This window comes from Streptomyces sp. MST-110588, assembly GCF_022695595.1.
Classification (GTDB): Bacteria; Actinomycetota; Actinomycetes; order Streptomycetales; family Streptomycetaceae; genus Streptomyces.
Genome location: NZ_CP074380.1, coordinates 3244583 through 3301463 on the forward strand (window position 1 = coordinate 3244583; position 56881 = coordinate 3301463).

A 56881-nucleotide genomic window follows, 5' to 3' on the forward strand; every position below is an offset into this window, starting at 1 on the left:
CCGTGATGGTTGTGACAGCGGTGACAGCCGTGGCAGCGAGAGCCGTGGCAGAGGCGGGGTGCCGCGCTACGGCGTGAACCGCCGTACGTAGCGCCGCTGCCACGGGGTTTCCACGGCCTTGGGGTCGTAGTGCCGGCGTACGAACTCCACCGCGCGGTCCGCGGGCACCCCGTCCAGGACCGCTATGCAGGCCAGTGCCGTCCCGGTCCGGCCGCGGCCCCCGCCGCAAGCGACCTCCACCCGCTCGGTGGCGGCCCGGGACCACGCCTCGCCGAGTGCCTGCCGGGCCTCCGCGCGGTCCGCGGGCAGCCGGAAGTCCGGCCAGCGCAGCCAGTGGGCCTCCCACGGGACCTCCGGCGGACGTTTGCCGAGGAGGTGGACGGCGTACGTGGGCGCCGGTCCGGGCGGGAGCGGCCGGCGCAGCCCCCGGCCGCGCACCAGGCGCCCGGAGGGGAGCCGCAGGACTCCGGTGGCGGTCGGATCCCAGCTCCCGGTCATTCCTGCCCGCTCCCCGTCTCGTCCCCCGAATCATCCGCCTCCGTGGCCGCCGGACGCCGCGTCAGGTGCGCGAACGCCTCCAGGTTCCGCGTGGACTCCCCACGCGCCACCCGCCATTCGTACTCCTTGCGGATGGCACCGGCGAACCCCATCTCCAGAAGGGTGTTGAAGCTGCCGTCGGCGTTCTCCAGGACCGTACCGAGGATGCGGTCCAGCTCCTGCGGGGTGACGGCCGCCAGCGGCAGCTTGCCGACGAGGTAGATGTCACCGAGCTTGTCCAGGGCGTAACCGACGCCGTACAGCCGGGTGTTGCGCTCCAGCAGCCAGCGGTGCACGGCCTCGTGGTTCTCGTCCGGGCGGCGTACGACGAAGGCGTTGACGGACAGGGAGTGCTTGCCGACGATCAGCGAACACGTCGTGGAGAGCTTGCGGGTGCCGGGCAGCTTGACCACGTACGAGCCGTCCGCGGGCGACTCCCATGCGAGGCCGGCGTCGACGAGGGTCGACTCGATCACCTGTTGTGCGGCACGTGTGTCCTCAGCCATGCGGTGATCGTACGTGGTGCCTCGCCCCCCGGCCCGGCCTCAGCCGCCGGCACCGGTCTCAGCCGCCGGGACCGGCCTCAGCCGCGCGGCGAGCGCAGTCGGCGGCGCCGCTCCTGCATCGCCGCCGTGTAGACCTCGCCGGTCGCCGCCGCCGCGGTGTCCCAGCCGAAGTGCCGGGCGTGCCGGGCGGCGGCCGTGCCCATCCGCGCGGCGAGCGCGGGGTCGCGTACGAAGCGGCCGAGGACGCGGGCGTAGTCGGCCGGGTCGTGCCCGTCGACCAGGAAGCCGCTGACCCCGTCCCGTACGGCCACCGGCAGACCGCCCACCGCAGCCGCCACGACCGGCGTCCCGCACGCCTGGGCCTCGATCGCCACCAGCCCGAAGGACTCGCTGTAGGAGGGCATGACCAGGACGGACGCGGCCCGGTACCAGTCGGCGAGCTGGTCCTGCCCGACCGGCGGGCGGAACCGCACCACATCGGCGATGCCGAGCCGGGCGGCCAGCTTCTGCAGGCCCTCGGGCTTGGCCAGCCCGCTGCCGCTGGGCCCGCCGACCACCGGCACCACGATGCGGGAGCGCAGCGCGGGGTCCTCCTCCAGCAGGACGGCCACCGCGCGCAGCAGCACGTCGGGGGCCTTCAGCGGCTGGATGCGCCCGGCGAACAAGGGGATCAGCGCGTCCGCCGGCAGTCCGAGGCGAGCGCGGGCGGCGGCGCGGCTCGCGGCGCTGTCGAAGCTGTGGGAGCTGTGCGAGCCATCGGCACCGCCGGCCCCGTGGGCGCCGCCGTGCACCACGGGCCGGAACCGGTCGAGGTTGACGCCGGGGTGCACGACGGCGACGGCCTCGGGCGCGGCGTCGTAGTGCCGTACGAGTTCCGCCGCCTCCTCCTCGGTGTTCGCGATCAGGCGGTCGGCGGCCCGTACGATCTGCGTCTCCCCGATGACCCGGGCGGCGGGCTCGGGGGTGTCGCCCTCGGCCAGCGAGGCGTTCTTGACCTTCGCCATGGTGTGCATGGCGTGGACGAGCGGGACGCCCCAGCGCTCGGCGGCGAGCCAGCCGACGTGTCCGGAGAGCCAGTAGTGGGAGTGCACCAGGTCGTAGTAGCCGGGGCGGTGGCCCGCCCATTGCTGCATCACGCCGTGGGTGAAGGCACAGAGCTGGGCCGGCAGCTCCTCCTTGGCCAGCCCTTCGTACGGTCCGGCGTCCACATGCCGTACGAGCACGCCCGGCGCCAGCTCCACGGCGGGCGGCAGCGTGCCGGTGGTGGCCCGGGTGAAGATCTCCACCTCGATGTTGATGGCGGCGAGCTTCTTGGCCAGCTCGACGATGTAGACGTTCATGCCGCCGGCGTCGCCGGTTCCCGGCTGGTGCAGGGGGGAGGTGTGCACGCTCAGCATCGCCACCCGGCGCGGGCGGCGGGGGCCGCCGGGCCGGCGCAGCCGTGGCTGGCCGGAGGCCGGCCCGTGGGGACGGCCGCGGAGCCTGGTCACGTATTGGCTCACTGCGAGCTACCTCCTAGCCGGGACGGCGTGCGCCTCCGAAACCGCTGCAACAACGGGCCGGCCGCATCCATTTCCGTAGGCACCATCCTCTTCCGACTTTGCCAAAGCGTGATGTACGGGGGGCGAGGGCGCGAAGTGCGCGGACGTGGCCGGAGCCGGGACCGGAGCCGGGACCGGGACCGGGAGCCGCGGCAGAGCCGGTGTCCCCTGCCCGTACGGCCTGGAGAAACATCCGCACGTCCCGTACGCAGAGTTACGCATAGGCTCGAACCATGCCCCGCAGCTCCTCCCCCCTCCCCTCTTCCCCCTCTCCTCCTCTCCCCTCTCCTCCTTCACCGCGCCGGCCTCCCGGCCGCTCGGGAACGTGACCCGCGGGACCACCAACCCCAACCGCCTGCGCCGCATGGACCGCTGGATCGCCGCCGCGCACGGCCCCGAGCTGCGGCGCACCGCCGACCCGCTGGCCGTCGACCTCGGCTACGGCGCCGCGCCGTGGACCGCCGTGGAGCTGCTCGCCCGGCTGCGTACGGTCCGGCCGGACGCGGCCGTCGTCGGCGTCGAGATCGATCCGGCGCGGGTCGCGGCAGCCCGGCCGTACGAGCGCGAAGGGCTGCGCTTCGCGCACGGCGGCTTCGAGGTGCCGCTGCCGGACCGCCGCGCACCGGTCCTCATCCGGGCCGCGAACGTGCTGCGCCAGTACGACGAGGAGCAGGTCGCCGCCGTGTGGGAGCGGCTGTGCGCGCGGCTGGCGCCCGGCGGGCTACTGGTGGAGGGCACCTGTGACGAGATCGGACGGCGGCACGTATGGGTGGCGCTGGGGCCCGAGGGCCCGCGCACGGTGACCTTCGCGGCCCGCCTCGGCTCCCTGGAAACCCCCTCCGACCTGGCCGAACGCCTCCCCAAGGCACTGATCCACCGCAATGTGCCGGGTGAGCCCGTACACGCCTTCCTGCGGGACTTCGACCGCGCGTGGGCGGCAGCGGCACCGTACGGGGCACTGGGCGCCCGGCAGCGCTGGATCCGCTCGGTACGCTCCCTGGCCACGGACTGGCCCCTGGCGGGCGCCCGGCAGCGCTGGCGGCAGGGCGAGGTCACGGTCCGCTGGGAGGCACTGGCGCCCCGCCACTGACGTACATGCCGGGCAGGTTGGCTGGCGCCGGGGCAGGTTGGCGCGCGCGTGCCGGACAGGTTGGCGGGAGCCGGGCTTTCCCCGGACCTGAGCCCGCAGAACAGTGGGGCCATGGCCGAAGAATTCAGGGAACTGCACTGCGCGACGTGCGGGTCGCGGGAGGAGCACCGGGCGCTGGAGAGGCCCCGGGAGCGGCAGTGGCTGCGGGAGCAGACCGGGCGGGCTCCGGACGGGTACTGGATGTGCACCCGCCCCGGGTGCCGCAACATCCGTACGTACTGGGAGGACGAGCCCTTCGACCCACCGCTGCGGTTGCCGCATCTCGGCTGACCCGCCCCGGCGCCGCCCAGCCACCCGTCCCGCCCCAGCTCCTCACCTCAGCTCATTCCCCCCTCAGCTCATTCCCCCCTCAGACCCCACTCCCCACCGGCGCAGCCGGCCGTGCCAGCTCGCGCAGCCGCAGCGCCGTCGGCGAGTCGCGCGGCGCCGTGTACGTCACCAGCACCTGGTCCGGATCGCCCGGCAACCGGAGCGCCTGGAAGGTGATGAGGAGTTCGCCGACCTGCGGATGCAGGATGCGCTTGGTGCCGGACAGGCACTCGTGCACGGCCTGCGCCTCCCACACCCGCCGGAAGTCCGCGCTGCGTTCGCGCAGTTCACCGACCACCTCGCGGATGCGCGGGTCCTCGGGGTGGCGTCCGCTCTCGGCCCGCAGGTTGCCGACCGCCTCCTCCGCGATGCGCTCCCAGTCCGGGTGCAGCTCGCGTGCCCGCGGGTCGAGGAAGACCATCAGCGCGGAGTTCCGCCGGTCATCGGCGGTCCCTTCGAGGTCGAAGGCGATCCGTCCGCCCAGCGCGTTCCACGCCAGGACGTCCAGGCCGCGCCCCAGCACCATGGCGGGTACGCACGCGTCCATCGCGTCCAGGAGCTGACGGGTCTGGGGCCGTACGCGCCGGTCCGGCCCGGCCTCGTACCGCCGCCGGGGCGTCGTGACATTGCGCAGATACGTCACTTCACCGGCCGTCAGGCGTAGCGCCCGCGCGACGGAGTCGAGGACCGTGTCCGATATCGCCTGCGTGCGGCCCTGTTCGATGCGCGTGTAGTAGTCGACGCTGATGCCGGCGAGCTGCGCCACCTCCTCACGGCGCAGACCGCGCACCCGGCGGCGGTTGAGGCCGGCGGGCAGGCCCAGGTCGGCCGGGTCCAGTGCTGCCCGGCGCGCCTTCAGGAACGCCCCGATCTCCAGTTGACCATGCTTCATCGCACCAGTATGCGGGGCGCGTTCACGCAAGGTGGTTCCGGCAGACCCAGGTTGCAACGGGCCTGTTCGGGTCCCCGTACGGGTCGCAGAGTGGATGTCACGAAGCCACGAACGGCTACGGAGCGGGCGTCACCGGATCACCCGCTCGCAGGCGGAAGAACGCAGAAGAAACAGAAGAACGAGGACGGGGAGCAGTCTCATGCGGCGCAGGATTCTTGGCGGCACCGGCATATCGGTCAGCGAGTACGCGCTGGGCACGATGATGTTCGGTGCCTGGGGGAACCCGGACCACAAGGACGGCGCACGGATCGTGCACCGCGCGCTGGACGCGGGCATCAACCTCATCGACACCGCCGACGTGTACTCGGCCGGTGAGGCGGAGCAGATCGTCGGCAAGGCGCTCAAGGGGCGCCGCGAGGACGTCGTACTGGCCACGAAGTTCTTCAACCCGATGGGCCCGGACGCCAACAACGGCGGCAACTCGCGCCGTTGGATCATGCGGGCCGTGGAGGACAGCCTGCGGCGGCTGGGCACCGACCACATCGACCTCTACCAGGTGCACCGCCCGGACCCGGCCACCGACATCGACGAGACGCTCTCCGCGCTCTCCGACCTCGTACGGTCGGGAAAGGTACGCGCCGTGGGCACCTCCACCTTCCCCGCCGAGCAGATCGTCGAGGCGCAGTGGGTCGCCGAACGCCGCGGCCACGTCCGCTTCCGCACCGAGCAACCGCCGTACTCGCTGCTGACGCGCGGTGTGGAGGCCGCGGTGCTGCCGACCGCGCAGCGTTACGGGATGGGCGTGCTGACCTGGGGGCCGCTGAGCGCGGGATGGCTCTCCGGGCGCGATCTGTCCGTCAGCGGGCGGGCGGCTGTGGAGACGGCCAAGTTCGACCTGTCCGTTCCTGAGAACGTGCGCAAAGCGGCGGCGGTGCAGGAGCTGTCCAAGGTGGCGCAGGAGGCCGGGCTGCCCCTGCCGCACCTGGCGACCGCGTTCGTACGGTCCCACCCGGCGGTCACGTCCGTGATCGTCGGCCCGCGCACCATGGAGCAGCTCGACGGGCTCCTGGAGGGGGCGGAAGCCACGCTGAGCACGGAGGTGCTGGACCGGATCGACGAGATCGTGCCGCCGGGCGTGGACCTCAACCGCGCGGACAGCTACTACCTGGCCCCGGAACTGACGGACGCCGCGCTGCGCCGGCGATGAGGGGGCACGGGTGAGGTGACACGGGTGAGGTGACACAGATGCGGTGACGCAGATGCGGAGACACAGGTGAGGTGAGGCGGTGGGAAACGGCGGGGCCCGGCAGCCCGGGCCCCGGACATCACCGACCAGCCGCCGGAAGCGGTTGATCAGCCGCTGATCTGCTTCCGCGAGCTGCCGCCCGTGATCTGGATCTTGCGGGGCTTGGCCTGCTCGGCGACCGGTATCCGCAGCGTCACCACACCGTTCTCGTACGAGGCGTCGATGCGCTCGGTGTCGAGCGTCTCACCGAGGAAGAGCTGCCGGCTGAACTTGCCCGTGGGACGCTCGGCGGCGATCAGCTCGGCGCCTTCCGGTGCGGTCGAACGGCGCTCACCGCGCACGGTCAGCACATTGCGTTCGACATCGAGGTCGATGGTCTCCGGGTCGACGCCGGGAAGGTCGAAGTGCACCACGAAGTCGTCGCCCGACCGGTAGGCGTCCATCTGCATCGCCGCGGGACGCGCGGCCGTACCGAGCACCTGCTGCGTGAGCCGGTCGAACTCGCGGAAGGGGTCGGTGCGCATGAGCATCACGGGTCATCTCCTTTCGCCAGGCACTGGGTGCGATGCCCTACGCCTTCCGGTATAGCGCGACAAACTCACCTTGACAAGCCTCGACTCAATTTCATTCGCAACCATTCGCTCATAGGGTCCACGATCGAGACGAACCCGCAGGTCAGCGTCGTCGGCGGCGGCCCGGTGGTGACGTCCGGGTCGTTACGGGCGTCTATCGGGGAGGCGGAAGGCGTCGAGGAGGGCGTCGATCAGGGAGCGGTCGCGGTCGTGGGTGAGGCGGTTGCGAGCCGGGGCGGGCGGGAGCCACAGGAGGCGGTCGACCTCCGTGTTGGGGGAGAAGGCGCCGCCTGTCGCCTCGGCTGCCCAGTAGCGGACCTCTTTGGGGCGGCCGGCCACGACGTAATGGGCGGTGGGCAGCGGAGCGCCGGGGCGGCATCGCATGCCGGTTTCCTCGGCCACTTCCCGCACGGCTCCGTCCAGGGCGCTCTCGCCCCGCTTCAGTTTCCCTTTCGGGTGGGACCAGTCGTCGTATTTGGGCCGATGGACGAGGGCGATCTCCAGCTCGCCGTCGAGGGGCGAGCGCCGCCACAGTACGCATCCGGCCGCCCGGATCGGCCGCTCCGGCTTCTCCGCCGTCTCCGCCATGTCCTCGGTTCCCCTCACGACCCGCCCTCACCTCTCGCTCTCACCCTCACCTCTCGCCCTCGCCTCGCCTCTCACCCTCACCCTCGCTCTCGCGCGGCCCACAGGCGGCCGAAGGCGAAGCGGGCGGCCTCGACCTCGTGCCGCTGGTCGGCGTGCAGTACCCCCAGCGCGTACGCGGTGGCCGGCGCGATCCGGGGCGTACGGGCCGCCGCGGCGGCAGCGGCGGCGGCCTCGGCGGCGTCCCGGTGCCGTTCCAGTACCCGGCTCGCCTCCGCCAGCCGCGCGTCCACGTTCCCGGGCCGCAGCACTTCCTGCGCGTACCGGTTCAGCCGTACCAGCATCCGTACCTGGTGCCACGGCACGTCCTGCCGCTGGTCGGCGGCCAGCGCGTCCGCGTTGTACGGGTGCCCGGCGCGGGACAGCGGCAGTGCCGCCACCGCCTCCGTCAGCCTGCGGCAGGTCTGCTCGGCCGCCTCCGGCAGCACCTCACCGGCCGGCCGGTCCGCGGTGGCGGGCAGCAGCGGCACCTCCGAGGCGAGTACGGCCAGCGCGTCGGCGACGGCGTGGAAGCGGGAGGAGCCCAGGGCCTGGAGCGCCGCGGAGTGGGCGCGGGTACGGGCGAGGGTGAGCTGCCGGTCCAGCAGCGCACCGGCCCGCGCGGCCCCGGCCGCCAGCGCCTCGTCGGCCGGAGCGGCTTCCGTCTTTTGCAGCGTCGGTGCGGTGCCGGAAGGGGAGACGGGCACAGGTACGGGGACGGATACGGACGAGGGGACGGGTACCGGGCCGGGGCCGGGTGCCGGGCCGGAGCCCGAGACGTAACCAGGGCGTTGGGTGGTCGGCGTACCGCTTGCCGACGCACCGCCCGCCGGGGAGCCGCGGCCCGTACGTCCGGCCGGGCCGCTCCCCGCCGTCCGCCCGCCCCGGCCGGTGAGCCGCTGGAGGGCGCCCATCAGCCGCTCCAGGCGCACCCCGCACGCGTCCTCGCGGGCGAGGGTGGCCGACAGCCAGCCCAGTTCGCTCTGGAGGTGGTCCGCCCAGCTCTCCTCCACCAAAGGGCGGTAGGTGTGCAGGACGCCGCTGATACGGCGGGCCGCGCGGCGGAGCTGGCGGACCGCCTCGCCCGCCCCGTCCGCATCCGGGCCGCTCTCCCGGTGGAGCCGCAGGCTGCGCAGGAACTCCGTGGACTGGCGTTGCAGATAGCCGGCCAGTACCTCGCCCGCCGTCGCGTCCGCCATCACAGCCGCAGTCGTGCCGGCCGTCATGTCCGCCGTCGCCACGTCTCCGGGCGACAGGCTCCCTGCCGTAACGTTTCCTGGCACCACGACACCCCCGACCGTCCCATCCGTCCCATCCGTCCTGTCCGGCCCATCCGTCCCCATCCCCCTAGCCGACTCATTCGCCCCAGCAGACCCAGCAGACCCAGCAGATCCAGCAGGCCCAGCAGCCGCGTCCGCGACCGGCCGCGGATACCCCGCGCGAAGCGAGGAGGAGATCTCATGTCGCTGGGCCACGCCTGCGCCTCCGGGCGTCTATGAGCATTTCCTGTACGTTGCGCAGCGGCGTACCGTCCGCGTCCGTTGCGTGCCGGGTCCAGTTGCCGTCCGGGCCCAGGTGCCAGGAGGACGTGGAGTCCGACGTGCCCGCCTCCAGCAGCCGGTTGAGGGTGGCGCGGTGCGCGGGGTCCGTCACCCGTACGAGCGCCTCGATGCGCCGGTCCAGATTCCGGTGCATCATGTCGGCGCTGCCGAGCCACACCTCCGGCTCGCCACCGTTCCCGAACGCGAAGACCCGGGAGTGTTCGAGGAAGCGCCCCAGGACGCTGCGTACGCGGATGTTCTCGCTCAGGCCGATGACGCCCGGCCGCAGCGCGCAGATTCCGCGTACCCATACGTCCACGGGGACGCCCGCCTGCGACGCCCGGTACAGCGCGTCGATGACCGCCTCGTCGACCATCGAGTTGACCTTGATGCGTACATAGGCGTGCCGCCCGGCCCGGTGGTGCGCGATCTCCTTGGCGATCCGCTGGACCAGCCCGTCCCGCAGCGATTTGGGCGCCACCAGCAGCCGCCGGTAGGTCTCCCGCCGCGAGTAGCCGCTGAGCCGGTTGAACAGGTCGGAGAGGTCCGCGCCGACCTGGGGGTCGGCCGTCAGGAGTCCCAGGTCCTCGTACAGCCGGGCAGTCTTGGGGTGGTAGTTCCCCGTCCCGACGTGCGAGTAGCGGCGCAGCGTCTCGCCTTCCTGGCGGACGACGAGCGACAGTTTGCAGTGCGTCTTGAGGCCCACCAGTCCGTACACGACATGGCAGCCCGCCTCCTCCAGTTTCCGGGCCCACTTGATGTTGGCCTGTTCGTCGAAGCGCGCCTTGATCTCGACCAGGACGAGCACCTGCTTGCCGGACTCCGCGGCGTCTATGAGCGCGTCGACGATCGGTGAGTCGCCGGATGTGCGGTACAGCGTCTGCTTGATCGCCAGGACGTGCGGGTCGGCCGCGGCCTGCTCCAGGAACGCCTGCACCGAGGTCGAGAAGGAGTCGTACGGGTGGTGCAGCAGCACGTCGCGGGCGCGCAGCGCGGCGAAGATGTCCGGCGCGGACGCCGACTCCACCTCGGCCAGGTGCCGGTGGGTGCCGGCCACGAACTTCGGGTACTTCAGCTCGGGCCGGTCCAGCGCGCCGATGCCGAACAGCCCGGTCAGGTCCAGCGGGCCGGGCAGCGGGTAGACCTCGGAGTCGGAGACCTTCAACTCCTGTACGAGCAGGTCCAGTACGGCCGGGTCGATGGACTCCTCGACCTCCAGGCGGACCGGCGGCCCGAAGCGGCGCCGCATCAGTTCCTTCTCCAGCGCCTGGAGCAGGTTCTCCGCGTCGTCCTCCTCGACCTCCAGGTCCTCGTTGCGGGTGACCCGGAACATGTGGTGGGCCCGCACCTCCATCCCGGGGAACAGCTCCTCCAGGTGGGCGGCGATCACGTCCTCGATGGGCACGTACCGCTGCGGTGACGCCTCAAGGAAGCGCGAGAGCAGCGGCGGAACCTTCACACGTGCGAAGTGGTCATGTCCGCTGACCGGGTTGCGCACGACCACGGCCAGGTTCAGCGACAGGCCGGAGATGTACGGGAAGGGGTGCGCGGGGTCCACGGCGAGCGGGGTGAGGACCGGGAAGATCTGCTGCCGGAAGAGGGTGAAGAGCCGGGCCTGCTCCGTTTCGGTGAGGTCGGGCCAGCGGATGAGGTGGATGCCCTGGTCGGCCAGCTCGGGTGCGACGTCCTGCTGGAAGCAGGCGGCGTGCCGGGCCATGAGCTCGCGCGAGCGGGTCCAGATCAGGTCCAGCACCTCGCGGGGCTGGAGGCCCGAGGCGGAGCGGGTGGCGACGCCGGTCGCGATACGGCGTTTGAGGCCGGCGACCCGGACCATGAAGAACTCGTCCAGATTGCTGGCGAAGATCGCCAGGAAGTTGGCCCGTTCGAGGAGCGGGGTCGCCGGGTCCTCGGCCAGCTCCAGCACCCGCTCGTTGAACGCCAGCCAGCTCCGCTCGCGGTCCAGGAAACGCCCGCTGGGCAGCTCCTCGCCGTCGAGTCCCGGGACACCCTCGTCCTCGTACGCGTCCGGGTCGGCGTCCAGGTCCGGCTCCAGCTCGGGGACCGGGACGACCATGGCGTGCGGGCGGTGCGCGGCGAGGGAGCCCAGGGAGGGCTGAGGGGCGGGCAGCGGCGGGAGGGGCGCCGCCCGGTCGGTCACGGCCGTCAGGCCGGTCGACGGATCGGTCGACGGATCGGTCGACGGATCAGCCATCGGGTCAGTGGAAGTGTCAGCCGTCGGATCGGCCGACGGGGCCGTCGCCCGGTCGGCCACCCGGCCCGTCGCCCGGTCGGCCGCCGAGCCGTCCCGGCCTGGCGCTTCGCGCGCCGGTGCCTTCCGTGCCGCCTTCTGCGCCTGCGCCTTCTGTGTCTGTGCCTTCTGCGCCGGCGCCTTCCGTTCCGCCGCCTCTGGCGCCGCTTCCGGCGTCGGCTCCGGCTGGGGCGCCGGCGAAGGCGGAGCGGGCATCCTCCCGGACCGGTCCGGGGCCTGGGGCTGGGCCTGGGCGCGGGGCTGCTGGGTCATGGCCTTATTCTTCCGCGCCCGGACGATTACAGGCGCGTCGGAAACAGGTGGAGCGGAGCGGAGCCATCGGTCGGAGGCGGCGGGTGGCACAGCGGGCTGCATTCAGCGATGCTCGCAAGCGCCGCTGAATCGCCGGTAACGCGGACATGACGGCAAGGCAAGCGCGAAGCTACCCGCAAGGGTCCACCTGGCGGCGCATCACCCGGAAGGCCGCCGGTACCAGCAGCGCGGGCTCTTCCCTCACGACGCCCGGCCCGTCCCACGCCGACGGCCCGTACGACTCATCCGACCCGCACGTCCCGCACGATTCACGCGACGGTTCCGTCCCGGCCGCCGACGGGCTCGCACCCCACGGAACCGCCACCCCCAGACCCGCCGACCTTCGAACCACCAACCCCGGACCCGCCGCCCCGCCGGTGCAGCCGCGCCGGCCGGGGTTCGGCGCTCGGCGCGATCAGACCGGGGACGTCCGGGTCCCGCAGATAGGCGAGCAGCAGCTCCTCCAGCGACGGTTCGGCCGTCTGCCACGGGCCCGCGACCGGCCCTCGGCGCCGCACGAGCGCACTGGCCTGACGCCCCGTCACCGAAGAGGCGACAACCGTGTGCGCGGCGAACTCCGGCGGCAGACCGGTGCCCCGGTGCGGCCCCGTCAGCAGCGAGTGCGCCCCGATCACGTCCTCGACCTCGCCGGCCACCCGGATGTGCCCGCCGGCGACCAGCAGCAGGTAGTCACAGACGCCGTCCAGTTCGTCGAGCAGGTGCGAGGACAGGACGACGGTGGTGCCGTACTCGGCGGTCTGCGCCAGGAGCAGGCCCAGGACCTCATGCCGTACGAGCGGGTCGAGGCCGGCCAACGGCTCGTCCAGCAGCACCAGTTCCGCGCGCTTGCCGAGGACGAGGGAGAGCGCGACGCGGGTCCGCTGACCGCCGGAGAGCGTGCCGACGCGGGAGCCGAACGGCACACCCCCCTCCCGTACGATCCGCTCCGCGAGGGCCTGGTCCCAGCGGCCCGGATTCAGCTCCCGGCCCATACGCAGCGTCTCGGCGACGGTCAGCCGCGGATACAGCGGCCGGCCCTGGGCGAGGTGGGCGACGCGCGGCCGTACCTGCGGGGAGCCGGCGGCGGCACCCAGGACTTCGACGGTCCCCTCGGTGGGCCGGGTCAGTCCGCCGACGAGCGAGAGCAGGGTGGTCTTGCCCGCGCCGTTGGCCCCGACGAGCGCGCAGACGCGGCCGGCCGGCAGCCGGAAGGTGCAGTCGCGCAGCGCCCAGCCGCGGCGATGGCGGTATTTCTTCCCGAGGCCGACCGCCTCTATCGCGGTGTGCCCCGAGACCCGGCTGGCCAGCTCGTTCGCCCGGCGTATCACCCTGGCCCCACTTCTCCTCTCCCCCGCACCTTCCACTAGTCAAGTAGTGGAAGGGTGGGCGACGCCCATCACACCTGTCAACTCTCCGCCACCGCACCACCGGCGCGTCATCGCTGCTCACGGCAGCAGTACGGAAAGCGTGACCACCGCTCCCTCGGCACACGAAGTGATCTCCAGCCCGTCCGTCAGCCGCTGGGCGGTCCACAGCCCCCAGCCGCTGGTGCTGTCCAGGGGCGGGGCGCACGAGGGGATGACGGAGGCGTCGAACCCCGGCCCGTGGTCGGAGACCCGGCAGCGCACCAGTCCGTCCTCCTGGTAGAGGCGCAGATGGCCGCCGCCGCCCGCGTGGCGGATGGCGTTGTCGACCACCTCGTTGACACTCAGGAGCAGCCCACCGCGGCGGCGGCCGGAAAGGCCCCACCGGGCCGCGTACTCCCCGATCCTGGCCCGCAGCCTCGGCGGATCGACGGCGGTGAACAGTGCGGCGAAAGAGGATTCGAGAAAGAATTCCTCAGGGAACTCATTGGCGGTCGAGCCCATGTTTCATTCGCCTTCCACCGTCAATTGCGGGATGTCGAGCGCCCCCATGAGCAGAAATGTGTGGGCATGGATTCCGCCGCACCGGATGTCGACATGCCTGCTGGGTTCCATGTACGCGGCCAGACGCAGCAGGGCTCTCGCGCAATAGACGTCCAGGAAGGACAGCTCCGTCAGATCCAGGACGATACGTCTGGCGCCGGACGCGGCGATGCCGCGCAGAATTACGTTGAACTGCTCGCGGGTCGACAGATCCGCGTCACCGATCAGCTTCAGCCCGTACGTCTCATCGGAACCGGCCCCAGGCCCAGAATCAGACCCAGGACCGGAACCAGAACCAGACCAAGGACCGTAACCGGAACCGCCGTCACGGCCGTCGTCGAGGCCGTCGCCTTCACCTTTGCCGCCGCCGCTCCCGTTCTCCGCCACGGCCAGCAGGCTCCCGGGCCGCTCCATCAGTACGGTCGGGTGCCCGGCCGCGGCCCGGTCGAGCACCTCCTCGTCGAACCACGCACGGTCGTACGTACAGATCTCGGTGTAGCGGGAATCGGCGAACAGGTAGTGGCAGCCCGACGTCTCCCGCCACATGACGCGCTCGATGTCCGCCCCGAAGGACGGCACCCACGCCATGTCGATGGCGCTGCGCACCGCCCCGTACCCGTCCCGCTGCGCCCGCTCGATCTCACGGTGCAGCCCGGCCATCTGCCGCTCGACCGAGAGCGGGTGCGGAAGCCACATCTGGTCCATGGTCAGCAGCAGCAACTGCCCCCGCTCCAGCGCGGACTCCACCGGCGGGCCGTAGGCGAGAAGCTGCGCCAGTACGGTGGATTCCGCCAGCGCGGGATCGGGGAAGAGCAGCACGCGCTCGCCCTTGGTGATCCCGGTCTGCGTGAACGCGCCGAGGGTGGACCAGCGCGACTCCTCGTCGGCGTAGCTCGCGAAGGCGTGGTCCCCCGGCCGCAGTCGCTCTACCGGCACGATGCGTGCGTGCTCCTCTGCGTGGAGAGCCACCGCAGTCCCCTACTTCCCTGCACTTCCCCTGCCAGGGCCGGCCCACGAGCCGGGAACCGGCAACCGGACATCGGAAGCGCAGGAACCCAGTGGGCGGCACCCGGAGACTAACGGCTCCCGGAGGCCGTCGGCCCCGATGAAAGGAAACAGTCACGTACGAGTCCGGCCCCGACCGCTACCGTCCCATTCCGCCCTCCACACGCCCACCTCTGACCGAACTGTCAGCTCTCGGTCCGGTACATCAGATCGGTCTCGTGCGTGACGAACCCCAGCCGCTCGTAGACGCTGACGGCGGGCCCGTTGTCGGCATCGACGTACAGCATCGCCGTCGGCAGTCCCTGGCCCGCCAGGTGCCGCAGCCCGATCGTGGTCAGCGCCTTGCCGAGCCCGCCGCCCTGCGCCTCCGGGCCGACCCCGACCACGTACACCTCGCCGAGCCCCTCCTCCTGGTGCACCTTGGTCCAGTGGAAGCCGACGATCCGCCCGTCGCGCTCGGCGAGGAAGAAGCCCTTGGGGTCGAACCACGCCGCCGCCTTGCGGTCGTCCAGGTCCCGCTGGGTGAGCGAGCCCTGCTCGGGGTGGTGGGCGAAGGCCGCCGCGTTCACCGCGAGCCAGGCCGCGTCGTCCGTGCCCGGCTGGAAGGTCCGTACGGAGACTCCGGCCGGCAGTACGGGCTCCGCCAGGTCCAGGCCGCTCAGCGGGCGCCGCATCTGCCGCAGCTCGCGGAAGAGCGTCAGGCCCAGGGTCTGGGCGAGGTGGCGGGCGGCCGGGTGCCCGCCGTGCGCCCACACCCGCAGCCGGCGCCCGGACTGCGTCAGCAGCTCATGGCCCAGCGCGCGGCCGTGCCCCCGGCCACGGCGACCGGGCCGTACGACCAGCTCGGCGGCCGGCGCCTCCACCGGATCGGTGTCCTCCAACTGCCCGTACGCGACCAGCTCGGCCGCTTCCGTGCCCGCGGCCGTCCCCGTACCAGCACCCGTACCCGCATCGGTGCCCGCGTCAGGGCCCGCATCCGTGTCCAGGCCCGCGGCCGGGGCGTACACCAGCACATGCCGTACGCCCTCCCGCCGGCCGCCGCCGAGCTGCAACCGCCCCTGCTCGGACACCGCCGGCTGCCCGTCCGCCCGCGCGGCCTCCTCGATCAGCTCCAGCACGGCCCGCGCCACCTCGGGCGTCAGCTCGTCGGCCACCTGAATCCTGCGGCCTGTCCGGCCCATCTCCTGCGCAGCGTCAGTCATGCCCGAAGCGTACGACCCCGCCCCCGCCACCCGGCCCCCACGGCCCGGCCCCCACGGACACCGGGTCGGCCCCATCGGCCCCGCCGACCCCGCCGACCCCGTCCGGCCTTCAGAAAGCACACACCGACTCGTAACCCGGCACCCCCTGTCGCGCTACGCGCGTTGACCGTAGGCTGCCGTGCGCCCGGACGTCCGCGTCCGGGCATTCCGCTGTCCTAGAAGGGGAACATCAGATGTCAGCGACACCTCAACGGCGCCGCTCCACGCGCCGGTTGTCGGCCGCCGCCGCCGTGCTGGCCGCCGCCGTCGGGGTCACGGCCGCGGCGATACCGGCCGGTGCCCAGGAAGCGCACGGCGCGCGGCAGGCGCAGGGTACGTACGGGGACGACGGGCGGCACGGCCCGTACAGCGAGCACGGCGAACCCGGCGAGCACGACACATACGGCAAGCACGACGGACACGGCAGGCACGGCAAGCACCCGCGCCACTCGCGCATCGTCGACGTTCAGTTGCTCTCCTTCAACGACTTCCACGGCAACCTGGAGCCCCCGCAGGGCTCCTCCGGCACCGTCCAGGAGACCCAGCCCGACGGCAGCACCAAGAAGGTCGAGGCCGGCGGTGTGGAGTACCTGGCCGGCTCGCTGCGTACGGCGCGCAAGGGGCACCCGTACTCGGTGACCGCCGCGGCCGGGGACCTGGTCGGGGCCAGCCCGCTGCTGTCCGGTCTCTTCCACGACGAGCCGACCGTCGAAGCCATGAACAAGCTCGGCCTGGACGTGACCTCGGTCGGCAACCACGAGTTCGACGAGGGCCGCGCGGAGCTGACCCGACTCCAGAGGGGCGGCTGCCACCCCAAGGACGGCTGCTACGAGAAGACGGGAAGCAAGGGGAAGACACCCAAGAGGTTCCGCGGCGCCGACTTCCCCTACCTCGCCGCCAACGTCACCGACGAGAAGACCGGCCGCCCCATCCTCAAGCCGTACACCGTATGGCGGCACAAGGGCGTGAAGATCGGCTTCATCGGTGTCACCCTCGAAGGCACCCCGAACGTCGTCAGCGCCAACGGCGTCAAGGGCCTGAAGTTCCACAACGAGGTCGAGACGATCAACAAGTACGCCAAGGTGCTGGACCGGCAGGGCGTGAAATCGATCGTCGCGCTGATCCACGAGGGCGGCATGCCCGCCTCGAACTCCTACGACTACGACTGCGACAGCCCCGGCGCCGGGGCCGGGGCCGGCATCTCGGGCCCGATCGTCGACATCGCCAAGAAGGTCACGCCGAAGGTCGACGCGCTGGTCACCGGCCACACCCACCAGGCGTACGCGTGCACGATCCCGGACCCGTCCGGCACCCCGCGCACCGTCACCTCCGCCGCCTCCTTCGGCAAGCTCTACACGGAGACGACCCTCACGTACGACCGCCGGACCAAGGACATCGTCCGTACGAGCGTCCGCGCGCCGCAGGCCCGCAACCACGTCGTCAACCGGACCCAGCCCAAGGCCGCGGACATGACCGCGCTGATCAAGCGCTGGAACGCGCTGGCCGCGCCGGTCGCCGGCAAGCCCGTCGGCCACATCTCCGCCGACATCGCGGGCCGCGGCTCCGAGGCCCCCGAGTCGCCGCTCGGTGACGTCCTCACCGACGCGCAGTTGGAGGCGACCGCCGGGGACGGGAAAGGCGGCGCGCAGCTCGCCCTGATGAACCCCGGCGGCATCCGCTCCGACCTGGCCTTCAAGGCGTCGGGCGGGGAGGGTGACGGCGTGGTGACGTACGGCGAGGCGTTCACCGTACAGCCGTTCACGAACATGATGAACGTCGTCGACCTCACCGGCGCCCAGCTCCTCACGGCGCTCCAGCAGCAGGTCAGCGGCCCGAACGAGGCGTCGCCGAAGATCCTCCAGGTCTCCAGGGGCCTCACGTACACCCTGGACATGACCAAGACCGGCGCCGCGCGCGTCGTGAAGGACTCGGTCAAGCTGAACGGGACCACCATCGACCCGGCCAAGACCTACCGGGTCGCCATGAACGAGTTCCTGGCGGGCGGCGGTGACGGCTTCACCGTCCTGAAGGAGGGCCGCAACAAGTACGTCGGCCCCTCCGACCTGGACGCCTTCACGGCCTACCTGACCGCGCACTCCTCGGCGAGCGCTCCGCTGGCCCCGCCGAAGGCGGACCGCATCACCGTCGTGAAGTAACTTCCGCCCCGGGTGTAACCCGTGTAACCCGTATCCGTGCGGAGCGGGGCGAGGCGGTGGCGCAAGACAGCGCCACCACACCCCCGCTTCGCGCGGAATGCCCGGCGTGCCGTCCGGCTGGACGGCACAATGCCGGCATGACGATGACCAAGCCCCGTATGCGCCTCGCCGCCGTCGCCCTCACGGCCGGCCTGCTCGGCGCCGGCGCCCCCGTCGCGTACGCGTCCCTGGACGACGACTCCGAACCGGCCATCGCTTCCGCGAAACCCGCCGCGGAGGGCAGCCCGTACATCGAGACCAGCCTGATGTTCGGCACCGCCCGCCCCAACGGCGGCCCCCCGGTCACCGACAAACAGTTCCGCGCCTTCGTCGACACCTACGTCACGCCGCGCTTCCCCAGCGGCCTCACGGTCCAGGACGGCTACGGCCAGTACCGCGACACCCACGGCAAGATCGAGCGCGAGCGCTCGTACGAGCTGATCCTGCTCTACCCGACCTCCCAGTCCCGCCCCGCCGGTACGAAGATCGAAGCCATCCGCAAGGAATACATGAAGCGGTACGCTCAGGAATCCGTGGCCCGCATCGACGACCGCACCCGCGTCGACTTCTGAGCCCCGCCGCCGGCTTTCACCCGCGCAATCAAGCCGCGCAGTCCTTCCGGGGTGGCGGTCAGCACCACGCCGGGAACGTCGCTTTCCCGGAGGAGCAGCGAGCCGCCGCCCCGATCGGCCACGCCTATGCAGGAGTTGCCCTCGCTGCAATAGGACGACTGCTGCCAACTGAGCTGAGACATGTTCAACCCCTCAAGCTTTTAGCGATACCGCGAATGAAGTCACGCGACTGCTCCTCATCGAGCGCCGCACTTTCCATCCTCGTAAGTAGATTGCGGTACTTGCTCAACTGGGCCTCGTCATCAAGCAACACGGTCCCGTGAGACTGATCGAGCTGTACGGTGTCGAGCTGAGGCACCGGGCCGTCCACGTAGCAGACGGATTGGCCAGAACCCGGATATGCACCTGCATCGAAGGGGATCACCAGGATCGTCACATGCTCCCGCTCTCCCATCTCCAGCAAGTGTTCGAGCTGCGCACGAGTCACCTGGGGGCCGCCGAACTTCATACGCAAGGCGGCCTCATGGATGATCGCATCGCACGGCAAAGGGTCATGGCGGTAGAGAACCACTTGGCGCTTGATACGAAACGACACCCGGTGCTCGACCTCCGGTGGCGTCAGTGGTGTTACCGCATGCCGGAAAACCTCTCTCGCGTGATCCGCGGTCTGCAACAACCCGGGAATGTGGGACGTGTGCGCAATGCGCAACCGTGCCGCATGATGCTCAAGTTCCGCCAGGGCCAACAGACCGGCGGGGAGCAACTCCCGGTATTCCTCCCACCAACCGCGCTTTCGCTCACCCGCAATCGCGATGAGCGCGTCGATGAACGCATCGTCAGTACATGAGTAGTTGTGCGCCAGGGCCCTCAGTCGGTCTGCGCTCACCCCGAACCGGCTGGCTTCGATATTGCTGATTTGCGTCTGCCCGACACCGAGCCGCCGACTGGCCTCGGTCACGGACAGCCCAGCTTGCTCGCGGAGCTTGCGCAGTTCGGCTCCCAACCTTGCCTGGCGCGCTGTGGGACTACTCCTCAAGGGCATTCATCGCCTCTCTCGTCCCGCCGTCACCCACATGAGTGCTTGTCTCATAGATCTGGCGAAGAGCGCTACATACATTAAGCCACTAGCCCTACCGTGTGAGCCACATCACCAAGTCACCGTTCCGGCAGGAGACTTCCATGGCCACCGTATCGCCGTCCCAGCCCTGGGCGTACACGCTGCAACTTCCCCGGGACGCCGGGGCACCGAAGATCGCGCGGGCCGTCGCGCGGGAGACGCTCCGCCACTACGGAATGGGGGAACTCATCGAGACGGCCGAACTGTTGGTGAGCGAGCTGGTCACCAACGCGTACCTGCACAGCGACGGGCCGTCGTCGCTGCGCATCCGCCGTATGGAGGCCGACCGGCTGCGGATCAGCGTGTGGGACACCAACCCGGTGATCCCGCCGCCGTTCGCCGGCCCCGCGCAGAGCGAACTGACGGTCGGCCTGTTCGGCGCGCCCAGCACCACCGCGCCCTACGCCGAGGGCGGGCGCGGCCTGCTCCTCGTACGGCTCTGCGCCGTCAACTGGGGCGGATACCCGCTCGCGGAGGGACTGTTCGGCATGGCCGGGAAGCTGCTGTGGGTCGAGGTGGCGGCGACGGACACCGCGTTCGACATCGCGGCCTGACGCGCGGGGACAGAACAGGCAGGCACTACCGCCCCACCGGCCGGCCCGCCGCCACGAAACACACGTCCGAACGGATGAACTTGTCCGCACCGCGCTTAGAACGAACATACGGCAAGGAACATACGTATTCGAACGAGGCGGCGCAGCGGATCACGTCAGCATCGATCTCGCCCGCCGCCGGGGCGCGTACGTACGCCCATGACTCACACAGCCGATGAGGGCGCCCGTGTTCCCGCGCTGCGCGCCACACGGCGATCACGCCTGGAAACGGAGAGCCGGCCGTGGCGGAAAACGAAGCGAACAGAAGGATGGCGCTGTCCATCTACAACAGCATCTTCAATGCGGTGACGGGGACGAGCGACACCGGCCAGTCGGGCTACGACCCCAAGAAAACCTATCTGACCATGGAACCTTCCGGCCGGCTGATCGACCCGAAGGACTATGCAAATCCCTGGACGCCGGGCAACAAGACAGGGAACAAAGGGGCCGCCTACAACATCGCCCAGCTCGCCTACGAAGTCCATGAAATGAGCCCCGCCACCAGCATTTCGAGCGTCCGGGCCGTCGATGTCTATCAGCAGATTCTGCGGGCCAACACCAGCGATCCCGAGCTGGACGATTCGGCGAAGCAGCGGATCCAGGAGGCGCAGGCCGTCCTGAAGCGGGAGGTCACGGTCACCGACGACGAGACCGGCAAGCCTGTGCAGAAGACCGTGGAAACGGTGATGAGCCGTGAGTACACGAAACTTCGGCAGAAGTACTACTCGGCCCGCCTCTCATACATGATGGCGTACCTCAAGGCTCAGGAGACGGACAGCGGCAGGCAGAACTGGCCGCTGCTCGGTCCGACCCTGCGGGGCCCGGTCACCGGCACGTACGACGATTGGCGGGCCGCCCATGCCAATGAGGTCGAGTCCGCGATCGCCGTGCTCGCGACCAACGGGAACAAGCAGGTCGCCCTCGCTTTCGCGGCGGCCAAGAAACTGTTCGACGGCTACGGTGTGGACCTGACCGGTACGCCGGAACTGACGTACCGCAGCGCCGTGTACCCGACCGGCTGGACCTCGGCGGAACTGGCCGAGGACTGGCCCACGGCGACCGTGACCCAGGGCTCCCAGGAGACGTCGAGCAGCGAGGAAGCGCACAGCTACGCCGCCAGTGCCGGCATCAAGAACGGGATTTGGGGCTGGGGCGGCGGGGTCGAGGGCGGCGGTTCCAAATACCAGTCGCACCTGAGCGAGGAGACCAAGAACCTCAAGGTTTCCTTCCAGTACTGCCTGTGCACGATCTCCCGTCCCTGGCTCGACGGCACGCTGTTCAGTACGCCGCACTGGAAGACCAGCCAGTACGACCCCGGAACGATCTCGACCGGAAAGCGTGACCAGAGCGGCACCGCACTGCCCATGCTGCCGGTCTCCTTTCTGTGTCTGCGTAACGTCAGCATCACGGCGGACTGGCACAAGTCGGATTCCGAGAACGCCAACCGGGCCGCGAAGTTCGACAGCGAGGTGACCTGGGGGCCGTTCAAGCTGGCCGGTTACAGCCAGAACGACGAATCCCGCAGCCATCACATGCGCGCCGACTGGGACGGCAGCACGCTGACGCAGAAGGGCCTGCAAATCGTCGGCTGGCTGCACAGCATCGTGCCGTACTGCCCGCCCACCAGTTAGCCCCCATTCACCGATGCGCCCACACCATCACGGCAGGAGAAAACCCGTGCGCACCACCCGACCAGCTCCCTCAGGCACCCGCGGGACCAACCGGTCAGCACCTTCACGCACCCGCCGCCGCAACCGTCTGACCGTCGCCGCCGCGACCGGCGTCGCGCTGTCCGCGCTCACGGCCGCCGCCCTCCCCGGTGACGTGAACCGGCCACCCTCCCAGGAATCCCGAAACGGGCGGGCGGCCGGAAAGCCCACGTTCGGCAAGCACTATTACGTCTCCCTCGGCGACAGCTTCATCTCCGGCGAGGGAGGGCGGTGGGCCGGAAACGTCGCCATCAAGGAAGACAACACGACCAACCTCTACGGCACCGACCGGGCTTCTTACAAGTGCCGTAACGACGGGACCCACTGCCGGCACGACCCGCTGCGGGTGTACGAGTCGTACGTCAATCCCCTCACCGGAAAGAACAACGGGTGTCATCGCTCCGATGTCGCCGAGATCAACAGCGCGGGATTCAGCCACCCCAAGAACCTGGCCTGCTCGGGCGCCCAGACGCGTCACCTCCTTCAGGACTACTTCAAAGGCGAGGACGTCCAGCTAAAGCAGTTGGAGAACTTCGTCAAAGACGGAGAACACAAGGTACGCCTGGTGCAGATCTCGATCGGCGGGAACGACGTGGGGTTCTCCGGCATCATCGAGCAGTGCATCAAGGGCTTCCTCAAGCCCGTGGGCAGTACGCACTGCAGCAAGGACGAGGCACTGACCAGCAGGGCCCGAAAGGCGTTGGCCGATCTGCCGCAGGCGGTCCATCACGTCGCGTCCCGGGTGAAGGAGATCACGGGCAATCCGCGCAACAAGCAGTCGGGTTACCGGATCGCCCTCCAGTCCTACCCCTCACCATTGCCGGATGCGGCCCGCTACCGCACGAAGAGGGAGGGCTACAACCGTTACCACCCCAACGGCTGCCCGTTCTTCAACGACGACACGGACTGGGCCCGTGCTCACCTCCTCAAGCCCCTGTCGGAGCAGATCCGCAAAGCGGCACGTGCGGCAGCGGTCGACTTCCTCGACCTGAGCAACGCCTTCACGGGCCACGAGGTGTGTGCGGAAGGCACCGTCCAGGCAGTACAGGCGGACTCCCGGTACGGCATGGACGAGAAAAAGGCCGAGTGGATGCGTTACCTGAGCGTCGGATACGAGGGGGCGCCGCTGCCGTACAGCCAGGGCCAGCAGGACGAGTCCTTCCACCCGAACGCCTTCGGCCAGGAGGCGCTGGGCGTGTGCCTGAAGAAGTTCTACAAGGTGATCGACGACAGCCAGGTTCCGCTCGAACGGCGCTGTCTGAACAGCGGCCGGGAAATCAAGACCATGGAGATCAGGACCATGTGATTCACCCCGTGCCGAACCAGGTCTCCGCCAGAGAGTCGAGGGTGGGGCGGGGCGGCGCGGGGAGCTCCCGCAGGTAACGCGGAAAATTCCCGTGCACATGGAGCAAGGCGTACGCGAGGAGTTCGCGGGGCCCGAAGGTGTGCCCGTAAGCGGCGGCGACCCGGGAGAACAGACGAGGATCGCCCCGCGAGACATACAGCCCCACAGCCACGAAATCGTACGCCGCATGACCCGTCATCGCCGGCTCGAAGTCGACCAGACCGGTCAGCCGCCAGTCGTCGTGCGGGGTGACCAACAGATGCTCCCGCATGAACTCCGTGTGCAAAAGCACGCGCGGCGGATCAGCCGGCAACGGCACAGAGTTGAGAAAACCGGGAATCTGATCGAGCCACTCGTCCCACAGCCCATGCCCGCGCTGCCGCTCGACAGCGGTGGAACGCTGAGCCGCCACAAACGCACCCCAGTCCCCGGGCCCCAGCACATCACCCAGCGGCTCGGGGTCCAGCGCATGCAGCGCGGCCAGCGTCTCCCCGGCCTCGGTGGCGATCCGATCCCGCTCACTCTCCGGTACACGGGACCAGGCCAGGGCCAGATCCTCCCCGCGCAGCCGCGACATCAGCACGTACCGCCAGTTGTTCTCATACGTACCCGCGTCGTACACACACGGCGTCGGCACGGGCAGCCTGCCCTCCAGATAGGACAGCACACGCGCCTCGGCCACGCCGTCCTCCGCACAGACCCCCGGAAAGAGCTTGAGGACCTGACGGGTCCCGACGGCATACACGGGCTGCGAGCCCACCGGGAAACGCCTCAGCGGCAGCCCACGAAGACCCAGACGTGCACAGAGGTCTTCCACACCCGGGCGCATCACCTCTTCAACGGGGACGACATCGTCCCACTGGGCGTCCGTGTCCACAGCAGGCAGCATGCGCGCCAACGTAGGCGCGCGTTCCCACCGCTCGCAACGCGTTTTCGCCCGACGCCCGCCCGAAGAAACGGTCCACAAACCTTTACCGAACGGTCAGCCGCTCCCTCAACGATCGCCACTACTTTTCCCGACGTCGACATCGAACCCGACCATCGAGAAAGGCACATGCGATGACCCCAAAGACAGACACGGCAACGACAGAAACACCCGGGGCGCCCGAGTCGAGCAGTCTCCACCCGACCGATATCAGTGCAAGCCGGCGAGATGTAGTCGTACCGGGCGGCACGCTGCACGCCGTACGACCGGGCAGCCACGGAACACTGCTGATCGTCGAGGCATACAACGAAGAATGAGCCGGGCCCCGGCCGTCCACGGCGGCTTGCGGTGACTCCTCTTCCCCAAGGGGACCGGGCCACGAGTTGACCCATCCGCCGCTACGAACGCGACCTCCGCGCCGTGCAATCAGGACTACTCGTCCGAAGCGCCTTTCGGCCAATCGGATGACAAACGTCCGTCGGTTACCGGCCCCGACCGATCGGCAGCATGCTGCGATGTCGAGGCACTTGAAAGAAACGTTCGGTTCTCAATACCACCTCACCAAGGTGGAATCCTACCCGGAGACAAGGGCACCGGAACGGTCATGGGGTACTTTGACGCCGGTCTCGCCGAGCTGAAATGGCCCGACCAGCAGCAGTTGAACGTAAGCATGGCGTCCTCCGAAGGTGGCTACAAAGTTCCAGGGGAAAATAGACGCGCATCATCGGCCGTCGACGCCAAGCGCATCGCCACGCGTTACGCGCAAATGCATGCAGCGTGGGGACTGCCAGGATCGAAAGTGCTGGTCAACGGAGTAGGAGACACATCCAAACTGGGCTGGATGGTTTCCTGGCGCAGGCGGCAAGGGAAGGTACTGTTGCCGATTCGACTGGACGTGCTCGTTGAACGGAGTGGGCGCATAACAGAGCTAATCGCTCGCAATATCAGCGACCCGCGACTACCGCCTGTACGCATCAATGAGAGCAAGGCGGTAGCTGCCGCATATGCACACTTCCATAAAACCAATGAGAGGGAAGCTCAAACCATCTTGCTGGCCCAACAGTATGGGCTGCGCTTTTCGTGGCGCCCGTGAATATGCGCGTGCAAGGTTACACCGTTCGCCCTCGCGAGTGGATACCGCGTCTCTCACTGGAGAAGCTAGGGCAAGTGCGCGACATTTCCATTCAGGAGGGCGAACTGCCCGACCTTTGATCTCGCAATCTCGCAACCAACCAGTCGAGATTTCAGCGTATATCAGGGACAGCGTTTCACTGCGCCAACAGCCAGGATGACAGGCCGGTTAGCGGCCGGCGGTATGTTCTTGAGTTCGCCCGGGTTGATACACACCTTAATGCCGGAATGGTCCCAGTTTTCGTACAGCCACGTGCACCTGTTGCAGTTGCTGTGAACCAGGTCGATGTCCCATTGCGGCAGGCGCCAGTCCTTAGCGGAACAGGGGTAGGTCCCTCTTAGCTAGCCACCGACGGCGTCTTTCGCGCCGGACAGCTCCACGCCTTGCGGTCGTTGCGGTGGCCGGGCAGCGGCCGGCCGACCGCGACGACGAGCCGGGTGCCGACGTCGATGACGACCTGGTGGCTGGTGGAGTACCGGTAGTTCTTGGGCTGCCCGGCGACGGTGTGGTCGCGGGCGGGGACCAGCGTGTCGTCCGCGATCAGCGCGGCGTCCTTGCAAAACCGCTTGCGATGCCGGAAGGCGAGCGCGGGCCCGAGGTGGTCGATGATGCGGCCGGCGGCCGACTTGAACATCCCGCACAGCGGCGCGCGTTGGCGCAAGGTCAGGTTCGCGTGCCCGTACGCGGCGGCCAGGAGCACGCGGTTCTCCAGCGGCAGACTCCAGGGCCGGCCCCTGCGCACCGTATTCGCGCCCTCACGCCGCAACGCAGTGATCAGCTTGCCGAACTGGTGCGGGCTCAGCCCGGGGAACGGGGCCATCCAGGAGGGCTCCGACGCCGTGATCACACCAGACACAGCAAGACCATCTCATCTGCGACCAGCAGTTACGGGACAACCCTTAGCTAACGTCATGTGCTGGCGCCGCCGCTTTTGTGACGCTCAGGAGGGTCATGCGCAGGGTCTCGGTTACTTGCTGCATGAGGGTATGGCTGTGTACGGCGTTGTCGTACTCGTTCTGGATCGCCAGGTGGCCGTCGAGGGTGAAGACGCAGATCTTGGGCGGCATGCCGACGGCCATGGCGTACACCTCGTCCCGTACGACCTCGACGTCCTCGGGAACGCGATGGGCGGGTATGCGGCCGATGTTGGAGACGGCGATGCTCGGCGGTGCGGACATGGCCCGTATCGCCTTTTCGTTGACGGCCTGGACGGACGCGAGGAGGAAGCTCTCCGGGTCGCGGCGTGCCAGGGATGCGGCGAGGTCGGCGGTGATGAGGCGGCCGATTTCGAGGGGGTCGGAGTCGGGGGCGACGTCCGCCAGGCTGCCCGTGCCGGAGGCGCAGTTGAGTGTCACGGAGGTGGAGAGCGGTTTCTCCAGCCGCCCACGCAGGTCGACGGCATGACCGCACAAGAGCGGCATGGGACCGGTGTCCCCAGGGAGGTGGGAACGGACGGCGATCAGCGCGGCACCGCAGACCAGCCCGTACAGCGAGGTGCCCGCCGCACGGGCGGACGCGACGAGCGCGGCGGTGGTGGCCGCGTCGAAATCGATCCGTACACGGGCGAACCGGCCACCCCCGTCACCGGCCGGCGAGTACGCGTCCGTGTCCGCCGCCGCCTCCCCTTCTGCGTCCGTGGGCAATGCCGGCGCCTCGAAGAGGCCGTAGCCGGCTGCCATCTGCTCGATCAGGGCGTTCAGTTCCGCCTCGTCGAAACCGGGCTCGGCGGCCAGGCGCTCGTCGATGGCCTCGGGCAATGCGGTCACCGCCGGCGCGTCGGACGACGGCGGGATGGCCCCCTCGACCAGGGACGTGTAGCGCTCCCACAGCTCGCTCAGCAGGGCGAACCCCGACCGGCCGTCCATCACGCCGTGATGGAAGACCAGTGTGATCCGTGTCAGCTCACCATCGGGGAAGACATAGGCGCGGAACAGACCCTGCTGCCAGTCGGGCGGGGTGTTCAGCAGCCGGTCGTAGGCGTCGTCACCGCCCGACAGCACCTCCAGCCGCGGCCGGAACCCCTCGACCAGACGGAAGTACGCGCCGGTGTCATCACCGTCACCGTCGCCGTCACCGCCCACGACTTCGCAGCGCAGCAACGGGTGGTGGTCGGCGAGGGCGCACAGGGCGCGTTCGAGCAGGGGTACGTCGATCCGGCCGCGCACGACCGAGCCGATGAAGGCCGGCATGTCGCGGACCGGCACGCTGCCGAACCGCGTACGGCCGAGGAAGTAGCGACTTTCGAAAGGGGAGAGGGGACGTTGGTGCCGTGTACTCATACCTGCCTCCGGAAGATCATCGACCCTGTCGGCCGGAGCACCGACTCTCCTCCGCCCCCGCCCCGTCATCACGCCGCTCAGAACCCGTCCCGGCGGTACACCCACCCCCACCTTCCCCTCACCGCCCTGCCCCACCCCACCTCGCCCCGCCTTCGCCGGTGAAGCCCTTCTCTACGGCCACCCCGCGAGGCACGGCGCCCGTAGGACTTTCAGTCAGACATCCCCTCCCCCGATTGGCGGAGGTGTTCTCGACTTTCGGGTGATGCCGCGCTGTGAGGCCGGGGCCTAGCGTCGAGGCATGGGAAATCAGGGGCGAGTGAGTGACCGGCGTCGGCGGGGGTGGGCGTATGCCGCCTTCGGATGGCTGGTGCTGAGTTTCGTGTGGCACGCGTGGATGGCGGTGGACTACCGCCGTGCGATGGGACCGGACAGCGACGCTCCGGTGTGGGTGTTCCTCGCCTACGACGGGCTGGTCACGCTGATGTCGGCGGTGGGTGCCGTTCTGGTACTGGCGACGGTACGGGCGTGGGGTGACCGGATACCGGGGTGGATGGTGCGGGTGCCGCTGTGGTTCGGGGCGGGGCTGCTGGTCGTACGAGGGGTGCCCGGTCTCATCGAGAACATCACGACGGTGACCGGCATAACCCCGCACGGGCTCCTCGGCCAGGCAACGGAGTTGGCCGGCGCCTGGGGAACGGCCTTCTGGACGAGCTTGGCCATCAACACCTACTTCTTCATAGGCGCGGTGGTGATGGTGCCGGTGGCGGTCGCATACGAACGCGCGGTCAAGTCCCGTCAAAGTGGTTCAGAAGCCCGGCTGTCAGGGCTTCAGCACCACGTCCAAACCTGACGACTGGCACCACGCGGTGGGCACACACGGACGAAGCCACGGGGCAGTTGCACTAGGCAGGACTCATAAAGGGGGAGTGCGTCATGGGCGGCCGGAGCAGCGTCCGTACATGGAAGGGCCGACGATTCGGTAATGAAGCGTCTCCGATGGCTGCCTCCGCTGCCTCCGCTGCTTGCGCGCGGCACGATGGTCGCGATCGCCGTGGGGTTCTTGGCCATCCTGTCCCTGGGCACGCCGCAGCGCCCGCGGCCGGAGGCAGCGGCGGAGCGGATGGCAGGGCTGCATCCGGACCAGCACCCTTCTGGGACACCTTCTATTCGACCTCGAAGCGGCAACCGACCAGACCCATGTCATCAGCCGCAACCACGACCAGCAGGTACGCGGCTATCAGAGTCTCGTCACCCTGATGCAGCAAGGCGGAAGTTACTCCCCGCAGTTCCTGCACGACATGGCGGACGACATCCGCGCCGCCGAAGACAGGTCCAAGGGAGGCAACCCCGACGTCTGGGACCTCGACGGCGACTTCAGCGGCAAACACGACGACTGGTTCGCCAACGACCCCCTCGACGGCGTACTCAACCTCATGAGCCGCAACCCGGGCGCCGCCACCGCCTACCTCGACCCCGACAGCGACCCCAACCCCTTGGACGGCAAGCCCGAGAAGAACGACCGCCTCGACTATCTCCTCAACAAACGCGACTGGAAGGTGGTCGACACTGTCGCCTGGCACGGCGATCTCCAGTACGCGGGACCCGACATCGAGGACAGAGACAACCGAGCCGGCCTAGGCAGGGCACTCCAGGCAGCAGCCACCGGAATCGCTGCCGACAATACGGAACGCCACGCCTACGTTCCCCATACCGCAGCACACGACCGCATTTTTGATTACGCATTCGAATACGCCGCCAAGAAGGAGAACGACTTTCCACCCGCGCTGCGGGAACCAATGGCAGGCGTACTGGCCAATTACGGCGACAAGGTCCACCGGTCTACCAGTTCCCTCGACATCACGGACGACCCCCTGCCGCAGAAGAAGTTGCTGGAGGTAATGAAACAGGTCTCAAGGGACAAGAATGCCTATGGCATCCTCAACGAGGGCCTGGGTTACGAAACCCTCAGAGTGGTGTCCGATCCCGACCCGAAAGATGACCGAGCACCCCTCATCCGAGCGGGACGAACCATCGGATTCCTCGAAGAAGCCAGAACCCAGGCAATCGAGGCGGACAAGAAGGACCTTTCCGGGCAGAAAATGGGCACCTACCACATGCTAGGCGCACCGGTCACCTTGATTCCCGTATTGGGAGATGCTGCGCAGCGTGGAGTCGACTTCCTGACCACCGCCTGTATGTAAACCATGGCGAGAGGGAGGCCTCCGTCAGCATAATAGACGCCATCAACAGCGCGGCGATTAACGGAAATGACCACGCGCAGGGCATTTCCGGGAAGAAGAAGTCGGAATGAAACCCCTCCGGAAGGTGGCAGTTACTCTCCTGGCGGGTGCGGTCGTGTTTTTCAGCACGTCGGGCTGCTCCAGCACTGACGGCATGGACTATTCGATTCCTGATCGCATCTGCGGTTCACCCGTTGACGCCGCTCTCGTCTCCCCTCTCCTGCCGCCAGGCGAGAAATTCACCCAGCACTATCCAGGGGAAGACGACATGCACGGCAGCATACCCTGCACGATCGGAATCGATGAAAAGACCGCCCTGATGATCAGGAAGGAAACACACCCTGACAAAATTGACGCGCTGGCCACCGCGTCACTGAGCTACATGCATTTAAGGAATCCGCGAAGGGATTCGTTGAATCCAAATCTCGCCATTGCCGATAACGGCGGAGTGTCCACATCCAAGTGCAGAGCGGATAAAAAAGCTACCTACTTCACCCTGCGCGTAATCAGTTCGAAAATGCAACCAGAAGACGTGGACAAGCAGCGCGCTGATATCAAGCGATTCATCGAGGCATACGAACGGGTGGCGCGACTCGCCGCGAAATGTGCGAAGTAGCATTTTGCGGCGAGTCGGCTCTCAAGCGGGCCGCGCGGCGGGCAGTTGCGGGTAAGGCTGGGCCGGCGGGTGGGTGGTCAGCGGAAGTCGGGGGCGTGGTCGGTTGCCCATTGGGTGAAGGTGCGGGCGGGGTGGCCGGTGACGTGCTGGACGGTGTCGGTGATCAGGGGCTCGGTGCCGATGGTCGAGGCGAACATGTCCAGGAGGCGGAGGGCCACGTCCTTGGGGAAGTGGGCGCCGGCCATCGCTTCGGCGGCCTGTTCTGCGGGGATCTCCTCGAAGCGGATCTCGCGGCCGATGGCCCGGCCGATCTCGGCGACCTGCTCGGCCATGGTCAGCTTCGCCGGGCCGGTGACGACGTACGCCTGGTGGAGGTGTTCGCCGGTGGTGTCCAGGAGGGCTGCGGCGGCGACGGCCGCGAGGTCGGCCTCGTGGACGGGGGCGCCGTTGGCCTGCGGGTGAGCGTCGTGGACCACGCCGGTTTCGCGGATCTCCGGGGCCCACTTGAGGGCGTTGGTGGCGTACATTCCGCCGCGTACGAAGGTCCATTCCAGACCGGAGGACTGGACCGCCTGCTCCAAGCCCGCATGCATACGGGCGATGAAGTTGTCCTGGTCCTCGAAGCCGTCGGTGACGGCCATGGAGGAGTTCAGGACGATCCGGCGGACGCCGGACTTCACGGCGGCGTCGATCACGGCGTCGGCGGCCCGGTCGCCGCCCGCCGCCAGATTGAGGAAGACCGACTCAGCACCTTCCAGTGCCCTCGCCGCGCTCGCGGGGTCGGTCAGGTCCGCCCGTACGGTCTCGGCCCCGGCGGGCAGCCCGGCGCGTTCGGGGTCACGGGTCAGGGCTCGTACGGACGCGCCCCGGGCGAGGAGTTGGTCCACCAGGCTGCGGCCGATGTTGCCGGTTGCTCCGGTTACTACGATCACTGGTGCGCCCTTCCAGGATGTCGGTGACGGTGCGGAGGCAGTGCGGAAGCGGTGCGGAGGCAGTGGGGTGCCGCCGGTGTGTTGTGGGGCGTGGGCGGCCGTGAGGGCCGTACGCGGGGGAGGTTGGTGATTTTCACGTTGCTGCGGCCGGACAAGCCTCCCATACCTCACGTACCGCTGTTAAGACTTGCGTTCGAGTGCCATACGCATGGTGGGATGGAGTGATGCGACCCCCGACACGCATCCGTGCGTCCGCCTCCTCTCCCGACGACCGCGACCGGGGTCGCTTCGGGCCGGACACCACCGGGAACGGGTTCAGAGACGGGTCCAAAGACGGATCCAGGGACGGATCGGGGAGCGTGTCGGCGAATCCGTACGAGGCTCTCGCGGCGCTGGCGGACCCGGAACCCGAGCCGGGCACCGACGGCCGTACGGGCCGCTCACGGCGCCGTGACCCCCGGGACCCGCTGGGACTCGGTCTGCGCTCGGACGACGAGGAGGACGAGGCGGATGCGTGGCAGCCGCCCAACCACCGGCGGCGCAAGCGCGGAATCAGCCGGTTCGCCGGAGTGCCGCTCGTCGTCAAGATGCTGGTCGCCCTGCTGGTGTGCGCGGCGTTCCTCGCCCTCGGCGATCGCTTCGCCGTCCTGTACGCGCAGGACAAGGCCGCCGAGAAGCTCAAGGAAAGCCTGCATCTGAACGCCAAGCCGGAAGTCGACATCAAGGGCTTCCCCTTCCTCACGCAGGTGCTGGACAAGCGCCTGCGGCGGGTGGACATCACCGTGCCCGACCTGGCGGCGGACCGGGTGTCGCTGGCCAAGGTCGAGGCGACCGCGACCGACATCCGCATCCAGGGCGACCTGCCCTCCTCGGTCAAGGGCGCCACGATCGGCCAGGTGCGGGGCACCGTGCTGCTCGCCTTCGACGACATGAACCGCGAACTGGGCGCCTCACAGGTACGTTTCAGCGAGCTGGGGCCCAACGCCGTGCAGGCCGACGGCCGGCTCCCGATCGCCGGTCATGAGCTGCGCGTCCACGCCCAGGCGCATATCCGCCGGGCCGGGGACCGCGGGATCTCCACCGACATCAGCGCGATGCGCCTGGACATCGGCGACCTGGCCGTCTACCGCCCCGGCACCGGCAAGGAGGACGGCCTGCGGCTGACGCGCAAGGCCGCCGCCCAGGTCAGCCGGGAGGCGGCCAGGGTGAAGGAACTGCTGTCGGTCCCGGCGATCGCCCGCCGCATCGGTATCCCCCAGGAGTACATCGACCAGGCGCTGCACAACGAGCACAAGCTGCACGAGCTGACCGGGGCGCCGCGCTTCATCTCGCAGCTCATGCAGGTCAACCTTGTGGACGTCGTGGTGGACCACCCCTGGCTGCTGAAGAAGTTCGGCGTCGACCCCAAGTTCCTGGGCACGCTGGCCGGGCTGACCAAACCGCAGCTCGCGGACCAACTGTCGCTGTCCTTCCGGCTGCCCCCGACGCCCGGCGACGTACGGCTGCGTGACATCTCGGTGCAGCGGGACGGCATCCGCGTGGAGGTGTGGGGGGCCGGGCTGCCCATCGGGGGCTCGCTGAAGTAGTTGGGAAAAGTGGCCCGATGAAGTGGGCGGGGTGAGGGCAGGGAGTCGTACGGCTGCGAGTCGTACGGCTGCGAGTCGGCCCCACGGCCCCACGGCCTCATGGCCTCACGGGCGACTGCCCCGCCTCACCACCTCACGCCCCGCCCCCCGGCAGGTCCGGCGGAGGCGTGCTCGCGCCCGGGAGGGTGAGCAGGGCCTCGGTGCCGCCGCCCGGGGCGGCCCGCAGCCGTACGCCGCCGCCCGCCTGCTCCGCCGTACGCGCCACGATCGACAGGCCCAGACCGCTGCCGGGCAGGCTGCGCGCGGACGGGGAGCGCCAGAACCGTTCAAAGACGTGCGGCAGTTCCGCCGCCGGAATGCCGGGCCCGTGGTCCCGTACGGCCAGCTCGCCGCCCGCGAGCCGGACTTCCACGGCGCCTCCGGCCGGGCTGAACTTGACCGCGTTGTCCAGCAGGTTCACCACGGCCCGCTCCAGCGCCGCCGGCTCCCCGCGTACGTACCAGGGTTCGAGGTCGGCGGTGAAGGTCAGCGAGGGGCCGCGCAGCCGGGCCCGCTCCAGCGCCGCGGCCACGGCCTCGTGCAGGGCCACGACCCCCACCCCCGCGCCGTGGCCGGGCCCCGCCTCCGGCGTCCTGGACAGCTCCTGGAGGTCGCCGATGAGCGCCGCCAGCTCCCCCATCTGCGCCTTCACCGAGGCCAGCAGCGCCTGCTTGTCCGCGGCCGGGAGGTCCCGGCCCGACTGCTCGCTGCGTACCAGCAGGTCGATGTTGGTACGCAGCGAGGTCAGCGGCGTACGCAGCTCGTGCCCCGCGTCCGCGATCAACTGCCGCTGGAGGTCGCGGGAGGCGGCCAGCGCGGCGGTCATGGAGTTGAAGGACCGGGACAGACGGGCGATCTCGTCCTCGCCCTCGGTGGGGATGCGCAGGGTCAGGTCCTGGGTACGGGCGACGTGTTCGACGGCGCCGGTGAGCCGGTCCACGGGCTTCAGGCCCGCGCGGGCGACCCACAGGCCGGCGGTGGCCGCGCCCAGCACCCCGATCCCGGTGACGGCCAGCAGGACCAGCGCGAGCTGATTGAGGGGGTCGGTCACCGTCGACATGGGGGAGGCGATGGACAGGGCGACCTGGTTGCCCAGCGCGTCGGTGAGGGGGCCGTGGTACGGGCGGGTGAGGACCCGCATCTCCTTGCCGTCGGCGCCCCGGGTGGTGTGCGTGGTCTCGTCGGTCTGTCCCCTGGCGACCTGTACGTCCGAACCCTGCGCGGGGATACGGATCTTCTCCCACGAGGTGCAGACCGTGCCGTCGGCCGTCACGATCTGGATCGTGTAGGGGGTGGGCAGTTGCAGCCGGGCGTTCTCCGGCAGGGGGCTGTTGCACTTGGCGCCCAGGGCCTGCACGTACTCGGCACGGATCTCCTTGGCCTGCTGGCTCAGCGTCGCGTCGAGCTGCTCGGTGAGCCGGTCGCGGGTGACCACCCAGCAGGCGGCGGCCGAGGCGGCCACGGCGAACGCCACGGCGACGGCGGTGAGCAGGGCCAGGCGGGAGCGCAGCGGGAGCCGCCGGTAGCGGTGCGCGATCCGCTGTCTCAGGCCGGGGCGCGGGGGCGGGGGCGGGGCGGCAGTGCCGTGAACCGGTGCCGTACCGCCCGAGGCCGGTGCCGTACCGCCCGGGGCTGGTGCCTCCCCGCCCGGGACCGGCGCCTGGCCACCCGGGGCCGGCGCTTCGCCGCCCGGGCCCGGGGCGGCAGCGCCCGTAACCGGCGCATCGTTCATTCCGTGCCGCCCTCGGCCCGCAGGACGTAGCCGACACCGCGCACCGTGTGCACCAGCCGCGGCTCGCCGCCCGCCTCCGTCTTGCGGCGCAGATACATCACGTACACGTCCAGGGAGTTGGAGGTCGGTTCGAAGTCGAAACCCCAGACCGCCTTGAGGATCTGCTCACGGGTGAGCACCTGGCGGGGGTGCGCCAGGAACATCTCCAGCAGCGTGAACTCCGTACGCGTCAGCTCCACCGGCCGGCCGCCCCGCGTGACCTCCCGCGTCGACAGGTCCATCCGCAGGTCCGCGAAGGTCAGCAGCTCGCCCTCCTCGGGCCGCGGACCGGCCGCCGCCGCGTAGGAGCTGCGGCGCAGCAGGGCGCGGATACGGGCCAGCAGCTCGTCCAGCTCGAAGGGCTTGACGAGGTAGTCGTCGGCGCCCGCGTCCAGGCCGGTCACCCGGTCGCCGACCGTGTCGCGTGCGGTCAGCATCAGGATCGGTACGGTCACTCCCCGCGCACGCAGCCGCCGGGCGGCGGTCAGCCCGTCCATCCGCGGCATCAGGACGTCCAGCACGATCAGCTCGGGATCGTAGGAGGTGACCTTCTCGACCGCGTCCAGCCCGTCGACGGCCTGCTCGGTGCCGTAGCCCTCGAAGGCGAGCGAGCGCTGCAGCGCCTCGCGGACGGCCGGCTCGTCGTCGACGATCAGGATGCGGGCGGGCTGGTCACCGTGCTCGGCGGGGCTCATCTTGATGGCTACCTCGGGGTGGGACGGGACGGCTGACAGGGTGATTCTCGGCTTCGCGCACCGGATGCGCACGCCGGGTCCGTCCCCTGTACGGATATCCGGTGTACGGGTATCCGTACAGCCGCTCGGCTTCAGCCCCGGGCACGGGCGCCGGCACGTACGGCGCGGGCGCGGCCTGCCGGTTTTCCGGTCGCACGGTCCCGGCGCGGGGCCACGGTACGGACGAGCCGGGCCGTACGGGCGAGCTCCACGGGCCGGCCGGCTTGCGTGGGCCGGTCGGCCTGATCGGACCAGGCGGCCTGCGCGGACCGGGCGTCTTCCGCAGGCCGTGCGCTGCCGACATGTCCGGCCCGGGTGACATCGGCCAGGGCGAGGGCGAGGGTCAGCGCCAGGGCGAGATCCAGGTCCGCCGGTCCCGTACGGTCCGTACCGTGCTCGACGGAGAGCACACCCGCGCTGCGCCGCTCGCCGCCCGCGCTCCAGGCGACGGCGGCGGCCAGAGCCCGGCGGACGCGGTTGACCGGGACGGTGATCTTGTGGGCCATGACGGCCTCCTAGGGCAGAGGACATGCAAAGGACATGGGGCATGCGGTACGGCGTAATCGGTGCACCGTGATCGGTACGCCTGGATCGGTACGCCTGGATCGGTACGGGCGCGGCCGGCCGTGCGGTGGTGGCCGGCGTTGGGCGTCAGTTGCCGCTGCCGCCCGCGCGCAGGCTGTCCAGGTCGGCCTTGACGGTGTTGACGGGAATGGCGAAGCCGAGCCCGACACTGCCCGCCGCGCCCCCATTGGCCGCACTGGGCGCGTAGATGGCGGAGTTGATGCCGACGACCTGCCCCCGCATGTTGATCAGCGCACCACCGGAGTTGCCCGGGTTGAGCGAGGCATCGGTCTGAATGGCCTTGTACGAGGTCTTCGACTCCCCCGTGTCACCGTTGTACTGGTTGCCACCGAACTCGAACGGCCACTGCATACCGCCCCGCTGCCGCCGCTGCTGCCGCTCCTCGTCCTTGGGCACCGTCACCTTGCGGTCGAGGGCGGAGACGATGCCGCTGGTCACCGACCCCGTCAGGCCCTCCGGTGAGCCGATCGCCACCACCGGGTCACCGACCGCGAGCTTGTCGGAGTCGCCGAGCGCGGCGGGGGTCAGCCCCTTGGCACCCTGGATCTTGATGAGGGCCAGGTCCTTGTCGGGGTCGGTGCCGACGACCTTCGCCGTCTTGCTGCTGCCGTCGCTGAGCCGTACGGAGACGGTGTCCGCCCCGGCGACCACATGGTTGTTGGTGACGACCTCGCCGTCGGCGCTGACGATCACGCCCGAGCCGGTGGACCGGCCGTTCGCCGTACTCGCCGAGATCTCCACGATGGACGGGCTGACTGCCTTGGCCACCGCCGAGACCCCGCTGCCGCTGGTGGCGCCCGCGTTGACGACCGGGGTCGCGGCGCTGCTCTTGTCGCCGATGGTGGTCCCGGCGATCAGTGCCGCACTGCCACCGCCTATGAGCCCCGAGGCCAGGGCGACGGCGGCGAGCAGGGCGACCGGCCGGCGGGCACGGCGGCGCGGTCCACCAGGTTCGCCGGAGCCACCAAGTCCGCCGGAGCCACCAAGTCCGCCGGATCCGGGCTCCTGCGGCGGTACGGCCCCGAATCCCGCGTACGGGCCGCCGGCTCCCCCGCTCCCGTCGGCCGCGACGGGCGGGGAAGGCGCGTACGGAGGCGGCGGCGGGACGTCCGCCCGGTCGCCCGTAACGTATGCGTTCTGACCTGCCCGCGAAGAATGATCGATTTGCGGGTTCTGCGAAACTTGCGGTGTCTGCGAGGTTTCGTCGCCGCTTCGGCGGTGGTTGTCGGCCATGTCTCGACTCTGCGGGCCCATCATGAGAACTACCTGAGAACGCCCTGAGAGGTCCGACAGAAGCAGGTATGCCCGGTATAAAGACGCAGGGCTGACGAGGCGCCGTGCCGCGTGCCCGTCAGCTTCCGCAGCCGCGTGCCCGTCAGCTTCCGCAGCCGCAGGACCTGCGGATCACCAGCCGCGACGGGAACTGCCGCAGCCGCTCGCGCCGCGAACCGACCACCCGCAGCGCGTCGTCCAGCACCAGGTCGACCGCCGCCCGCGCCATCGCCTCGCGGTCCGAGGCGACCGTCGTCAGCGGCGGGTCCGTCAGCGCCGCTTCCTTCACGTCGTCGAAGCCCGCGACCGCAAGCTCGCCCGGTACGTCGATGCGCAGCTCCCGCGCCGCCCGCAGCACCCCGATCGCCTGGTCGTCCGTCGCGCACATGATGGCCGGTGGCCGGTCGGGGCCGGACAGCAGCTTCAACGCGACCTGGTAGGCGTCGTAGCGGTTGTACGGGGCCTGGAAGAGCCGCCCCTCCAGGGACTTGCCGGCCTCCTGCATCGCCCGGCGCCAGCCCTCCACGTGATCGGCCACCGGGTCGCCGATCGTGGGGGTGGTCTCCGTACCGCCGAGGCAGGCCACGTAGTCGTGGCCGTGTTCCAGGAGGTGGCGGGTGGCGAGCTGGGCGCCGCCGATGTCGTCCGTCATCACGGCGAACTCGTCGATCGCCTCAGGCCGCTCGTGCATCAGCACGACCCGCGCGTCCCAGGCATCGATCTCGGCCGCCGCCCGCTCGCTGGGGCCCTGGCTGATCAGGATCAGGCCCGCCACCCGCATGCCCAGGAAGGCGCGCAGGTAGTGAAGTTCACGCTCGTCCAGATAGTCGGAGTTGCCGACGAGCACCATCTTGCCGCGCTCGGCGGCGGCCCGTTCGACCGCATGGGCCATCTCGCCGAAGAAGGGCTGCCGGGCATCGGGAACGATCAGACCTATCAGGTCGGTACGGCGGGACGCCATCGCCTGCGCGACCCGGTCCGGCCGGTAGCCCAGCTCTTTGATCGCGGCGAGTACCCGCTCGCGCGTGGCCGGGGCGACCGGCCGGGGTCCGTTGTTGATGACGTAACTCACGACAGCGGTCGACGTACCCGCCCGCCTTGCCACATCATCCCGCGTCACCTTGGCCACGCGCGGCAGTCTACGCGGGTGGAGCCGCGCGGTGTCCGGTCAATTCTCCCCGTATCAGGGAGCGGTCCGGGACGTCACGTAGGGGGCGCGCCGGAGCCGCACTTCCCTCCGGCCCGCGGTCCGCGCTCCCCTACCGGCCCCTACCGGTCCACCGGCCGTACGGCGGCGGTCCGGGCCGCGATCCGGGTCGCGGCCCCGGTCCCGCTGCGGGCATCGCCGTTGGACGCGGTCATGGACGCGGCCCGTGCCCCGCTCACGGCACCCGCCGCGGCGGCCGGCCGGTCCGCCGCGACGCCGCCTTCGGTGCTCCGCTCCCGTCGCGCACGCTGCCCGCCATGAGCCGCCCGCTCAGCCCGCTCAGCCCGTTCAGACCGTTCAGCCCGCTCGGTCCGGTTTACCTGGTTTGCCCCATCCACCCTTTCCGTTCGCCCAGCCGCTTTGCCGGACGGCCCAGAGGCCCCCGACGCCCCGGGCGCCCCCGAAGCCCCCGCCTTCGTCGCCTTCTCCGCCATCGCCTCGGCCTTCTCCGGGCTGACGAACCGGTATCCGACGTTCCGTACGGTCCCGATCAGCGACTCGTACTCCGGCCCGAGCTTGGCCCGCAGCCGCCGGACGTGCACGTCGACCGTGCGCGTACCGCCGAAGTAGTCGTAGCCCCAGACCTCCTGGAGGAGTTGGGCCCGGGTGAAGACCCGGCCCGGGTGCTGCGCCAGGTACTTCAGCAGCTCGAACTCCTTGAAGGTCAGGTCCAGGACCCGCCCCTTGAGCTTGGCGCTGTACGTCGCCTCGTCCACCGACAGGTCACCGTTGCGGATCTCCATCGGGCTGTCGTCGGTGGTCAGATGGCGGCGCCCGGTGGCCAGCCGCAGCCGGGCCTCGACCTCGGCCGGGCCCGCGGTGTCCAGCAGTACGTCGTCCACGCCCCAGTCCGCCGTGACGGCGGCCAGCCCGCCTTCGGTGACGACCAGGAGGAGCGGACAGCCGGGCCCGGTGGACCGCAGGAGCTGGCACAGCGACCGTACGTGCGGCAGGTCGCGCCGGCCGTCGATCAGTATGACGTCGGCCCCGGGGGTGTCCACCAGGGCCGGTCCCTCGGCGGGGGCGACGCGCACGCTGTGCAGCAGCAGGCCGAGCGCGGGCAGCACCTCCGTCGACGGCTGGAGTGCGTTGGTCAGGAGCAGCAGCGAGCTCACCGCCGACCACCCGCCCGGTCCCGGCCCCCGGTCGTACGGGGGCCGCCGGGTCCGCCGGGCCGGCCCCGCCGGTCCCGTCCGGTCCGCCGGTCCTGCTCGTTCTGCACGCTTCGCTCGCCCATTGCGTCGGTTCCTCCTCGGTCCCTGCGAAGGGGGCACCTCCCGGGCGCCGGCCCGGGGGAGTATGCGGCACTGCTTCGTACGCTCACTCTGATCACTCTGCGCCCTGGAGCGCGCGTGCGCTCATCCGCGCACGACCGCGGCTGAAAGCACAAAAGGACCCGGGGCAACGCTGCCCGGATCCTTCTTGCCCAGCAGAATAGCCCACATGACTTCCCCGTCCGAGGACGCCTTTGCACGATCGCGTGTTCCGTCGATCACTTCGGGTGATTTCCGAGCGTCTTTGTTGACGGACGACGGCGTACGGATCGAGGCGTCGTATGTACCCGCGCCGCGGCCCCGGACGGACCGCGCCAAGGCTCCCGCCGACTCCCCCGCCGGCCCCGACGCCCCCGTGATCGTCCTCGCGCACGGCTTCACCGGCGCCCTCGACCGTCCCGCGCTGCGCCGTGCCGCGGCGGTCTTCGCCCAGCGTACGGCCGTGATCACGTTCTCCTTCCGGGGGCACGGCCGGTCCGGCGGACGGTCCACCGTCGGCGACCGCGAGGTCCTGGACCTGGCGGCGGCCGTCCGCTGGGCCCGGGCGCTGGGCCACCGCCGCGTCGCCACCGTCGGCTTCTCCATGGGCGGCTCGGTGGTCCTGCGCCATGCCGCTCTGTACGGCCTGTACGGCGCGGCGGACGAGGGGGAGCGCGAGGGGCGCATTGATGCGCACCCCGACACGGTCGTGTCGGTCAGTGCTCCCGCCCGGTGGTTCTACCGGGGGACCACCCCATGCGCAGGCTCCACTGGGTGGTGACCCGGCCCTCGGGCCGCCTGGTCTCCCGCCTCGGCCTGCGCACCCGTATCCACCCAGAGGACTGGGACCCGGTGCCGCTCCCGCCCGTCGCCGCCGTCCCGCGCATCGCCCCGACCCCGCTGCTGATCGTGCACGGCGACCGGGACCCGTACTTCCCCGTGGACCACCCCCGGATGCTGATGTCCGCCGCCGACCCGGCGACCACGGAGCTGTGGCTGGAACGCGGCTTCGGCCACGCCGAGAACGCGGCCGGTGCGCCCCTGCTGCACCGCATCACTGACTGGATCATGGACCGGACCGCGGCCCGGCACACCTGACGCGCTACGGATCAGGTGTGCCGGGCCGCGGAAGCGCGTCGGCGGAAGACGACGGGCTCACTCCGTCTCGGCCACCGCCTCCGCGAACTGTGCCGCGTACAGCCGCGCGTAGGCGCCGCCCGCCGCCAGCAGCGCGTCGTGGCTGCCCTGTTCCACGATCGAGCCGGACTCCATCACCAGGATGACGTCCGCGTCGCGGATCGTGGACAGCCGGTGGGCGATCACGAAGCTCGTACGGCCGGTCCTGAGCTGGGCCATGGCGTGCTGGATCAGCACCTCGGTACGGGTGTCGACCGAGCTGGTGGCCTCGTCCAGGACCAGGATCGCCGGTTCGGCCAGGAACGCCCGCGCGATGGTGATGAGCTGCTTCTCGCCGACGGAGACATTGCCGCCCTCGTCGTCGATGACGGTGTCGTAGCCGTCGGGGAGGGTGCGCACGAAGCGGTCGACGTGGGTGGCCTTCGCCGCCTCGACGATCTTGTCGAGCGAGGTGCCCTCGGGAGCGCCGTACGCAATGTTCTCGGCGATCGTGCCGCCGAAGAGCCAGGTGTCCTGGAGCACCATGCCGATGTTGGCGCGCAGCTCCTCGCGGGTCATCTGCGCGATGTCCACGCCGTCCAGGGTGATCCGGCCGCCGCCCACCTCGTAGAAGCGCATCAGGAGGTTGACCAGCGTGGTCTTGCCGGCGCCCGTCGGGCCGACGATCGCGACCGTCTGGCCGGGCCGTACCGACAGCGACAGGTTCTCGATGAGCGGCTTGTCGGCCTGGTAGCTGAAGGACACCTCCTCGAACTCGACCCGGCCCCTGACGTGCTCGGGCCGTACGGGCTCGGCCGCCTCCGGCGCCTGCTCCGGGGCGTCCAGCAGCTCGAAGACCCGCTCGGCCGAGGCGACACCGGACTGGACCAGGTTGGCCATGGAGGCGACCTGGGTCAGCGGCTGGCTGAACTGCCGGGAGTACTGGATGAACGCCTGCACGTCACCGATGGACAGCGCGCCGGAGGCCACCCGCAGGCCGCCGACCACCGCGACCAGCACGTAGTTGAGGTTGCCGATGAACATCATCGCGGGCTGGATGATTCCGGAGATGAACTGCGCCTTGAAGCCCGCCTGGTAGAGCGCCTCGTTCTGCTCGCGGAAGAGGGCGGCGGACTCCTTCTGCCGGCCGAAGACCTTCACCAGCGCATGGCCGGTGTACATCTCCTCGATGTGCGCGTTGAGTTTGCCGGTGGTCTTCCACTGCTGGACGAACTGCGGCTGCGCCCGCTTGCCGACCTTGGTGGCCACCACCACCGAGACCGGCACGGTGACCAGCGCGACCAGTGCCAGCAGCGGCGAGATCCAGAACATCATCACCAGCACGCCCAGGATCGTCAGCAGCGAGGTGACGATCTGGCTCAGGGTCTGCTGGAGGGTCTGCTGGATGTTGTCGATGTCATTGGTGGCGCGGGAGAGGACCTCGCCGCGCGGCTGCTTGTCGAAGTAGCTCAGCGGCAGCCGGGAGAGCTTGTGCTCCACCCGCTCGCGCAGGCGGAAGACGGCCCGCTGGACGACGAAGGTGGCGATCCGGGCCTGGACGAAGCCGAAGACCGAGGCGCCGACGTAGATCAGCGTCACCCACAGCAGCACCACGCCGACCGCGCCGAAGTCGATGCCCTGTCCGGGCACGACGGGCATCGTGCCGAGCATGTCGGCCAGCCCGTCCTGGCCCCGGTCCCGCAGGTGCGCCACGGCCTGGGCCTTGGTGATCCCCTCGGGAAGCCGCCGGCCGACGATGCCGGCCATGATCAGGTCGGTGGCGTGGCCCAGGACCTTGGGGCCGATGACGCTCAGCGCCACGCTCAGCGCGCCGAGCGCCAGCGCGACCGCCATGATGCCGCGCTCGGGCCGCATCTCGCGCAGCAGCCGCTTGCCGGAGCCCTTGAAGTCCATGGACTTCTCGGTCGGCTGGCCGCCCATCATGCGCGCGGGTCCGGCGGCGGGCGCGGGTCCGCGCCTCTGGGGGGCCGGGCTGCTCACGCCGCCTCCTGTTCGGTGAGCTGGGACAGGACGATCTCCCGGTACGTCTCGTTGTCCGCCATCAGTTCGGTGTGGGTACCGGTGCCCACGACCCGGCCCTCGTCCAGGACGACGATCCGGTCGGCGCCCCGGATGGTGGAGACCCGCTGCGCGACGATCACGACGGTCGCCTCCCGGGTCTCCTGGGCCAGCGCGGCCCGCAGCGCCGCGTCGGTGGCGTAGTCCAGCGCGGAGAAGGAGTCGTCGAAGAGGTAGATCTCGGGCTTGCGCACCAGCGCGCGGGCGATGGCCAGCCGCTGCCGCTGACCGCCGGAGACATTGCCGCCGCCCTGGGCGATGGGCGCCGCCAGGCCGCCTTCCAGCTTCTCGACGAAGTCGCGTGCCTGGGCGGTCTCCAGGGCGTGCCACAGCTCCTCGTCGGTGGCGTCCGGATTGCCGTAGCGCAGATTGGACGCCACGGTCCCGGAGAAGAGGTACGGCTTTTGCGGTACGAGGCCGACGGCGGTGGACAGCGTCTGCGGGTCCAGCCCGCGTACGTCCTCGCCGTCCACCAGCACCGCGCCCTCCGTCGCGTCGAACAGACGCGGAACCAGCCCCAGAAGGGTGGACTTGCCGCTGCCGGTGGAGCCGATGACGGCGGTGGTCTCGCCGGGCCGGGCGATCAGGGAGACGTCCTTGAGGACCGGCTCCTCGGCGCCGGGGAAGCGGAAGCCCACGCCCCGCAGCTCCAGTTCGCCGTGCCGGCGCAGCGCGGTGACCGGCCGCTGTGGCGGGGTGACGCTGGTGTCCGTGGCCAGCACTTCCTGGATGCGCTCGGCGCACACCTCGGCGCGCGGCAGCATCATGACCATGAACGTCGCCATCATGATCGACATGAAGATGTACATGAGGTAGCTGAGGAAGGCGGTCAGCGCGCCGATCTGCATGTCACCGCTGTCGATGCGGTGCCCGGCGAACCAGACCACGGCCACGCTGGAGAGGTTCACGATCAGCATGACCAGCGGGAACATCATCGACATCAGCCGCCCGGCCCGCACGGATATCTCGAACAGGTCGGTGTTGGCGGCGGCGAACCGCTCCTGCTCGTGCCGGTCACGGACGAAGGCGCGGATGACGCGGATACCGCTGATCTGCTCGCGCAGCACGCGGTTGACGGTGTCGATGCGCTGCTGCACACCGCGGAACAGCGGGCGCATCCTCCGTACGATCAGCGACACCAGGACCGCCAGGACCGGGACGACGACCAGGAGCAGGCCGGACAGCGGCACGTCCTGGTTGAGCGCCATCACCACACCGCCGACACACATGATCGGCGCCGCGACCATCATCGTGAACGTCATCAGCACCAGCATCTGGACCTGCTGGACGTCGTTGGTGGTGCGGGTGATCAGGGAAGGTGCGCCGAAGGTCCCCACCTCGCGGGCGGAGAAGGACTGGACACGGTCGAACACGGCGGCCCGGACGTCCCGTCCCAGGGCCATCGCGGTCCGCGCGCCGTAGAAGACGGCGCCGATCGCGCAGAGGATCTGCAGCAGGGTGACGGCGACCATCAGGCCGCCCAGGGTCAGGATGTAGCCGGTGTCCCCCTTGACCACACCGTCGTCGATGATGTCGGCGTTGAGAGTGGGCAGGTAGAGGGTGGCCAGCGTCTGTATGAGCTGAAGCAGGACGATCAAGGATATAGAGCGCCTATGGGGCCGCAGATGCGCCCGCGCGAGTCGGACCAACACACATCGAGCCTATGCGAGTGCTTGTCCGCGGCAATCGAATTAGTGCCCGGACGCGGGGCACCCGGAAAGGCTTTGCCGGAACTTGCCCGGGGCAGGGCGGTCGGGCCCGTACGCCATCATGGAGGCGGCAGCGACGGAGACACCGCACCACCAGCCGTCCCGGCCGCATGTCACCGATCACCCCACGATCCATCCCGACCACACCACGACCACCCCACGACGACGACCACGACGCACACCACGTCGCTCACGATGAAGAGGCCGCCGTGACATCAACTGGCACCGTGCGCTACTGGGCCGCGGCCAAGGCCGCCGCCGGCACGGCCGAGGAGCCGTACGCGGCGGCGACGCTCGCCGAAGCGCTGGACGCGGCGCGCGACCGGCACCGCGCCAACCCCGAGTTCGCGCGCGTCCTGACGCGCTGTTCGTTCCTGGTGGACGGCGATCCGGTCGGCACCCGCGACCACGCGGCGGTGCCCCTGGCCGAGGGCGGCACCGTCGAGGTCCTGCCGCCGTTCGCGGGAGGGTGAGGGCGACACATGAGCGAGAATCAGCCGCAGAACCAGCCGCACCATCCGTACGGCCCCTACGAGCCGTACGAGTCCTACGACTCCTACGCGCCCCGTGAGCCGTACGCGCCTCACGAGCGGGCGCCGGAGCAGCCGTACGGACAGCAGCCGGGCCACGGACAGCAGCCGGGCCCCGGGCAGCAGCCCTACGGCTCGTACGGACAGCAGGGGCACCCGCAGCAGAATCCCACCGTCTGGCCCGCGGCGGCGGGGCAGCACAGCCGGCCGGAGCCGTCCGACCGGTCCTCCTACGGGCACGACGCGTACGGCCACGACACCGGCGGCCACTCCTCCCAGGGGCGCGACGCCTACGCGCAGGGCGGCGCCGGACAGGCCGGGCAGGACGACCCGCAGACGCAGATCTGGAGCGCCCCGACGTGGGAGACCGGCTACCAGATGCCGGTGGTCCCGGGCCCGGCCGAGGAGACCGCGTACCTGCCGCGGCAGGACGGGACGCACGGGGGGCACGGCGGTCGTGGGAGCCTCGGCGCGCACGGAGCGGCGCACGGCACACCCGGAGCACAGGGTTCGCAGGCGGGCCAGGGCTCGTACGGCGGGCAGAGTGCGCAGGCAGGCCAGGGCTCGTACGGCGGGCAGGGGTCGCAAGCAGGCCAGGGCTCGTACGGCGGGCAGGGGTCGCAAGCAGGCCAGGGTTCGTACGGAGGGCAGGGGTCGTTCGGGTCGTCCGGCGCCCGCCACGGGTCGTCCGGGCCGCAGTCGACCGGCTCCCCCCGTACGCCCCACAGCATGCCGCCCGAGCAGCCCTACGCCCGGCGCACCCCCGGCAGCGGCGGCCCCTCCGTGCCCGCCCCGGCACCCGCCCCCGACCTGGCGGGGCTGGCGCCCAACCAGCGGGCCCGCGCCGAGGGCCGCTCGCCCGTCATCCCGCCCGGCCTGAAGCCCGCCGCGCTCACCGCCGCCCTGGCCCTGCTGCTGGCGGTGACCGCGCCGCTGCCCCGCCCGGTGCTCTGCGTACCGGTCGTGCTGCTCCAGGCCGTCACGGCCGCGGGGTGGTTCCGGCTCAACGGCATGTGGCCCGCCCGCCAGGGCATCGCGCTGGCCTTCCTCGCGGGCCTGGCCACCGACGCCGGGCTGCTGGCCGCCGACCGCGACCAGGCGCCGGTGGTGGCCCTGGGCACGCTCGGCGTCTGGTGCCTGTTCGTCCTGGTCCTCCAGCTCCGCAACCGCAGCAGCGCGGACGAGCGGATGTACGCGCTGACCGCCGGGCTCACCTCCACCGCGCTGGTGGTCCTGGCCTCGGGCCAGTTGTCCGCCACCTCGGACGCGGTGGTGGTCGGCGCCGCCGCGGTCGCGGTCACCACGCTCGCCCGCGCGCTGCCGCTGCCCTCCGTCGTCTCCGTCCTCGTGGCGCTGCTGGGCGGCGCGGGGGCGGGCATCGCGGCCGGCCAGATGACCGGAATGGGCGCCTCGGGCGCGCTGCTGGGCCTGGCGGCCGGCGGCTGTGCGCTGATCGGTCTGCGGGTGGCCAGTTACGACTACCCCTCCCGCTTCGTCCACATGACGGCCGGCGTCGCCCTCCCCCTCACCCTCGCCGCGCCCGCCGTGTACGTCCTGGGCCGCGCCCTGGCCTGAGCTGGCCCGCCCCGGCGTCCGCCCCCGTTCCACCCCCGCCCCGACGGTTCGAGCCGCCGGGGCGGGGCATATGCGCCGGAACCTATTAGGCTCACAACCAATCAGGCAGGCCGGGGGTCTGTCCGGAGAGAAGCCGGTCGGGAAACCGGCCCGTCGCCTGGGGGTAGGGGTTCGATGCGCGCACTACGAGTGCTGCTGGTCATAGCGGTCATACTCGGCGGCCTGTTCGTGGCCGCCGACCGTATCGCGGTGAACATCGCCGAGGACAAGGCCGCGGACAAGATCCGCGTCAGCCAGGGGCTCAGCGGGTCCCCGGACGTGTCGATCAAGGGCTTCCCGTTCCTGACGCAGGTCGCGAGCCGGTCGCTGGACGAGGTGGACGCCGACCTCGGCGGCATCGAGGCCAGCGCGGACGGCCAGCGGCTGAGGCTGACGGAGCTGACGGCGCAGTTCCGCGACGTGAAGCTGACCAGCGACTACTCCTCCATCGAGAGCGCCGCCAGCGCGACCGGCACCGCCCGGATCTCCTACGCGGACCTGACGAAGGCCGCGGGCGGCGGCGTACGGGTCGGCTACGCGGGCAAGAAGAACGGCACCGGCCAGGTCAAGATCTCCCCGAACATCGGCGGCCTGCCGCTGCTGGACTCCCTGGAGGTCACCGGCTCGGTCAGCATCGTGGGCGGTGACACCGTACGGCTGCGCGCGGACAGGCTCCCGGCGCTGTGCCAGAGCATCCCGAGCTGTGAGGAACGGGTCCGCAAGCGCACCGACCACGACTGGAAGCTGAGCAGGCTGCCCGGCAACCTCAAGCTCTCGAAGATCGAGTCGACCCCGGACGGCGTCTCGATCTCCGCCACCGGCACCGACGTCAAGGTCACCGGCTGACGCGTGATGCGGCCGGCCCGGTCCGTCCCGTACAGGCCGGGCCCGTACGCCTCGCTCCCCGTACGTCTTGCTCCCCTTACGCCTCAAGCCCGTGTGCGGGCTCCTCCTCCCTCCCTTCCTTGCCTCCCTCCCCTTGCGCTCCGCCGCCCGTCCATCCGCTGAGACGGCACCGTCCGCCCTCCAGACCCCGGCGTGACGTCCGCATACGCACCGGCCCCGGCCGCCTCCGCGCACCTCCGCCCATCCGGCACTCATCCCACATATCGGTCGCTTACGTCTCATCATCCGACACACCGGTGACACACCCCGCCGCCCCTCCCTACGATCGGTGCCATGAAGCGACAGGCGGATCTCACCAAGCGGCGGGCAGTCGACCTCTGCCGGGTCGCCGCCATGCTCTGTCGTACCGCCTGACGGGCTCCTCAACGCCCGCCTCCGCTCGGCCCGTTGAGGCGTGAGGCCCACCCGGCCCGGCTTCGCAGAGCCCGCAGACCGCCACAGCTCCACGTGCCACCCCGTACGTCCGTACATCCCGTACCGCCGTACGTCCCGTACATCCGCACATCGCATCCGCACACCCGCACAGCCCCGCGCCACCCACCGCGGGCCCGCAGCCTCCCCGCGCACCGCCCGGAGACGGCCCGCACCCCGGCGTACACGTGCAGCACCCTCCCCCACGGCCCCGGACGGGCATGGGGGCCCCATCGCCCCGGAGGAGACGAACATGAGCCGCAGTGACGTCCTGGTGGACGCCGACTGGGTCGAGGCCCACATCGACGACCCCAAGGTGGTCATCGTCGAGGTCGACGAGGACACCTCGGCCTACGACAAGAACCACATCAAGAACGCCGTCCGCATCGACTGGAAGCAGGACCTCCAGGACCCGGTGCGCCGCGACTTCGTCGACCAGGCCGGCTTCGAGAAGCTGCTCTCCGAGAAGGGCATCGCCAACGACGACACGGTCGTCCTCTACGGCGGCAACAACAACTGGTTCGCGTCCTACGCGTACTGGTACTTCAAGCTCTACGGCCACCAGAGCGTCAAGCTGCTGGACGGCGGGCGCAAGAAGTGGGAGCTGGACTCGCGCGACCTGGTCGACGCCGTCCCCACCCGCCCCCGTACCGACTACAAGGCCAAGCCGCAGGACACCTCCATCCGCGCCTTCCGCGACGACGTCATCGCCGCGATCGGCAACCTGAACCTGGTGGACGTCCGCTCCCCCGACGAGTTCAGCGGCAAGCTGCTCGCCCCGGCGCACCTCCCGCAGGAGCAGTCGCAGCGCCCCGGCCACGTGCCCAGCGCCCGCAACATCCCCTGGTCCAAGAACGCCAACGACGACGGCACCTTCAAGTCGGACCAGGACCTCAAGGCCCTCTACGAGACGGAGTCCGTGGACCTGTCCAAGGACACCATCGCCTACTGCCGCATCGGCGAGCGCTCGGCGCTGACCTGGTTCGTGCTGCACGAGCTGCTCGGCCAGCCGAACGTGAAGAACTACGACGGCTCCTGGACCGAGTACGGCTCGCTCGTCGGCGTCCCGATCGAGCTCGGCGCCGCGAAGTAGTCCCGGCCCGGCTCATCCCAGCCCCACCAGCCCCTACCACTTGAGGAAGTACCCACATGTGTGGAGCACAGGCCGGCGGTCCGGACGCTTCGACCGCCAAGCCCGGTGAGACGACCATCCAGGGCAGCGTGACCCGCGACGGCCAGCCCGTCGCCGGCTACGTACGCCTCCTGGACAGCACCGGCGAATTCACCGCGGAGGTCCCCACCTCGGCGACCGGACAGTTCCGCTTCTACGCGGCCGAGGGCACCTGGACGCTGCGCGCGCTGGTCCCCGGCGCCTCGGCGGACCGTACCGTCGTCGCCCAGCGCGGCGGCCTGGCGGAGGTCGCCATCACCGTCTGACGCCCTGCGCCGCCGTGCCGCGGCCGCGCCGCACGCCGGCGCCGCCGCGGCACGGCGCCCTCACCGGCCGGCGGGCCGCACCCCAGGGGTTTGGACACCTTCGGACGGGGGTGCGGCCCGCCGCGCTTCTCACCCACCGCGGGCGGATTTACGGTGGAACCATGCACGCGCACCAGCGCCCGTCCGCACAGCGCCGGCACCGCCGGTACTTCGTGATGATGGGCGTCTGCATCACCCTGTTCGTCCTGGCGTGGGGCGTCGTACGGCTCTGGTCGGTGCCGGTGGCGGTGGGGATGTGCGTGGTCGCCATGGTCATCCCGCCCTGCGCGGCGATCGTCGGCAACCGCAGGGAGCCGGACGAACGCTGGTGGGACGAGTCCGGCGACCCCGAGTCGGACCGCTGGTGGCGCGAGATCGACGACCACCGCCCGCGCTGACGCGCACCTGCCTGCGGACACCCGCACCTACGCCTGTACGTATGGGCGTAGGTACACGTGTTCCTCAGTAGACCAGCGCCTGCACCTCGTCCGCCATGGCCTCACTGACGAACACCTGCGCGCCGGCGATCCGCGCGCCCTCGATCAGGTCCTTCTCCTCGATGTCCCGGCGCGCCGCGCACTGCGTGCACACCGTGATCGTCCCGCCGCCGGCCGTGATCCCCTCGATCAGGTCGGGCAGCGGCGCCGCGTGCGGCAGTGTGAACTCCGCCGCCCGGCCCGGCAGCGCGAACCACGTCGACTCCCCGGTCAGCCAGAGCGAGACCTCCACGCCGCTGGCGACGGCCACCGCCGCCACCGTGAACGCCTGCGAGCACCGTTCGGGCGCGTCCGCGCCCGCCGTCACCTTGATCACGAGCTTCTTCGCCATGCCCGCACTCTAGGCCGACCGGGCCCAGATCCTGCCCGGCGGGCCAAAACGGCGCCGGAAGCGTACGCGGCGGACCTCACAGCGCCGCCCGTACCGCCGACGACTAGACTCGCTCCCGGTCCGTAACACCTCACTCCGTCCGAGGAGCGCGCTCGTGCTTGAGGCAGTCTTCACCACCCTGCTTGTCCTGGTCGCCGTGGGCGTCGTCGCCTTCGCCGGTCTGACCTGGAAGAAGCTGTACCAGGGCCAGCGCTAGTCCTCACTCTCCGCCACCAACAGATCGCCTGAGCCATGATCGAGATCCCGTCCGACCTGAACCCGTCCCTCGTGCCCCTGGCCTTCCTCCTCGGCAACTGGGAGGGCGCGGGTGTCTACGACTTCCCCGGCACCGAGAAGTGCAACTTCGGCCAGGAGGTCACCTTCACCCACGACGGCCGTGACTTCCTCGAATACACCTCCCGCAGTTGGGTCCTGGACGCCGAGGGCAAGAAGGTCCGCCCGCTGGAGACCGAGTCCGGCTACTGGCGTATCGACAAGGACCGCAAGGTCGAGGTCGTGATGATCCGCGACCAGGGCGTCGTGGAGATCTGGTACGGCGAGCTGGCCGACCAGAAGCCGCAGATCGACCTGGCCACCGACGCCGTCGCGCGCACCGCCGCCGCCGGCCCGTACAGCGGCGGCAAGCGGCTGTACGGCTACGTCAACAGCGACCTGATGTGGGTCGGCGAGAAGGCGACCCCCGAGGTGCCGCTGCGCCCGTACATGTCCGCGCACCTGAAGAAGGTCGTCGACCCCCGCGAGTGGGCCAAGGACCTCAAGGACCTCCCGGACGACGGCATCGCCTTCTTCAGGTGAGCTTCTCCGGGCCCCGTCAGGCCCCGTGCGCATGAGCCGGTGGGTCCGGCCGGCGGATGCGGGGCCTGATGGGCCGTACGCACCGGGCGCTCGTACTCCTACACTGGCGGTGTGGTGAGCACCGACTGGCAGAGCGACCTCCGCAAGCGCGGCTACCGACTTACCCCGCAGCGCCAGCTCGTCCTGGAGGCTGTGGACAAACTGGAGCACGCCACCCCCGACGCCATCCTCACCGAGGTGCGCAAGACCGCCGGCGGGGTCAACATCTCCACCGTCTACCGGACGCTGGAGCTGCTGGAGGAGCTGGGGCTGGTCAGCCACGCCCACCTCGGGCACGGCGCCCCCACGTACCACCTCGCCGACCGGCACCACCACATCCACCTGGTGTGCCGGGACTGTACGGACGTCATCGAGGCCGACCTCTCGGTGGCCGCGCCCTTCACGGCGACGCTGCGCGAGACGTTCGGCTTCGACACGGACCTGAAGCACTTCGCGATCTTCGGGCGCTGCGGCCCATGCACCTCTCGGGCGGCAGCCGCCGAGTCGTAGGCTGCATGTCATGAAGAGCCCCCTGCTGTCGCTGCCCGGTGCCGTCCCCGCCGAGGCTCCCGACGAAGGCGTCGCCGGCCATTACGGCGATCTCTTCCGGGAGCAGCGCGCGCTCGCCGACGGCTCCGGATTCGTGGACCTCTCGCACCGCGGCGTGGTCACCGTCACCGGTGAAGAGCGCCTGTCCTGGCTGCACCTGCTGATCACCCAGCACGTCACCGACCTCGCGCCCGGCCACGCCACCGAGGCGCTGATCCTCTCCGCCAACGGCCACATCGAGCACGCCCTGTACCTCGTCGACGACGGGACCACGACCTGGCTGCACACCGAGCCGGGCACACAGGAGGCGCTGATCGCCTACCTGGAGAGCATGAAGTTCTTCTACCGCGTCGAGGTTGCCGACCGCACCGCCGACTTCGCCGTGGTCCACCTCCCGGCCGGCTCCATCACCGAGATCCCTGAGGACGTCGTCGTACGGGAGACCGCCCACGGCCGCGACCTGTTCCTGCCCCGCGAACGCCTGGAGTCCTTCGCGGCGGCGGCCGGCCCGGCCATCGGCGTACTGGCCCTGGAAGCACTGCGCGTGGAGGCCCACCGCCCGCGCCTGGGCCTGGAGACCGACCACCGTACGATCCCCCACGAGCTGGGCTGGATCGGCACCGCCGTCCACCTGCAAAAGGGCTGCTACCGCGGCCAGGAGACGGTGGCCCGGGTCCACAACCTGGGGAAGCCGCCGCGCCGCCTGGTCTTCCTCCACCTGGACGGCAGCGAGGTCCACCTGCCCCCGCACGGCACGCCGCTGCGCCTGGCCGCCGACGGCGAGGAAGGCCGCCAGCTCGGCTTCGTGACGACCTCGGCCCGCCACCACGAGCTGGGCCCCATCGCCCTGGCCCTGGTCAAGCGCAACATTCCTATCGACGCGCCGCTGATCGCGGGCACGACGGCGGCGGCCCAGGAAGTCGTCGTCGAGCCGTAGGGGGCCGTAGGGGGCTTCGGGCGAGGGACTTCGGACGGGGGCTTCGGAAGGGGCTTCGGACTGGGGCTCCGGAGGGGGCTTCGGCCGTGGGGATCTTTGTTCGGCCGGTCAGATCTCCAGCAGGACCGTGAACGGGCCGTCGTTGGTCAGCGAGACCTTCATGTCCGCGCCGAAGCGGCCCGTCTCCACCCGGGCGCCCAGGGCCCGGAGCTGGGCGACCACCTCGTCCACCAAAGGCTCGGCGACCGGGCCGGGGGCCGCCGCGTTCCAGGTGGGGCGGCGGCCCTTGCGGGCGTCACCGTAGAGAGTGAACTGGCTGATGACCAGCAGCGGTGCGCCGGTGTCCGAGCAGGACTTCTCACCGTCCAGGATGCGTACGGACCACAGTTTGCGGGCGAGCTGGGCGGCCTTGGCCGGGGTGTCCTCGTGCGTGACCCCGACCAGCACGCACAGCCCCTCACCCACGATCTCGCCGGTGATCTCCCCGCCCACCTCGACGCGTGCGCCGTCGACCCTCTGCACCACTGCTCGCATACGGGCCATCATGCCCTGCGCCGCAGCGGCGCGGCCGGGCGCCTTACCACTGGGGCCGTTCGGGTGCCATGGCTCTGCGCGCCGGCCACGCACAGTGGCACCATGCGTGCACGCGGTGCGTTTCGCGGACAACCCGCCGTCGAATCCGCACCGGACGAGGGGACGGAACGATTCATGAGCACTGCCGGATCCGGGACGCCTGGTCCCGTACCCACCGCCCGCACGACCCGTACGCCCGGGACGGCCCACGGTCCCGGAACACCCCATGCCCCGGGAGCGCCCTACGGCCCCGGAACGCCGCACGGTCACGGAACACCCCATACGCCGTGTGGGCCCGGGGCGGTCCACAGCTCCGGGACACCGCACACCCCCGGCCCGGGCGCGCGGGTGCCCGGACCGGCCCGCACGGCGGCCACGGCCGCGCCCACGGCCCTGCCGCCGACCACGCCCACGCCCACGGTCCATCACACCCCCACCCCCACTCCCACGCCTACGCCTACGGTCCACTCCACGCCCGCCCCCACCGCCGCCGCCGGCCGGTCCGAGCCGACCCGTAACGAGGAGGGCCCCCTGTTCCAGGCGGGTTCGGCGCAGTACCAGCCGCTGCCGTACCGCAGCCGCTACCGCACCACCGCGCCCGCCGACCTGTGCGGGCTGGGCCTGCCCGAGCTGCGCTCGCTGCGCCGCGACTCCCAGCGTGAGGAGGCCGACCTGAGCTACGTACGGCGGCTGCTCCAGGGCCGTATCGACATCCTGCGGGCCGAGACCGCCCGCCGCTCCGCGCCGCTGGCGTCGCTGCTGGACCGGCTGCCGGAGATCCTGGCGGACCTGCCCTCGCGGCACCGCTCCTCGGCCCGGCACGTGACGCTGGGGACCCCGCACAGCGAGGAGTGCCGGCAACTGGCCGAGGAGATGCTCGGCGAGGTCCAGCTCTCGGACCTCACGGCCCGTACCGACCAGGAGCTCCAGGACGCCATGGGCCGGCTGATCCGCTATGAGCAGCAGGTTTCCCGGTGCCGGCAGTCCCTCCAGCGGACCGCGGACGATTGCAGCGCCGAGATCGCCCGAAGGTACCGTGAAGGTGAAGCACAAGTAGACGACCTGCTCTCCTGACCCTTCGGGCACAGTTCCGGGGGAGGACCGCAGGTCACCTCCCCCGGAAGGCCGACGATGACCTCCTCCCGCCCCGAGAGCCCCGCCGGGCCGTCCTCCTCCGGCACGGCGCCGTCCTCCGGCTCCGGCATATCCACCGGTGCCCACGGCGCCGGTGACGCCCCCGTCGTCGGTGACGCTCCCGCTCCCACGGCGCCCGTCCTCGCCGAGGTCATACGTTCCGGGTTCGTCGAGGGCCGGCACCGCGGGTCGCTGGTGATCCTGGCGGCGGACGGCAGCGTGCAGACGGCCCTCGGTGATGTCACGGCCCCCGTCTTCCCGCGCTCCACCAACAAGCCGATGCAGGCGTCGGCCGTCCTGCGGGCCGGTCTGGAGCTGGCGGGCGAGCGGCTGGCGCTGGCCGCGGCCAGCCACTCCGGCGAAAGCTTTCACCTGGACCTGGTGGAGAAGATGCTCGCCGAGTACGGCATCTCCCCCGACCTCCTCCAGACCCCGCCCGACCTCCCGCTGGACCCGGCCGAGGCGGAGCGTTACGTGGCGTCCGGGCGGGGCCGCGAGCGCATCACCATGAACTGCTCCGGCAAGCACGCCGCGATGCTCGCCGCCAGCGCCGCCAACGGCTGGCCGCTGGAGACCTACCTGGACCTGGACCACCCCCTCCAGCAGCTCGTCCTTGAAGAGGTGCGCGCCGCCAGCGGCGAGCGGGTGGACCACATCGGTACGGACGGCTGCGGCGCGCCCCTGATGGCGATCTCACTGACCGGCCTGGCCCGCGCCTTCCGCCACTTCGTCCTGGCCGGGCCGGGCACGCCCCAGCGGCGGGTCGCGGACGCCATGCGCGCCCACCCGGAGTACGTGGCCGGCACCCGCCGTCCCGACACCTGGCTGATGCGGGCCCTGCCCGGCACGCTGTCCAAGATGGGCGCGGAGGCCGTGCAGGCCGTGGCGCTGCCCGACGGCCGCGCGCTGGCCTTCAAGGTCGAGGACGGGGCGACCCGTACCCTCGGGCCGATACTGGGCCGCGCGCTGCGCATGATGGGCGTGGACGCGCCGGTCCTGACGCGGATCGAGGACACCCCGCTGCTGGGCGGCGCCGAGCGCGTGGGGGAGATCCGCGCGGCGTTCTGAGGGGTTTCCGAGGGGGCGGGGCGCGGTGGTACGCACACATGCGGAGAACGTACGCAGGGCGTCCGTACGTCCTGTGTACGGCCCTCTCACGGCGCCCCTTGAGGCGCCCTCCGAGGCGCGGAAAACCAGGCGACGTCACGACAGTGGCGTCGCTACCTTACGGGCATGAATCTCCAGATCCGTACGGTGGCTGAAGAGGACATACCCGACTGGTTGCAGGCGGTGATGACAGGATTCCTGCGACCGCCGGAGGTCTCCAAAGAAGACGTCGAGTACCGCACCGCGCACCACGACCCCGAGCGCACGCTGGGCGTCTTCGACGCCGGCCGCTGCGTCGCCACGTTCGAGAGCTTCCCGCAGGACCTGACGGTGCCCGGCGGCGCGCGCCTGCCCTCCGACGCCGTCACCCGCGTCACCGTCTCCCCCACCCACCGCCGCCGCGGCCTGCTGACCCGCATGATGGACAAGGACCTGCGGGCCGCCAAGGAACGCGGCGACGCCCTGGCCACGCTGATCGCCGCCGAGTACCCCATCTACGGGCGCTACGGCTTCGGTCCCGCGACCGGCTTCACCGAGTGGCGGATCGACGTGGCCCGCGCCCGGCTCGACCCGCGGTACGCGGTCCCCGAGGACGGCGGGCGGGTCGACCTCGCCGACGGTCAGCAGGTCCGCGATCTCGGGCCGAAGCTGTTCGACCGCTTCCGGGACATCGTGCCGGGTTCGGTCTCCCGTAACGAGACGTGGTGGAAGCGGTTCACCGGCCAGATACGGCTGCCCAGCCATCCCTGGACGGAGCCGTTCCACGCCGTGTACCGCTCGGCGTCCGGCGAGGTGCAGGGCATCGTGACCTACACGGTCGACGACAAGTGGGAAGCCAAGCTCCCGCAGAACACCGCCACCGTCCAGCAGTTGATAGCGACCACACCCGCCGCTGAGCGGGCGCTGTGGCACTTCGTGTGCTCCGTCGACTGGGTCACGTACGTCAAGACCGGGGTGCGCGCGCCCGACGACCTGCTCCCGCATCTGCTCGGCGACCCGCGCGCAGCCGTCGTCCACCAGACGGCCGACTACATGTGGCTGCGCCCGCTGGACATCCCCCGGATGCTTCAGGCCCGTACGTACCCGGTCGCCGGCTCCCTGGTCCTGGAGGTCATCGACAGCGCCGGACTGGCCGGGGGCCGCTTCCTGCTGGATGCCGGACCCGAGGGCGCCACCTGCACCCCCACCACCCGCCCGGCCGACATCGTCCTGCCCGTGAGCGAGCTGGCGCCGCTGTACATGGGGGACGAGTCCGCCTCGCGGCTGGCCGCCCTCGGCTCGATCG

The 56881-nt window shown here is 70.4% G+C and carries 51 protein-coding genes and 3 pseudogenes (1 of these 54 only partly in view); 26 read left to right on the forward strand and 28 right to left on the reverse strand.

Translation table 11 applies throughout. From position 1 onward, the window contains the following. Nucleotides 1-66: 66 nt before the first annotated feature. From KGS77_RS14075 to KGS77_RS14085, 3 genes are all read right to left on the reverse strand, one after another. Nucleotides 67-498 carry a protein-tyrosine phosphatase family protein gene (locus KGS77_RS14075; protein WP_242581418.1) on the reverse strand — a complete coding sequence of 144 codons (432 nt, stop codon included), beginning with the start codon at nucleotides 496-498 and terminating at the stop codon, nucleotides 67-69. Further along, on the reverse strand, nucleotides 495-1043 hold the full coding sequence (locus KGS77_RS14080) for a YbjN domain-containing protein (RefSeq protein WP_242581419.1): 549 nt from the start codon (nucleotides 1041-1043) through the stop codon (nucleotides 495-497). Before KGS77_RS14080 ends, KGS77_RS14075 begins: the two co-directional genes overlap by 4 nt. Nucleotides 1044-1120: 77 nt before the next feature. Continuing rightward, nucleotides 1121-2545, reverse strand: a complete 1425-nt coding sequence (locus tag KGS77_RS14085; RefSeq protein ID WP_242581420.1) for a glycosyltransferase — start codon at nucleotides 2543-2545, stop codon at nucleotides 1121-1123. A 403-nt stretch (nucleotides 2546-2948) separates the two neighbouring features. Here KGS77_RS14085 and KGS77_RS14090 point away from each other — a divergent pair, with 403 nt between their 5' ends. Next, on the forward strand, nucleotides 2949-3674 hold the full coding sequence (locus KGS77_RS14090) for a class I SAM-dependent methyltransferase (protein WP_242587464.1): 726 nt from the start codon (nucleotides 2949-2951) through the stop codon (nucleotides 3672-3674). A 111-nt stretch (nucleotides 3675-3785) separates the two neighbouring features. Continuing rightward, nucleotides 3786-4004, forward strand: coding sequence for a hypothetical protein (locus tag KGS77_RS14095; RefSeq protein WP_242581421.1), 219 nt, complete (start codon nucleotides 3786-3788; stop codon nucleotides 4002-4004). A 79-nt stretch (nucleotides 4005-4083) separates the two neighbouring features. Here KGS77_RS14095 and KGS77_RS14100 read toward each other — a convergent pair whose 3' ends face one another. Further along, on the reverse strand, nucleotides 4084-4935 hold the full coding sequence (locus tag KGS77_RS14100; RefSeq protein ID WP_242581422.1) for a helix-turn-helix domain-containing protein: 852 nt from the start codon (nucleotides 4933-4935) through the stop codon (nucleotides 4084-4086). 199 nt (nucleotides 4936-5134) lie between these two features. Between KGS77_RS14100 and KGS77_RS14105 the strand changes: the two genes are divergently transcribed. Then, nucleotides 5135-6142 carry an aldo/keto reductase gene (locus tag KGS77_RS14105; protein WP_242581424.1) on the forward strand — a complete coding sequence of 336 codons (1008 nt, stop codon included), beginning with the start codon at nucleotides 5135-5137 and terminating at the stop codon, nucleotides 6140-6142. A 146-nt stretch (nucleotides 6143-6288) separates the two neighbouring features. Here KGS77_RS14105 and KGS77_RS14110 read toward each other — a convergent pair whose 3' ends face one another. The 8 genes from KGS77_RS14110 to mshD form a co-directional block, all read right to left on the reverse strand. After that, nucleotides 6289-6711 carry an Hsp20/alpha crystallin family protein gene (locus tag KGS77_RS14110; RefSeq protein ID WP_242587465.1) on the reverse strand — a complete coding sequence of 141 codons (423 nt, stop codon included), beginning with the start codon at nucleotides 6709-6711 and terminating at the stop codon, nucleotides 6289-6291. Between the two features lie 186 nt (nucleotides 6712-6897). Further along, nucleotides 6898-7341, reverse strand: a complete 444-nt coding sequence (locus tag KGS77_RS14115; protein ID WP_242587466.1) for an NUDIX hydrolase — start codon at nucleotides 7339-7341, stop codon at nucleotides 6898-6900. A 77-nt stretch (nucleotides 7342-7418) separates the two neighbouring features. Further along, on the reverse strand, nucleotides 7419-8603 hold the full coding sequence (locus KGS77_RS14120) for a CHAD domain-containing protein (RefSeq protein ID WP_242587467.1): 1185 nt from the start codon (nucleotides 8601-8603) through the stop codon (nucleotides 7419-7421). Between the two features lie 232 nt (nucleotides 8604-8835). After that, complete coding sequence (locus KGS77_RS14125) at nucleotides 8836-11130, reverse strand: RNA degradosome polyphosphate kinase (protein WP_242581427.1); 2295 nt, start codon at nucleotides 11128-11130, stop codon at nucleotides 8836-8838. 617 nt (nucleotides 11131-11747) lie between these two features. Then, nucleotides 11748-12806: an ABC transporter ATP-binding protein gene (locus KGS77_RS14130; protein ID WP_242581429.1), complete on the reverse strand. Its 1059-nt coding sequence runs from the start codon at nucleotides 12804-12806 to the stop codon at nucleotides 11748-11750. A gap of 117 nt (nucleotides 12807-12923) precedes the next feature. Continuing rightward, nucleotides 12924-13346, reverse strand: a complete 423-nt coding sequence (locus KGS77_RS14135; protein WP_242581431.1) for an ATP-binding protein — start codon at nucleotides 13344-13346, stop codon at nucleotides 12924-12926. A gap of 3 nt (nucleotides 13347-13349) precedes the next feature. Then, nucleotides 13350-14321 carry an MEDS domain-containing protein gene (locus tag KGS77_RS14140; protein ID WP_242581433.1) on the reverse strand — a complete coding sequence of 324 codons (972 nt, stop codon included), beginning with the start codon at nucleotides 14319-14321 and terminating at the stop codon, nucleotides 13350-13352. Between the two features lie 254 nt (nucleotides 14322-14575). Further along, nucleotides 14576-15592, reverse strand: coding sequence for a mycothiol synthase (mshD, locus tag KGS77_RS14145; RefSeq protein ID WP_242581435.1), 1017 nt, complete (start codon nucleotides 15590-15592; stop codon nucleotides 14576-14578). A 233-nt stretch (nucleotides 15593-15825) separates the two neighbouring features. On the opposite strand from mshD, the gene KGS77_RS14150 reads away from it, so the two are divergent. Together KGS77_RS14150 and KGS77_RS14155 are read left to right on the forward strand one after the other, a co-directional pair. Beyond that, the gene (locus tag KGS77_RS14150; RefSeq protein ID WP_242581437.1) at nucleotides 15826-17787 is read left to right on the forward strand and encodes a bifunctional metallophosphatase/5'-nucleotidase; all 1962 of its coding nucleotides are present in this window, start codon (nucleotides 15826-15828) and stop codon (nucleotides 17785-17787) included. Nucleotides 17788-17924: 137 nt separating this feature from the next. After that, nucleotides 17925-18398, forward strand: a complete 474-nt coding sequence (locus tag KGS77_RS14155; protein WP_242581439.1) for a DUF3574 domain-containing protein — start codon at nucleotides 17925-17927, stop codon at nucleotides 18396-18398. On the opposite strand, the gene KGS77_RS14160 is transcribed toward KGS77_RS14155, so the two are convergent. Further along, nucleotides 18350-18580 carry a DUF397 domain-containing protein gene (locus KGS77_RS14160; RefSeq protein WP_242581440.1) on the reverse strand — a complete coding sequence of 77 codons (231 nt, stop codon included), beginning with the start codon at nucleotides 18578-18580 and terminating at the stop codon, nucleotides 18350-18352. The two genes, KGS77_RS14155 and KGS77_RS14160, sit on opposite strands and share 49 nt — an antisense overlap. A 2-nt stretch (nucleotides 18581-18582) precedes the next feature. Continuing rightward, entirely contained in the window at nucleotides 18583-19440 is an 858-nt protein-coding gene (locus tag KGS77_RS14165; protein ID WP_242581441.1) for a helix-turn-helix transcriptional regulator, read from the reverse strand. Nucleotides 19441-19577: 137 nt separating this feature from the next. On the opposite strand from KGS77_RS14165, the gene KGS77_RS14170 reads away from it, so the two are divergent. The 3 genes from KGS77_RS14170 (at nucleotide 19578) to KGS77_RS14180 (ending at nucleotide 23123) form a co-directional block, all read left to right on the forward strand. Continuing rightward, entirely contained in the window at nucleotides 19578-20069 is a 492-nt protein-coding gene (locus KGS77_RS14170; protein WP_242581442.1) for an ATP-binding protein, read from the forward strand. 281 nt (nucleotides 20070-20350) lie between these two features. Beyond that, nucleotides 20351-21739, forward strand: coding sequence for a hypothetical protein (locus tag KGS77_RS14175; protein WP_242581443.1), 1389 nt, complete (start codon nucleotides 20351-20353; stop codon nucleotides 21737-21739). Nucleotides 21740-21785: 46 nt separating this feature from the next. Continuing rightward, entirely contained in the window at nucleotides 21786-23123 is a 1338-nt protein-coding gene (locus KGS77_RS14180) for an SGNH/GDSL hydrolase family protein (RefSeq protein ID WP_242581444.1), read from the forward strand. 1 nt (nucleotide 23124) lies between these two features. On the opposite strand, the gene KGS77_RS14185 is transcribed toward KGS77_RS14180, so the two are convergent. Further along, complete coding sequence (locus tag KGS77_RS14185) at nucleotides 23125-24051, reverse strand: aminoglycoside phosphotransferase family protein (protein ID WP_242581445.1); 927 nt, start codon at nucleotides 24049-24051, stop codon at nucleotides 23125-23127. Nucleotides 24052-24691: 640 nt separating this feature from the next. On the opposite strand from KGS77_RS14185, the gene KGS77_RS14190 reads away from it, so the two are divergent. Then, complete coding sequence (locus tag KGS77_RS14190; RefSeq protein WP_242581446.1) at nucleotides 24692-25180, forward strand: hypothetical protein; 489 nt, start codon at nucleotides 24692-24694, stop codon at nucleotides 25178-25180. A 386-nt stretch (nucleotides 25181-25566) separates the two neighbouring features. Here the strand turns inward: KGS77_RS14190 and KGS77_RS14195 are convergent. Together KGS77_RS14195 and KGS77_RS14200 are read right to left on the reverse strand one after the other, a co-directional pair. Beyond that, a pseudogene (locus KGS77_RS14195) lies at nucleotides 25567-26075 on the reverse strand (IS5/IS1182 family transposase); the annotation flags it as partial. Between the two features lie 43 nt (nucleotides 26076-26118). Then, nucleotides 26119-27498, reverse strand: a complete 1380-nt coding sequence (locus KGS77_RS14200) for a hypothetical protein (RefSeq protein WP_242581447.1) — start codon at nucleotides 27496-27498, stop codon at nucleotides 26119-26121. A gap of 316 nt (nucleotides 27499-27814) precedes the next feature. On the opposite strand from KGS77_RS14200, the gene KGS77_RS14205 reads away from it, so the two are divergent. From KGS77_RS14205 to KGS77_RS14215, 3 genes are all read left to right on the forward strand, one after another. Then, nucleotides 27815-28348 (forward strand): hypothetical protein, encoded by a 534-nt coding sequence (locus KGS77_RS14205; RefSeq protein ID WP_242581449.1) that lies wholly within the window; start codon nucleotides 27815-27817, stop codon nucleotides 28346-28348. 406 nt (nucleotides 28349-28754) lie between these two features. Beyond that, the gene (locus KGS77_RS14210; protein WP_242581451.1) at nucleotides 28755-29699 is read left to right on the forward strand and encodes a DUF6571 family protein; all 945 of its coding nucleotides are present in this window, start codon (nucleotides 28755-28757) and stop codon (nucleotides 29697-29699) included. 193 nt (nucleotides 29700-29892) lie between these two features. Further along, on the forward strand, nucleotides 29893-30354 hold the full coding sequence (locus KGS77_RS14215) for a hypothetical protein (RefSeq protein WP_242581453.1): 462 nt from the start codon (nucleotides 29893-29895) through the stop codon (nucleotides 30352-30354). A gap of 77 nt (nucleotides 30355-30431) precedes the next feature. On the opposite strand, the gene KGS77_RS14220 is transcribed toward KGS77_RS14215, so the two are convergent. Then, a complete protein-coding gene (locus tag KGS77_RS14220) occupies nucleotides 30432-31286 on the reverse strand; it encodes an NAD(P)H-binding protein (protein WP_242581455.1) in 855 nt (284 codons plus the stop codon). Nucleotides 31287-31645: 359 nt separating this feature from the next. On the opposite strand from KGS77_RS14220, the gene KGS77_RS14225 reads away from it, so the two are divergent. Next, complete coding sequence (locus KGS77_RS14225; RefSeq protein ID WP_242581457.1) at nucleotides 31646-32872, forward strand: LmeA family phospholipid-binding protein; 1227 nt, start codon at nucleotides 31646-31648, stop codon at nucleotides 32870-32872. 133 nt (nucleotides 32873-33005) lie between these two features. Here KGS77_RS14225 and KGS77_RS14230 read toward each other — a convergent pair whose 3' ends face one another. The 6 genes and pseudogenes from KGS77_RS14230 to KGS77_RS14255 form a co-directional block, all read right to left on the reverse strand. Continuing rightward, nucleotides 33006-34643, reverse strand: a complete 1638-nt coding sequence (locus KGS77_RS14230; RefSeq protein ID WP_242581460.1) for a HAMP domain-containing sensor histidine kinase — start codon at nucleotides 34641-34643, stop codon at nucleotides 33006-33008. Next, on the reverse strand, nucleotides 34640-35377 hold the full coding sequence (locus KGS77_RS14235) for a response regulator transcription factor (RefSeq protein ID WP_242581462.1): 738 nt from the start codon (nucleotides 35375-35377) through the stop codon (nucleotides 34640-34642). The genes KGS77_RS14230 and KGS77_RS14235 overlap by 4 nt, the downstream gene beginning before the upstream one ends. Nucleotides 35378-35508: 131 nt before the next feature. After that, nucleotides 35509-35922, reverse strand: a complete 414-nt coding sequence (locus tag KGS77_RS14240) for a hypothetical protein (protein ID WP_242581463.1) — start codon at nucleotides 35920-35922, stop codon at nucleotides 35509-35511. Nucleotides 35923-36067: 145 nt separating this feature from the next. Beyond that, on the reverse strand, nucleotides 36068-37234 hold the full coding sequence (locus tag KGS77_RS14245) for a trypsin-like peptidase domain-containing protein (protein WP_242581464.1): 1167 nt from the start codon (nucleotides 37232-37234) through the stop codon (nucleotides 36068-36070). A 142-nt stretch (nucleotides 37235-37376) separates the two neighbouring features. Continuing rightward, nucleotides 37377-38402 (reverse strand): LacI family DNA-binding transcriptional regulator, encoded by a 1026-nt coding sequence (locus KGS77_RS14250; protein WP_242581465.1) that lies wholly within the window; start codon nucleotides 38400-38402, stop codon nucleotides 37377-37379. A gap of 521 nt (nucleotides 38403-38923) precedes the next feature. Beyond that, nucleotides 38924-39595 (reverse strand): annotated as a pseudogene (locus tag KGS77_RS14255) (response regulator transcription factor); the annotation flags it as partial. A gap of 328 nt (nucleotides 39596-39923) precedes the next feature. Here KGS77_RS14255 and KGS77_RS14260 point away from each other — a divergent pair. After that, nucleotides 39924-40831: pseudogene (locus KGS77_RS14260) on the forward strand (alpha/beta fold hydrolase). A 57-nt stretch (nucleotides 40832-40888) separates the two neighbouring features. On the opposite strand, the gene KGS77_RS14265 reads toward KGS77_RS14260, so the two are convergent. Next, nucleotides 40889-42790, reverse strand: coding sequence for an ABC transporter ATP-binding protein (locus tag KGS77_RS14265; protein ID WP_242587468.1), 1902 nt, complete (start codon nucleotides 42788-42790; stop codon nucleotides 40889-40891). Nucleotides 42791-42846: 56 nt separating this feature from the next. Next, complete coding sequence (locus KGS77_RS14270) at nucleotides 42847-44580, reverse strand: ABC transporter ATP-binding protein (RefSeq protein WP_242581466.1); 1734 nt, start codon at nucleotides 44578-44580, stop codon at nucleotides 42847-42849. 284 nt (nucleotides 44581-44864) lie between these two features. Between KGS77_RS14270 and KGS77_RS14275 the strand changes: the two genes are divergently transcribed. The 6 genes from KGS77_RS14275 to KGS77_RS14300 all read left to right on the forward strand — a co-directional run bounded on the left by KGS77_RS14275 (nucleotide 44865) and on the right by KGS77_RS14300 (nucleotide 49972). Continuing rightward, nucleotides 44865-45110, forward strand: coding sequence for a MoaD/ThiS family protein (locus KGS77_RS14275; RefSeq protein ID WP_277994321.1), 246 nt, complete (start codon nucleotides 44865-44867; stop codon nucleotides 45108-45110). Nucleotides 45111-45119: 9 nt separating this feature from the next. Beyond that, entirely contained in the window at nucleotides 45120-46742 is a 1623-nt protein-coding gene (locus tag KGS77_RS14280) for a hypothetical protein (RefSeq protein ID WP_347404491.1), read from the forward strand. Nucleotides 46743-46916: 174 nt separating this feature from the next. Further along, on the forward strand, nucleotides 46917-47627 hold the full coding sequence (locus tag KGS77_RS14285) for a DUF2993 domain-containing protein (protein ID WP_242581468.1): 711 nt from the start codon (nucleotides 46917-46919) through the stop codon (nucleotides 47625-47627). Between the two features lie 724 nt (nucleotides 47628-48351). Next, a complete protein-coding gene (locus KGS77_RS14290; RefSeq protein ID WP_242581469.1) occupies nucleotides 48352-49191 on the forward strand; it encodes a sulfurtransferase in 840 nt (279 codons plus the stop codon). A 56-nt stretch (nucleotides 49192-49247) separates the two neighbouring features. Further along, on the forward strand, nucleotides 49248-49535 hold the full coding sequence (locus tag KGS77_RS14295; RefSeq protein ID WP_242581470.1) for a DUF1416 domain-containing protein: 288 nt from the start codon (nucleotides 49248-49250) through the stop codon (nucleotides 49533-49535). Between the two features lie 161 nt (nucleotides 49536-49696). Further along, nucleotides 49697-49972 (forward strand): DUF3099 domain-containing protein, encoded by a 276-nt coding sequence (locus tag KGS77_RS14300; protein ID WP_242581471.1) that lies wholly within the window; start codon nucleotides 49697-49699, stop codon nucleotides 49970-49972. 64 nt (nucleotides 49973-50036) lie between these two features. Here KGS77_RS14300 and KGS77_RS14305 read toward each other — a convergent pair whose 3' ends face one another. Continuing rightward, nucleotides 50037-50402, reverse strand: a complete 366-nt coding sequence (locus tag KGS77_RS14305; protein WP_242581472.1) for a DsrE family protein — start codon at nucleotides 50400-50402, stop codon at nucleotides 50037-50039. A gap of 291 nt (nucleotides 50403-50693) precedes the next feature. Here KGS77_RS14305 and KGS77_RS14310 point away from each other — a divergent pair, with 291 nt between their 5' ends. The 3 genes from KGS77_RS14310 to KGS77_RS14320 all read left to right on the forward strand — a co-directional run bounded on the left by KGS77_RS14310 (nucleotide 50694) and on the right by KGS77_RS14320 (nucleotide 52782). After that, the gene (locus KGS77_RS14310; protein ID WP_242581474.1) at nucleotides 50694-51257 is read left to right on the forward strand and encodes an FABP family protein; all 564 of its coding nucleotides are present in this window, start codon (nucleotides 50694-50696) and stop codon (nucleotides 51255-51257) included. A 111-nt stretch (nucleotides 51258-51368) separates the two neighbouring features. Next, nucleotides 51369-51806 carry a transcriptional repressor gene (locus tag KGS77_RS14315; protein WP_242581476.1) on the forward strand — a complete coding sequence of 146 codons (438 nt, stop codon included), beginning with the start codon at nucleotides 51369-51371 and terminating at the stop codon, nucleotides 51804-51806. Nucleotides 51807-51816: 10 nt separating this feature from the next. Then, nucleotides 51817-52782 (forward strand): glycine cleavage T C-terminal barrel domain-containing protein, encoded by a 966-nt coding sequence (locus KGS77_RS14320; protein ID WP_242581479.1) that lies wholly within the window; start codon nucleotides 51817-51819, stop codon nucleotides 52780-52782. A gap of 108 nt (nucleotides 52783-52890) precedes the next feature. Here KGS77_RS14320 and dtd read toward each other — a convergent pair whose 3' ends face one another. After that, nucleotides 52891-53316, reverse strand: coding sequence for a D-aminoacyl-tRNA deacylase (gene dtd / locus KGS77_RS14325; protein ID WP_242581481.1), 426 nt, complete (start codon nucleotides 53314-53316; stop codon nucleotides 52891-52893). 603 nt (nucleotides 53317-53919) lie between these two features. Here dtd and KGS77_RS14330 point away from each other — a divergent pair. The 3 genes from KGS77_RS14330 to KGS77_RS14340 all read left to right on the forward strand — a co-directional run. Next, the gene (locus KGS77_RS14330) at nucleotides 53920-54429 is read left to right on the forward strand and encodes an ABC transporter substrate-binding protein (protein WP_242587470.1); all 510 of its coding nucleotides are present in this window, start codon (nucleotides 53920-53922) and stop codon (nucleotides 54427-54429) included. Between the two features lie 57 nt (nucleotides 54430-54486). Beyond that, the gene (locus KGS77_RS14335) at nucleotides 54487-55557 is read left to right on the forward strand and encodes an asparaginase (protein WP_242581482.1); all 1071 of its coding nucleotides are present in this window, start codon (nucleotides 54487-54489) and stop codon (nucleotides 55555-55557) included. Between the two features lie 165 nt (nucleotides 55558-55722). After that, nucleotides 55723-56881: the 5' portion of a GNAT family N-acetyltransferase gene (locus tag KGS77_RS14340; protein ID WP_242581485.1), read on the forward strand. It continues 83 nt past the right edge of the window; only the first 1159 of its 1242 coding nucleotides appear in the window; the start codon lies at nucleotides 55723-55725; its stop codon lies beyond the right edge, outside the window.

Bases quoted from the DNA above. Each gene is read 5' to 3' on its own strand.
- dtd (WP_242581481.1), bottom strand. From the start codon at position 53,316: ATGCGAGCAGTGGTGCAGAGGGTCGACGGCGCACGCGTCGAGGTGGGC.
- KGS77_RS14150 (WP_242581437.1), top strand. From the start codon at position 15,826: ATGTCAGCGACACCTCAACGGCGCCGCTCCACGCGCCGGTTGTCGGCC.
- KGS77_RS14095 (WP_242581421.1), top strand. From the start codon at position 3,786: ATGGCCGAAGAATTCAGGGAACTGCACTGCGCGACGTGCGGGTCGCGG.
- KGS77_RS14215 (WP_242581453.1), top strand. From the start codon at position 29,893: ATGGACTATTCGATTCCTGATCGCATCTGCGGTTCACCCGTTGACGCC.
- KGS77_RS14125 (WP_242581427.1), bottom strand. From the start codon at position 11,130: ATGGCTGATCCGTCGACCGATCCGTCGACCGATCCGTCGACCGGCCTG.
- KGS77_RS14245 (WP_242581464.1), bottom strand. From the start codon at position 37,234: ATGGCCGACAACCACCGCCGAAGCGGCGACGAAACCTCGCAGACACCG.
- KGS77_RS14165 (WP_242581441.1), bottom strand. From the start codon at position 19,440: ATGCCCTTGAGGAGTAGTCCCACAGCGCGCCAGGCAAGGTTGGGAGCC.
- KGS77_RS14185 (WP_242581445.1), bottom strand. From the start codon at position 24,051: ATGCTGCCTGCTGTGGACACGGACGCCCAGTGGGACGATGTCGTCCCC.
- KGS77_RS14240 (WP_242581463.1), bottom strand. From the start codon at position 35,922: ATGGCCCACAAGATCACCGTCCCGGTCAACCGCGTCCGCCGGGCTCTG.
- KGS77_RS14120 (WP_242587467.1), bottom strand. From the start codon at position 8,603: ATGACGGCCGGCACGACTGCGGCTGTGATGGCGGACGCGACGGCGGGC.
- KGS77_RS14090 (WP_242587464.1), top strand. From the start codon at position 2,949: ATGGACCGCTGGATCGCCGCCGCGCACGGCCCCGAGCTGCGGCGCACC.
- KGS77_RS14310 (WP_242581474.1), top strand. From the start codon at position 50,694: ATGATCGAGATCCCGTCCGACCTGAACCCGTCCCTCGTGCCCCTGGCC.
- KGS77_RS14290 (WP_242581469.1), top strand. From the start codon at position 48,352: ATGAGCCGCAGTGACGTCCTGGTGGACGCCGACTGGGTCGAGGCCCAC.
- KGS77_RS14075 (WP_242581418.1), bottom strand. From the start codon at position 498: ATGACCGGGAGCTGGGATCCGACCGCCACCGGAGTCCTGCGGCTCCCC.
- KGS77_RS14105 (WP_242581424.1), top strand. From the start codon at position 5,135: ATGCGGCGCAGGATTCTTGGCGGCACCGGCATATCGGTCAGCGAGTAC.
- KGS77_RS14280 (WP_347404491.1), top strand. From the start codon at position 45,120: ATGAGCGAGAATCAGCCGCAGAACCAGCCGCACCATCCGTACGGCCCC.
- KGS77_RS14135 (WP_242581431.1), bottom strand. From the start codon at position 13,346: ATGGGCTCGACCGCCAATGAGTTCCCTGAGGAATTCTTTCTCGAATCC.
- KGS77_RS14230 (WP_242581460.1), bottom strand. From the start codon at position 34,643: ATGAACGATGCGCCGGTTACGGGCGCTGCCGCCCCGGGCCCGGGCGGC.
- KGS77_RS14160 (WP_242581440.1), bottom strand. From the start codon at position 18,580: ATGTCTCAGCTCAGTTGGCAGCAGTCGTCCTATTGCAGCGAGGGCAAC.
- KGS77_RS14100 (WP_242581422.1), bottom strand. From the start codon at position 4,935: ATGAAGCATGGTCAACTGGAGATCGGGGCGTTCCTGAAGGCGCGCCGG.
- mshD (WP_242581435.1), bottom strand. From the start codon at position 15,592: ATGACTGACGCTGCGCAGGAGATGGGCCGGACAGGCCGCAGGATTCAG.
- KGS77_RS14305 (WP_242581472.1), bottom strand. From the start codon at position 50,402: ATGGCGAAGAAGCTCGTGATCAAGGTGACGGCGGGCGCGGACGCGCCC.
- KGS77_RS14210 (WP_242581451.1), top strand. From the start codon at position 28,755: ATGCAGCAAGGCGGAAGTTACTCCCCGCAGTTCCTGCACGACATGGCG.
- KGS77_RS14170 (WP_242581442.1), top strand. From the start codon at position 19,578: ATGGCCACCGTATCGCCGTCCCAGCCCTGGGCGTACACGCTGCAACTT.
- KGS77_RS14200 (WP_242581447.1), bottom strand. From the start codon at position 27,498: ATGAGTACACGGCACCAACGTCCCCTCTCCCCTTTCGAAAGTCGCTAC.
- KGS77_RS14110 (WP_242587465.1), bottom strand. From the start codon at position 6,711: ATGCTCATGCGCACCGACCCCTTCCGCGAGTTCGACCGGCTCACGCAG.
- KGS77_RS14295 (WP_242581470.1), top strand. From the start codon at position 49,248: ATGTGTGGAGCACAGGCCGGCGGTCCGGACGCTTCGACCGCCAAGCCC.
- KGS77_RS14235 (WP_242581462.1), bottom strand. From the start codon at position 35,377: ATGAGCCCCGCCGAGCACGGTGACCAGCCCGCCCGCATCCTGATCGTC.
- KGS77_RS14155 (WP_242581439.1), top strand. From the start codon at position 17,925: ATGACGATGACCAAGCCCCGTATGCGCCTCGCCGCCGTCGCCCTCACG.
- KGS77_RS14285 (WP_242581468.1), top strand. From the start codon at position 46,917: ATGCGCGCACTACGAGTGCTGCTGGTCATAGCGGTCATACTCGGCGGC.
- KGS77_RS14080 (WP_242581419.1), bottom strand. From the start codon at position 1,043: ATGGCTGAGGACACACGTGCCGCACAACAGGTGATCGAGTCGACCCTC.
- KGS77_RS14190 (WP_242581446.1), top strand. From the start codon at position 24,692: ATGGGGTACTTTGACGCCGGTCTCGCCGAGCTGAAATGGCCCGACCAG.
- KGS77_RS14320 (WP_242581479.1), top strand. From the start codon at position 51,817: ATGAAGAGCCCCCTGCTGTCGCTGCCCGGTGCCGTCCCCGCCGAGGCT.
- KGS77_RS14335 (WP_242581482.1), top strand. From the start codon at position 54,487: ATGACCTCCTCCCGCCCCGAGAGCCCCGCCGGGCCGTCCTCCTCCGGC.
- KGS77_RS14265 (WP_242587468.1), bottom strand. From the start codon at position 42,790: ATGGGCGGCCAGCCGACCGAGAAGTCCATGGACTTCAAGGGCTCCGGC.
- KGS77_RS14300 (WP_242581471.1), top strand. From the start codon at position 49,697: ATGCACGCGCACCAGCGCCCGTCCGCACAGCGCCGGCACCGCCGGTAC.
- KGS77_RS14115 (WP_242587466.1), bottom strand. From the start codon at position 7,341: ATGGCGGAGACGGCGGAGAAGCCGGAGCGGCCGATCCGGGCGGCCGGA.